This is a genomic window from Nocardioides sp. Root190, assembly GCF_001428565.1.
Taxonomy (GTDB): domain Bacteria; phylum Actinomycetota; class Actinomycetes; order Propionibacteriales; family Nocardioidaceae; genus Nocardioides.
The window spans coordinates 800542-857153 of sequence record NZ_LMIA01000010.1 but is presented as its reverse complement, the minus strand read 5'-3'; the positions used below and the strand labels follow the sequence as shown (position 1 = coordinate 857153).

The 56612-nt window shown below is 70.0% G+C and carries 55 protein-coding genes (2 of these 55 only partly in view); 26 read left to right on the top strand and 29 right to left on the bottom strand.

Features of this window, described 5'->3' with window-relative positions:
- The 7 genes from ASE01_RS16850 to ASE01_RS16820 all read right to left on the bottom strand — a co-directional run.
- Positions 1–305, bottom strand: partial view of a hypothetical protein gene (locus tag ASE01_RS16850; RefSeq protein ID WP_056754480.1) — the 5' portion only. The gene continues 625 nt to the left of window position 1, outside the view; 305 of the gene's 930 nt are visible here — the first part of the coding sequence; it begins with the start codon at positions 303–305; the stop codon falls past the left edge of the window.
- Positions 306–322: 17 nt separating this feature from the next.
- Positions 323–847, bottom strand: coding sequence for a hypothetical protein (locus ASE01_RS16845; protein ID WP_056754478.1), 525 nt, complete (start codon positions 845–847; stop codon positions 323–325).
- A 26-nt stretch (positions 848–873) separates the two neighbouring features.
- Positions 874–1743, bottom strand: coding sequence for a hypothetical protein (locus ASE01_RS16840; protein WP_056754477.1), 870 nt, complete (start codon positions 1741–1743; stop codon positions 874–876).
- An 11-nt stretch (positions 1744–1754) separates the two neighbouring features.
- Positions 1755–2051, bottom strand: a complete 297-nt coding sequence (locus ASE01_RS16835) for a hypothetical protein (RefSeq protein ID WP_056754475.1) — start codon at positions 2049–2051, stop codon at positions 1755–1757.
- Between the two features lie 24 nt (positions 2052–2075).
- Positions 2076–2651, bottom strand: coding sequence for a hypothetical protein (locus ASE01_RS16830; protein ID WP_157537422.1), 576 nt, complete (start codon positions 2649–2651; stop codon positions 2076–2078).
- 106 nt (positions 2652–2757) lie between these two features.
- Entirely contained in the window at positions 2758–4545 is a 1788-nt protein-coding gene (locus ASE01_RS16825; protein WP_056754469.1) for an RCC1 domain-containing protein, read from the bottom strand.
- A gap of 89 nt (positions 4546–4634) precedes the next feature.
- A complete protein-coding gene (locus ASE01_RS16820; RefSeq protein WP_056754977.1) occupies positions 4635–7217 on the bottom strand; it encodes a replicative DNA helicase in 2583 nt (860 codons plus the stop codon).
- A gap of 564 nt (positions 7218–7781) precedes the next feature.
- On the opposite strand from ASE01_RS16820, the gene ASE01_RS16815 reads away from it, so the two are divergent.
- Positions 7782–9149, top strand: a complete 1368-nt coding sequence (locus ASE01_RS16815) for an MATE family efflux transporter (RefSeq protein WP_056754466.1) — start codon at positions 7782–7784, stop codon at positions 9147–9149.
- Positions 9146–9700 carry a hypothetical protein gene (locus ASE01_RS16810; protein ID WP_056754462.1) on the top strand — a complete coding sequence of 185 codons (555 nt, stop codon included), beginning with the start codon at positions 9146–9148 and terminating at the stop codon, positions 9698–9700. The genes ASE01_RS16815 and ASE01_RS16810 overlap by 4 nt, the downstream gene beginning before the upstream one ends.
- A 12-nt stretch (positions 9701–9712) precedes the next feature.
- Here ASE01_RS16810 and ASE01_RS16805 read toward each other — a convergent pair whose 3' ends face one another.
- The 5 genes from ASE01_RS16805 to rpsF form a co-directional block, all read right to left on the bottom strand.
- Positions 9713–10357 carry a hypothetical protein gene (locus ASE01_RS16805; protein ID WP_056754461.1) on the bottom strand — a complete coding sequence of 215 codons (645 nt, stop codon included), beginning with the start codon at positions 10355–10357 and terminating at the stop codon, positions 9713–9715.
- A gap of 102 nt (positions 10358–10459) precedes the next feature.
- On the bottom strand, positions 10460–10906 hold the full coding sequence (rplI, locus tag ASE01_RS16800; protein ID WP_056754457.1) for a 50S ribosomal protein L9: 447 nt from the start codon (positions 10904–10906) through the stop codon (positions 10460–10462).
- A gap of 29 nt (positions 10907–10935) precedes the next feature.
- The gene (rpsR, locus tag ASE01_RS16795) at positions 10936–11172 is read right to left on the bottom strand and encodes a 30S ribosomal protein S18 (RefSeq protein ID WP_056754454.1); all 237 of its coding nucleotides are present in this window, start codon (positions 11170–11172) and stop codon (positions 10936–10938) included.
- 70 nt (positions 11173–11242) lie between these two features.
- Positions 11243–11818 carry a single-stranded DNA-binding protein gene (locus tag ASE01_RS16790; protein WP_056754451.1) on the bottom strand — a complete coding sequence of 192 codons (576 nt, stop codon included), beginning with the start codon at positions 11816–11818 and terminating at the stop codon, positions 11243–11245.
- A gap of 139 nt (positions 11819–11957) precedes the next feature.
- The gene (rpsF, locus tag ASE01_RS16785; protein ID WP_056754974.1) at positions 11958–12245 is read right to left on the bottom strand and encodes a 30S ribosomal protein S6; all 288 of its coding nucleotides are present in this window, start codon (positions 12243–12245) and stop codon (positions 11958–11960) included.
- A 205-nt stretch (positions 12246–12450) separates the two neighbouring features.
- Between rpsF and ASE01_RS16780 the strand changes: the two genes are divergently transcribed.
- Positions 12451–13248: a deoxyribonuclease IV gene (locus ASE01_RS16780; RefSeq protein ID WP_056754448.1), complete on the top strand. Its 798-nt coding sequence runs from the start codon at positions 12451–12453 to the stop codon at positions 13246–13248.
- A 19-nt stretch (positions 13249–13267) separates the two neighbouring features.
- Here the strand turns inward: ASE01_RS16780 and ASE01_RS16775 are convergent, their stop codons facing one another.
- Positions 13268–13738 (bottom strand): hypothetical protein, encoded by a 471-nt coding sequence (locus tag ASE01_RS16775; RefSeq protein ID WP_157537420.1) that lies wholly within the window; start codon positions 13736–13738, stop codon positions 13268–13270.
- 440 nt (positions 13739–14178) lie between these two features.
- Here ASE01_RS16775 and ASE01_RS16770 point away from each other — a divergent pair, with 440 nt between their 5' ends.
- Positions 14179–14688 carry a hypothetical protein gene (locus ASE01_RS16770; protein WP_056754441.1) on the top strand — a complete coding sequence of 170 codons (510 nt, stop codon included), beginning with the start codon at positions 14179–14181 and terminating at the stop codon, positions 14686–14688.
- Positions 14689–14706: 18 nt separating this feature from the next.
- Here the strand turns inward: ASE01_RS16770 and ASE01_RS16765 are convergent, their stop codons facing one another.
- Positions 14707–15402, bottom strand: coding sequence for a hypothetical protein (locus ASE01_RS16765; protein ID WP_056754436.1), 696 nt, complete (start codon positions 15400–15402; stop codon positions 14707–14709).
- 97 nt (positions 15403–15499) lie between these two features.
- Entirely contained in the window at positions 15500–16249 is a 750-nt protein-coding gene (locus ASE01_RS16760) for a FadR/GntR family transcriptional regulator (protein ID WP_056754433.1), read from the bottom strand.
- Between the two features lie 109 nt (positions 16250–16358).
- Between ASE01_RS16760 and ASE01_RS16755 the strand changes: the two genes are divergently transcribed.
- From ASE01_RS16755 to ASE01_RS16725, 7 genes are all read left to right on the top strand, one after another.
- Positions 16359–17459 carry an ABC transporter ATP-binding protein gene (locus ASE01_RS16755; protein ID WP_082606128.1) on the top strand — a complete coding sequence of 367 codons (1101 nt, stop codon included), beginning with the start codon at positions 16359–16361 and terminating at the stop codon, positions 17457–17459.
- A gap of 109 nt (positions 17460–17568) precedes the next feature.
- A complete protein-coding gene (locus ASE01_RS16750) occupies positions 17569–18750 on the top strand; it encodes an extracellular solute-binding protein (RefSeq protein WP_056754431.1) in 1182 nt (393 codons plus the stop codon).
- Between the two features lie 2 nt (positions 18751–18752).
- Positions 18753–19661, top strand: a complete 909-nt coding sequence (locus ASE01_RS16745) for an ABC transporter permease (RefSeq protein WP_082606127.1) — start codon at positions 18753–18755, stop codon at positions 19659–19661.
- The gene (locus ASE01_RS16740) at positions 19661–20461 is read left to right on the top strand and encodes an ABC transporter permease (protein WP_056754428.1); all 801 of its coding nucleotides are present in this window, start codon (positions 19661–19663) and stop codon (positions 20459–20461) included. Before ASE01_RS16745 ends, ASE01_RS16740 begins: the two co-directional genes overlap by 1 nt.
- A 37-nt stretch (positions 20462–20498) precedes the next feature.
- A complete protein-coding gene (locus ASE01_RS16735; RefSeq protein WP_056754424.1) occupies positions 20499–21839 on the top strand; it encodes an NAD-dependent succinate-semialdehyde dehydrogenase in 1341 nt (446 codons plus the stop codon).
- Between the two features lie 42 nt (positions 21840–21881).
- The gene (locus tag ASE01_RS16730; RefSeq protein WP_056754420.1) at positions 21882–23033 is read left to right on the top strand and encodes a lipid II:glycine glycyltransferase FemX; all 1152 of its coding nucleotides are present in this window, start codon (positions 21882–21884) and stop codon (positions 23031–23033) included.
- A gap of 5 nt (positions 23034–23038) precedes the next feature.
- Positions 23039–24115, top strand: a complete 1077-nt coding sequence (locus ASE01_RS16725) for an alanine racemase (protein WP_056754963.1) — start codon at positions 23039–23041, stop codon at positions 24113–24115.
- A gap of 125 nt (positions 24116–24240) precedes the next feature.
- On the opposite strand, the gene ASE01_RS16720 is transcribed toward ASE01_RS16725, so the two are convergent.
- Together ASE01_RS16720 and ASE01_RS16715 are read right to left on the bottom strand one after the other, a co-directional pair.
- Positions 24241–25719 carry a glycosyltransferase family 87 protein gene (locus ASE01_RS16720; protein WP_056754418.1) on the bottom strand — a complete coding sequence of 493 codons (1479 nt, stop codon included), beginning with the start codon at positions 25717–25719 and terminating at the stop codon, positions 24241–24243.
- A gap of 4 nt (positions 25720–25723) precedes the next feature.
- Positions 25724–27997, bottom strand: a complete 2274-nt coding sequence (locus ASE01_RS16715; RefSeq protein ID WP_056754416.1) for a transglycosylase domain-containing protein — start codon at positions 27995–27997, stop codon at positions 25724–25726.
- Positions 27998–28126: 129 nt separating this feature from the next.
- Between ASE01_RS16715 and ASE01_RS16710 the strand changes: the two genes are divergently transcribed.
- The gene (locus ASE01_RS16710; protein ID WP_056754413.1) at positions 28127–28714 is read left to right on the top strand and encodes a PadR family transcriptional regulator; all 588 of its coding nucleotides are present in this window, start codon (positions 28127–28129) and stop codon (positions 28712–28714) included.
- Between the two features lie 23 nt (positions 28715–28737).
- The gene (locus ASE01_RS16705) at positions 28738–29823 is read left to right on the top strand and encodes an inositol-3-phosphate synthase (RefSeq protein ID WP_056754410.1); all 1086 of its coding nucleotides are present in this window, start codon (positions 28738–28740) and stop codon (positions 29821–29823) included.
- Positions 29824–29887: 64 nt separating this feature from the next.
- Here the strand turns inward: ASE01_RS16705 and ASE01_RS16700 are convergent, their stop codons facing one another.
- The 3 genes from ASE01_RS16700 to ASE01_RS16690 form a co-directional block, all read right to left on the bottom strand.
- On the bottom strand, positions 29888–30955 hold the full coding sequence (locus ASE01_RS16700; RefSeq protein ID WP_056754407.1) for an endonuclease/exonuclease/phosphatase family protein: 1068 nt from the start codon (positions 30953–30955) through the stop codon (positions 29888–29890).
- Positions 30956–30997: 42 nt separating this feature from the next.
- Entirely contained in the window at positions 30998–31480 is a 483-nt protein-coding gene (locus ASE01_RS16695; RefSeq protein ID WP_056754403.1) for an SRPBCC family protein, read from the bottom strand.
- Positions 31481–31576: 96 nt separating this feature from the next.
- Entirely contained in the window at positions 31577–33004 is a 1428-nt protein-coding gene (locus tag ASE01_RS16690; RefSeq protein ID WP_235536076.1) for a CCA tRNA nucleotidyltransferase, read from the bottom strand.
- A gap of 157 nt (positions 33005–33161) precedes the next feature.
- On the opposite strand from ASE01_RS16690, the gene ASE01_RS16685 reads away from it, so the two are divergent.
- From ASE01_RS16685 to trxA, 7 genes are all read left to right on the top strand, one after another.
- Positions 33162–35426, top strand: a complete 2265-nt coding sequence (locus ASE01_RS16685; protein ID WP_157537418.1) for a DUF6049 family protein — start codon at positions 33162–33164, stop codon at positions 35424–35426.
- Positions 35423–37147: a murein biosynthesis integral membrane protein MurJ gene (murJ, locus tag ASE01_RS16680; RefSeq protein ID WP_235536055.1), complete on the top strand. Its 1725-nt coding sequence runs from the start codon at positions 35423–35425 to the stop codon at positions 37145–37147. The genes ASE01_RS16685 and murJ overlap by 4 nt, the downstream gene beginning before the upstream one ends.
- Positions 37148–37195: 48 nt before the next feature.
- Positions 37196–39127, top strand: coding sequence for a protein kinase family protein (locus ASE01_RS16675; RefSeq protein WP_157537416.1), 1932 nt, complete (start codon positions 37196–37198; stop codon positions 39125–39127).
- Positions 39117–39821 (top strand): RNA polymerase sigma factor SigM, encoded by a 705-nt coding sequence (sigM, locus tag ASE01_RS16670; RefSeq protein ID WP_082606125.1) that lies wholly within the window; start codon positions 39117–39119, stop codon positions 39819–39821. Before ASE01_RS16675 ends, sigM begins: the two co-directional genes overlap by 11 nt.
- Before the next feature lie 54 nt (positions 39822–39875).
- Positions 39876–40694 carry a hypothetical protein gene (locus ASE01_RS16665; RefSeq protein ID WP_056754394.1) on the top strand — a complete coding sequence of 273 codons (819 nt, stop codon included), beginning with the start codon at positions 39876–39878 and terminating at the stop codon, positions 40692–40694.
- A 128-nt stretch (positions 40695–40822) separates the two neighbouring features.
- The gene (gene trxB, locus ASE01_RS16660) at positions 40823–41806 is read left to right on the top strand and encodes a thioredoxin-disulfide reductase (protein WP_056754392.1); all 984 of its coding nucleotides are present in this window, start codon (positions 40823–40825) and stop codon (positions 41804–41806) included.
- Between the two features lie 48 nt (positions 41807–41854).
- Positions 41855–42187, top strand: coding sequence for a thioredoxin (trxA, locus tag ASE01_RS16655; protein WP_056754389.1), 333 nt, complete (start codon positions 41855–41857; stop codon positions 42185–42187).
- A 25-nt stretch (positions 42188–42212) separates the two neighbouring features.
- On the opposite strand, the gene ASE01_RS16650 is transcribed toward trxA, so the two are convergent.
- Positions 42213–42872: a GNAT family N-acetyltransferase gene (locus ASE01_RS16650; protein ID WP_056754386.1), complete on the bottom strand. Its 660-nt coding sequence runs from the start codon at positions 42870–42872 to the stop codon at positions 42213–42215.
- Positions 42873–42931: 59 nt separating this feature from the next.
- On the opposite strand from ASE01_RS16650, the gene ASE01_RS16645 reads away from it, so the two are divergent.
- Both ASE01_RS16645 and ASE01_RS16640 read left to right on the top strand, forming a co-directional pair.
- A complete protein-coding gene (locus ASE01_RS16645) occupies positions 42932–44155 on the top strand; it encodes a pyridoxal phosphate-dependent aminotransferase (protein WP_321164136.1) in 1224 nt (407 codons plus the stop codon).
- Between the two features lie 12 nt (positions 44156–44167).
- Positions 44168–44950: a lysophospholipid acyltransferase family protein gene (locus tag ASE01_RS16640; RefSeq protein WP_056754384.1), complete on the top strand. Its 783-nt coding sequence runs from the start codon at positions 44168–44170 to the stop codon at positions 44948–44950.
- A 137-nt stretch (positions 44951–45087) separates the two neighbouring features.
- On the opposite strand, the gene ASE01_RS16635 is transcribed toward ASE01_RS16640, so the two are convergent.
- From ASE01_RS16635 to rpmH, 8 genes are all read right to left on the bottom strand, one after another.
- A complete protein-coding gene (locus ASE01_RS16635) occupies positions 45088–46137 on the bottom strand; it encodes a ParB/RepB/Spo0J family partition protein (RefSeq protein WP_056754382.1) in 1050 nt (349 codons plus the stop codon).
- Complete coding sequence (locus ASE01_RS16630) at positions 46134–47081, bottom strand: ParA family protein (protein WP_321164135.1); 948 nt, start codon at positions 47079–47081, stop codon at positions 46134–46136. Before ASE01_RS16630 ends, ASE01_RS16635 begins: the two co-directional genes overlap by 4 nt.
- 185 nt (positions 47082–47266) lie before the next feature.
- A complete protein-coding gene (gene rsmG, locus ASE01_RS16625) occupies positions 47267–47989 on the bottom strand; it encodes a 16S rRNA (guanine(527)-N(7))-methyltransferase RsmG (protein ID WP_235536054.1) in 723 nt (240 codons plus the stop codon).
- 110 nt (positions 47990–48099) lie between these two features.
- Entirely contained in the window at positions 48100–48687 is a 588-nt protein-coding gene (locus tag ASE01_RS16620) for a protein jag (RefSeq protein ID WP_082606122.1), read from the bottom strand.
- Positions 48677–49705, bottom strand: a complete 1029-nt coding sequence (yidC, locus tag ASE01_RS16615; RefSeq protein ID WP_414858536.1) for a membrane protein insertase YidC — start codon at positions 49703–49705, stop codon at positions 48677–48679. The genes ASE01_RS16620 and yidC overlap by 11 nt, the downstream gene beginning before the upstream one ends.
- Positions 49706–49741: 36 nt before the next feature.
- Positions 49742–50050, bottom strand: coding sequence for a membrane protein insertion efficiency factor YidD (gene yidD, locus ASE01_RS16610; protein ID WP_082606120.1), 309 nt, complete (start codon positions 50048–50050; stop codon positions 49742–49744).
- The gene (rnpA, locus tag ASE01_RS16605; protein ID WP_056754375.1) at positions 50047–50430 is read right to left on the bottom strand and encodes a ribonuclease P protein component; all 384 of its coding nucleotides are present in this window, start codon (positions 50428–50430) and stop codon (positions 50047–50049) included. The genes yidD and rnpA overlap by 4 nt, the downstream gene beginning before the upstream one ends.
- 53 nt (positions 50431–50483) lie before the next feature.
- Positions 50484–50621, bottom strand: a complete 138-nt coding sequence (gene rpmH, locus ASE01_RS16600; protein WP_056754372.1) for a 50S ribosomal protein L34 — start codon at positions 50619–50621, stop codon at positions 50484–50486.
- A 592-nt stretch (positions 50622–51213) separates the two neighbouring features.
- On the opposite strand from rpmH, the gene dnaA reads away from it, so the two are divergent.
- The 4 genes from dnaA to recF form a co-directional block, all read left to right on the top strand.
- On the top strand, positions 51214–52746 hold the full coding sequence (dnaA, locus tag ASE01_RS16595) for a chromosomal replication initiator protein DnaA (protein ID WP_056754937.1): 1533 nt from the start codon (positions 51214–51216) through the stop codon (positions 52744–52746).
- A gap of 551 nt (positions 52747–53297) precedes the next feature.
- The gene (gene dnaN, locus ASE01_RS16590) at positions 53298–54443 is read left to right on the top strand and encodes a DNA polymerase III subunit beta (RefSeq protein WP_056754935.1); all 1146 of its coding nucleotides are present in this window, start codon (positions 53298–53300) and stop codon (positions 54441–54443) included.
- Positions 54444–54477: 34 nt separating this feature from the next.
- On the top strand, positions 54478–55386 hold the full coding sequence (gene gnd / locus ASE01_RS16585; RefSeq protein WP_056754369.1) for a phosphogluconate dehydrogenase (NAD(+)-dependent, decarboxylating): 909 nt from the start codon (positions 54478–54480) through the stop codon (positions 55384–55386).
- Positions 55387–55403: 17 nt separating this feature from the next.
- Positions 55404–56612: the 5' portion of a DNA replication/repair protein RecF gene (recF, locus tag ASE01_RS16580; RefSeq protein WP_056754366.1), read on the top strand. 33 nt of this gene lie beyond the right edge of the window; 1209 of the gene's 1242 nt are visible here — the first part of the coding sequence; its start codon is at positions 55404–55406; its stop codon lies off the right edge, out of view.

Below are 56612 nucleotides of genomic sequence, written 5' to 3'. Positions count from 1 at the left end.
CTGCGACGGTCGTACGACGCCGGGTCGGTGTCGGCGTCATCGGTGAAGAGGGTCGCGTCGAACCGGAAGCGCGCCACCCAGCGCTTGTCGGCCAGCCAGGTCAGGCGCGAGGTGTAGGCCGCGAGTGCGGCGGCGTCCGTGGTGGCGGCGAGGGGGAGGACGTGCATGAGATAGCTGGTCTGACCCTCCAGCCCGTCGATCTCCCACTCGAGCCACTCCTCGCCCTCGGGCCACGGCAGGTCCGGCATCTGCTCGATGACGGCCATGACCTGCTCGGGGCTGGCCTCGACGATCTCCTCGCTCACGGGGTGAGCGTCGTCGCTCAACTGCCCGCGAGCAATTCGCGGTAGCGGGCCTCGTGGAAGCCGTCCGGGCGCGGCGACACGCTCGGCTCGGGAAGATCGATGGGGTCCTCGGCGCCGACCTCGACGCCCAGCTCGCGACAGGCCGCCGCGAGTCCCGGGTAGCCGTCGTCGCTCCACTGGCCGTACTCGCTGCACAGGACCTCGCTGAGGGTGGCTCCTGCGAGCAGCTGGAACTGACCCTCGTTGTCGAGGCTGACGACCGGCGCCTCCGAGAGAGGGAGGTCCTCCGGACCGCGCCAGTACCCGAAGGCCTGGCCCTCGTCGCCGTCCTCGGCGACCCAGGTGATCAGCGCAGCGGTGTCCGCGATGGCACGCACGTTGGCGGCGATGTCGGGGTTCGCGAGGTCCTCGGCGTTCAGGTAGCCGGTGTCGAGTGCGGCCGGCTGCTCGTCCTCGCCCAGCAGCCGTAGGCCCTCCGACCACGGGTTCGGGTGGCCGTCGGCCTGGCGTCGGCGCCACAGGGTGAGGTCCTCGGGGATCATCGTGGTTCCTCTCAGCTGTCGGTCGGTCAGGGAAGGATGTTCGAGAAGAGGTGCCGGCCCAGCTCGTCGACCTTCGACTCGTCGTCGACGAGGCCGATCCGACCGCTCTTCTCCACGACGAAGACGTCCGCGGCCCCACCGGCCTGCTCGAGCAGACCGGTGACCCAGTCCCGCTCGTGGGCGAACACGACGACCCTGACGCCCTTGCGGACCAGCGCCAGGACGACGTCGGCGGATCCCCCACTGACCAGGAGCCGCTCGAGCTGCGGCATGCGGAGCAGGAACGACCCGTCCGCTCCCTCGAGGTCGATCCGCAGGCGTCGTACGCCCAGAGCGGCGAGGGGTGCCAGGTCGGCGTTGTGGGTGGTCCGGGTCAGGTGCAGCTCGCTCAGCTCGGACAGGTCGAGCAGCGGTTCGACCCCGAGCAGCCCGGGCTCGCCCTCCGCGCCGACCCGCAACGTACGCAGCTCGACGCACTCCGCGAGGGGCGTCAGGTCCGCCTTGCCGTTGAAGACGACGTCCAGACTGGTCAGGCCGGGAACCGCGCCGATCCCCTCGACGGTGCGCGCCATGCCGAGGTCCAGCGTGTACGCCGCCTGCCGGAACATCGTCGCCGCGAAGGTCCGTCGGTCGAAGCGTCCCCAGGCGGTGTGGAGCTCCTTGAGCACGGCGTCGGGGTAGCTGCCATCGGCGTACTCACCGAGCACCTCGAGTGCTCGCGGCGTCCCGATCGTCCCCAGGGCGCGGACCGCGGCGGTGCGCGCCGCTGCCTTCTGGTCCTGGTGCGGCGCGAGGACGGCGGGGTCGACGTCGGGATGCGCGACGAGCCAGGCCTTCACCTCGGAGGCCTTCTGCGGGGCGGCGGGTGACGGGTCCGAGCCGTCATGCGTCGTCATGGGACCGGAGGCTACGGGGCGGGAGCAACCGCTCCGTCACCGTCCCGGGTCACCCCGATCGCGTAGGGGTAGTGGTCGGTCTCCTCGACCCGGTGGCTCGGCCCGTGATCGAGGAGCCGGCGCAGGATCAGGTCGCGGCGCTCGACCGCCCAGTCCGGTGCGACCGAAGGCCACTTCTCGGCAGTGGGGACGTAGGTGACCAAGGGGGTGACTCCCCACCCGCCGTCGAACCGGCAGCCCCGGGTGCCCTCCCAGTAGTAGACCTCCTCCTTCCACCGGAACTCGATCTCGTGGTCGGCGCTCGTCATGGGGCCATCGTGCCAAGTCGGTGTTCAGTACTTGTGACTGAACGAGTCGTGTGCGCTTCCGCCGGTGTGATAGACGGTGGTCGCGACGAAGGTGCGGTCAGGGGTGTACTTCGCGCGGGTCCGAGGGATGCGCACCAGCGTGTAGTTGCCGGAGTCCGAACGGGACAGCCTGGCGTCGGTGTACTTGCGCTCGTAGCCGGTGATGTAGTCGTAGTAGGAGACGACGCTCGACCCATCGGTGTAGTAGCGCGCGTAGACCTTGACCCCCTGGGAGCTGTAGACGCCGTTCAGCAGGTTCTCGACGTTGATCTGCAGCTCCTGACCCTCGCGGGGGTAGAGGTTGCGCACGTACACCTTGATGTTGAGGTACGTCGTGTCGGAGTACGTCGTCACCTTGGTGATGTCGGCGCTGTACTTCTCGTAGGCGGTGACCCCCGAGCCGTTGACGTGCACATCGCCGACAGGGTCGCTCTTGGCATAGGAGTAGGCGAAGGCACCGCCGGCGGTGACCAGCACGATGACCAGCGCCCCCACCAAAGGGGTGAGGAGCCTTCGGGCGAGACTCGAGCCCTTGCGTGCTCCGGGACGACGATCGAACATTCTGGTGCTCCTCATGCGTGGGTCGGGCCGACAAGGCGCTGTTCCCGGGTGGCGTCCGTGCAAACCCCTGGATGACGCGATCTGAGAACCACGTCGGTCTCGCGGGCTAGGAGACGGGCGGGATCACCACGGTCCAACCGATCGCCTTGCCCGATGCGACGCTCGCGGTGGCCGTGCGGCTGGGCCAGGTCCCGGTCGCGGCCGGCACACCGCCCGCAGTGACGGCCGAGACCTGACCGCTGCCGCTGCCCGCGGGGCTCAGGTGCCGCTGGGTCAGCTCGGGCGGCAGTGACCAGGTGGCGGTGCTGTTGATCTTGGTGGACCAGTGATGCAGGACGGCCGAGCCGACGGAGACCGTCGTCGGTGCGGTCAGGTGCGCGGCACCGGTTCCCGTCTCGATCCGGGCGATCGCGGTGGTCACCGGCCCGCCGCGATAGGCGACGACGGTGGCCACCACCTTGCTCATGGCGTCGAGCGTGAGGGTCAGCGTGGTGCCGCCACTTCCACTTGCGGCAGTCCGGGTGAACGCCCAGGAACGGAGGTCGCTGTCGCTCGCGGTCGCCAGCAGGGTCCACCCGGTCGGCGTCGCGAAGGACGCCAGCCGGTTGGTCGACACGAACAGCACCAGGGCATCCCCGGTCTGCACCGCCGCCGGGATCCTCACCGCGATCGAGGAGGCGTTGCGCGTGGCCCCCGCGCTCGCCCGGAACTCGGCGTTCTCGCCGGTCGGTGGCGGCGTCCCTGTCGACAGGGCGACGGAGAACTCCGCACCGCCGCTCACCCGGCTCGCGCCCGTCACCCCGAGCGCGGTCACCGCCGTGGAGCGACTCGTCACCGTCCCGTCCCCGAGCTGGCCGGAGCTGTTGTGCCCCCACGAGCGGACCGTGCCGTCGGCCAGCGCGGCGAGTCCGTGGTCGCGGCCCGAGCCGATCGCGACCGCGCCGGCGACGCCGCTCACCAGCACCGGTCGGGTGCGTTGGGTCGTGGTCCCGTCGCCGAGCTCGTTGCGGTAGTTGCGACCCCACGCCAGCACCCGACCGTCTGACCGGAGCGCGTAGGAGTGGTGGGCGCCGGAGGCGACCATCCTCGCTCCGGTGGTGACCTGGACGGGGCTCAGCCGATCGGTGAGCGTGCCGTCACCGAGCTGTCCGTAGGCGTTCCAGCCCCACGCCCACACGGTGCCGTCGCCGGCGAGGGCGAGCCCGTGGTCACGACCGCCCGACACCTGGACGATGTCGCTCAGACCGCCCACCTGCACGGGGACGGCGCGGTTGGTGGTCGTGCCGTCGCCCAGCTGACCGTCACCGTTGAGGCCCCAGGCCCAGACCGAGCCGTCGGTGGCCACCGCGTAGCTCATGTCGCGACCCGCGGCGACCCACGAATAGGTGCGGGTCCCGGAGACCAGCACCGGACGGTTCCGGTTGGTCGTGGTCCCGTCGCCGAGCTGGCCGACGTGGTTGTAGCCCCAGGTCCACACCGACCCGTCCGCGCGGAGGGCGAGCGAGTGGTAGTGCCCCGTGGACACCATCACCACATCGGTGAGCCCGGCCACGGCGGCAGGCGCAGGACGCAGGCCGCCCGTCGTACCCCCGCCCAGCTGACCCATCTGGTTGCTGCCCCACGTCATCACCGTTCCGTCGGCACGCAGGGCGACGGTGTGCTCACGACCCGTGTGCAGGTCCACCACGTCGCTCAGGCCGGTCACCGGCGCGGCCGTGCGGTGGGGCGACGTGGTGCCGTCACCGAGCTCGCCGAAGACATTGCCGCCCCAGGCGTACGGCGTCCCGGGCGGGCTGACCGCCGGGGTCGGCGCCGCCACCAGCAGCGCCGCTCCGAAGAGCAGGACACTCAGGCAGGCGAGAGTCCCACGTCGCGGGTGCGCAAAGAGATGCATCGACGTCCTCCGTATCGCCTGCTTCGAGGCTAGGAGGCACGCGCGCCGCTGGCGTCACCCAGATTGGGCAGGTCGTCGACGTCGTGTCGTCAGTGCGCCATGTCCACGAACCGGCTGTAGTGACCCTGGAAGGCCACCACGATGTCGCGGGTCGCGCCATTGCGGTGCTTGGCGACGATCAGGTCGGCCTCGCCGGGGCGGGTCGACTCCTTCTCGTAGACGTCGTCGCGGTGGAGCAGGACCACCATGTCGGCATCCTGCTCGATCGAGTTGTGCAGGGCGATGCCCTCGGCCACGAAGTTGTGCACGCCCAGGACGGTGGCGTCGTAGACCGGGTGCTCGCCGATCGGCTCGACGGAGACGATCTTGTCCCAGTAGACGTCGTTGGTCGCCAGGACGTCGAGCTCGGCCGAGTCGAGCACTGCCGCGACCTTCGCCAGTCGCTGCCGACTCGGTGCGCGCTTCCACATGGTCGAGCCGGAGAACTGCGTGCCCATGGCCGCCGCGAACTCGCGATGGGTCACGCCCTGGTCACTCAGGATGGTGCGGACGTCGTCCCACACATCGACCGGGATCGTGTCGGCATTGGTGTTGGGGGACACCTCACGGATGGTCTCGCCCAGACGGTCTGCGATCGCTCCACGAGCGCCGTGGACCCCGATCTCGTCGACGAAGCGGAGCTGGTTCTCCACACCGTAGATGTGCAGGTGCCAGCCGTCGCGGTAGCCCTCCTTGCGGACCCGCTTGATCCGGGTGAAGACGTTGTAGCGGGCCAGCAGGCGGGCCAGGTCGTCGACGAGTCGGCGGCTGGTCGAGGAGTAGTAGACGCGGCCGGTGCCGGACTTGTCGACGTGCACGCAGCCGTCCGTCGCCCAGATGTGACGCAGGAAGAGTCCGACCTGCTCCTTGGGAAGACCGAAGACCCAGTCCGGCACGAACTTCTCGTGCGAACGCAGGCCGAAGAGTCCGTCCTCGTCGAGCCATGCGGCGATCGGGTTGCGCCGGCCGCGTGCCAGTCGGTACGGCGCGGGCAACCGGAGGGTCGTGACTCGCGCCGCGGGGTAGTCGTCACGAACCGCGGTGATGCCGAAGCGGCGGGCCGCCGCCTCGCTCACGGCGGTCAGGTTGGCCTCGTCCGTGGTCGCGTAGCGAATCGGCTGACGCTTCACGAACGAGCCGTCACCCAGCAGGTGTGCCAGCACGACGATCTCGTCCTCGTCACGGGGCGTGATCTCCAGGGGCGGCGGGACGTGTCGGACGGACCCGACGCGGCTGCCGACCTCGAGCTCGGCCAGGGGCATCCAGCCGTCGTAGGTCAGGAACGGGTGGTTGCCGGTCGCCTTGACCCGTCGCCCGGACGCGAGCGTCACCTCGAAGACCTGCTTCGTGCCGCTCGGGAAGGCGTGCGTCAGCGTCCGAGGAACCAGCTTGAGCCGCTCGTCGAGCGCCCACACCGGCACGTCCGTCGCGCCGGTCGCCATCAGCTCGCCGAGACTGATCTCGGCATTGGTGTCGGCCCGCATCAGGCGGGTGTCGGCCGTCAGGCATCCCGACTCACGAAGGTCGCTCATGGCCGGACGCTTGTCCGCACGCTGCTCGGGACCACGGTTCAGCTGGGACAGCGCGATGATCGGGATCTCGAGCTCCTTGGCCAGCAGCTTCATCTGACGGGAGAACTCCGAGACCTCGAGCTGACGGGACTCGACCTTCTTGCCCGAGCTCATCAGCTGGAGGTAGTCGATGACCATGATCCGCAGGTCGTGCTTCTGCTTGAGCCGGCGCGCCTTCGCGCGGATCTCGGTCATCGTCATGTTGGGGGAGTCGTCGATGAACATCGGCGCGGAGGACACCTTCGCGACGTGACGGGCGAGGCGGTCCCACTCCTCGGTGCCCATCTTGCCGTTGCGGATGTGGTTCAGCGGGATGCGCGCCTCGGCCGAGAGCAGACGCATCACGATCTCGGCGCGCGTCATCTCCAGGCTGAAGAAGGCGGCGGTCAGGTTGTTGTGGATGGCGGCAGCCCGGCAGAAGTCCAGTGCCAGCGTCGACTTGCCCATGGCGGGCCGGGCCGCGACGACGATCATCTGGCCGGCGTGCAGGCCGTTGGTGAGCTCGTCGAAGTCGGCGAAGCCGGTCGGGACGCCGTAGATCCCGGTCTCCCGGTTCTCGATCGCCTCGATCTCGTCGAGGACACCGTCCATGATGTCGCTCAGCGGCGCGTAGTCCTCGGACTTGTTGCGGTCGGTGACCTTGTAGATCTCCGACTGCGCCTCGTTGACGATGCCGTCGATCTCGCCCTCGCCGGCGTAGCTGATCTGGACGATCTTGGTGCCCGCCTCGACCAGGCGGCGCAGGATCGCCTTCTCGTAGACGATCTCGGCGTAGAAGCCGGCGTTGGCCGCGATCGGGACGTTGGCCGCGAGCGTGTGGAGGTAGCCCGCGCCACCGATCTTCTGGAGCTGGCCGCGGCGCTGGAGCTCACCGGCGACGGTGACCATGTCCGCCGGCTCGCCGCGACCGAACAGGTCGAGGATCGCCTCGTGGATCTCCTCGTGGGCCGGGCGGTAGTAGTCGACGCCCCGGATGGACTCGACGACATCGGCGATGGCGTCCTTGGAGATGAGCATCGCACCGAGCACGGACTGCTCGGCCGCCATGTCCTGCGGAGGCATCCGGCCACCGGGCTGCTGGGGTGCCTCGCCGGGTGCGTACGTCGCCGGACCGTCCCCCCACTCGTCCGGGGGGGCAGCGGTCCACGACGGCGGGTCGTCGGTGAGGCTCACGGGGTGCTCCGTCTCCTGGTCGATCGCGGGGGGCGCCGCCGTGGCGCATGGGCACGTCGTACGGTGACCATCGTGCGAAGGGGGTCCGATCCATCCCCCCGCGCGAACGAAACTACGGGGGTGGAGGGCTGTGCGAAAAGCCCACGAGGCCCCGTTGTCCACAGGACCTGTGGATAACTCGCCATCACCGGTGGACGACACGCTGCAATGGTGTGCACGGGCTGGGGAGGAAGCTGTGGAACCAGACGGCCAGTTCGCCACCAAACTGCCTCTGACCTGCGGAAACGTGATTCCACAGGTGTGCAACAGAAATTCTTTCGGTGTGATCTCGTTCACCTTGCGGTCATCCGGGCGACACCACCGCTCTCCCCGGACACCCTGCTGTCCAGCGGTGCACAGGAGGGACTTTCCACAATTGATAGCGAGTTATCCACCGGTCGGGTATCGGATCCGATGACGAGCACCCCTCAGCGGCGCCGCTCCCTGGATCGAGAGATCGCCCGGCTCGCCTTCCCAGCCTTCCTGGCCCTGGTCGCCGAGCCGCTCTTCCTGCTCGGCGATGCCGCCGTGGTCGGTCACCTCGGCACCCGCGAGCTCGCCGGACTCGGCCTCGCGGGCACCGTGCTGACCACGGTCGTGGGCCTGTGCGTCTTCCTCGCCTACGGCACCACGGCCGGTGTCGCCCGCCAGCTCGGCGCCGGCCGGCGGCGCGAGGCACTCGCCCTCGGCATCGACGGACTCTGGCTCGCGGTGGCGATCGGCGTGCCCGTCACCCTCGCGACCAGCCTGCTCGCCGGACCACTGGTGAGCGCCTTCGGCGCCTCCGAGGGGGTGCAGGACGCCGCGACGACCTACCTCCGCATCGCCGCCGCCGGCATCACCCCGCTCCTGCTGGTGCTCGCCAGCACCGGTGTCCTCCGCGGCCTGCAGGACGTCCGCACGCCACTCGTCGTCGCCGTCCTCGGCAACATCGCGAACCTCGTCCTCAACGTCCTGCTCGTGTACGGCGCCGGGCCGGTTCCGCGGCTGGAGCTGGCCGGGTCCGCCCTCGGCTCGGTCATCGCCCAGGTCCTGATGGCGGTCGCACTCGTCGTCACCGTGATGCGCGGTGCCCGACGGGAGGGTGCCTCGCTGCGGCCCGACCTGCCCGGCATCCGCGCGGCCGGTCGGGCCGGCGTACCCCTCCTCATCCGCACCCTCACCCTGCGCGCGTCGATCCTGGTCACCACCTGGGCGGTGGTCATCTCCGCGACGGACCTCACCGGGTCGGGCGGGGACGAGGTACCGATCGCCACCCACCAGCTGGCGTTCACGATCTGGGCCTTCCTGGCCTACGTGCTGGATGCGATCGCGATCGCCGCCCAGGCGATCACCGGGCGACATCTGGGCGCCGGCGACATCCCGGCGACCCGCGCGGTGACCGCCCGCATGGTGCGCTGGGGTGTGGTCAGCGGCGTGGTGACCGGCCTGCTCCTCGCGGCCAGCAGTCCCTGGCTCGGCATCCTGTTCACCCCCGACCAGGGGGTGCGCGACGCCCTGGTCCCGGTGCTGCTCGTCGCCGCGGCCGCGCAGCCCATTGCCGGTGTGGTGTTCGTGCTCGACGGAGTCCTGATCGGAGCCGGTGACGGCAGGTACCTCGCCCTCGCCGGCCTCATCGTGCTGGGCGGCTACGCTCCGGTCGTGCTGCTGACGAGTGCGCTGGGCGCCGGACTCCCGTGGGTGTGGGTCGCCTTCGGCGTGCTGTTCATGGGTGGACGCCTGGTGACGCTCGTTCACCGGGCAGGCACCGACCGCTGGCTGGTCACCGGGGCGGGCGCGTGAAGCCGCTCTACTGGATCGCGATCGGCCTGGCCATCGTCATCTTCACCGCTGCCCCCGACGACGCCTGGGACGTCTCGGAGGTCCTCGGGATGCTCTTCGTCCTGCTCGGCTGGTCCCAGCTCAGCAGGAACGTCCCGGACCTGCCGTTGCGCCTGACCCAGTGGTACCTCGTCGTCCTCGCGCTGCTGATGGCCGGCGTGCTGTCGGCTCCCGACGCGCGTGCGTGGCTCGACGATGCCGACCCTGCGGTGGTGTGGGCGTCCTCGCTGCCGGCGCTCGGCTTCCAGGCCGCGCTCTGCCACGCGATGGCCGCCCAGGCGCTGCAGGCCGGAGCCCGCAGCGGCTGGTGGTGGCGCCTCGCGGAGGTCGCGATCCTCGCCGCACTCGTCGCCAACGTGCTCTACAACAGCGCTGAGTGGACCTGGTTGTACGGCGCCGGGACGATCGGCCTCGGCGGCGTGCTCCTCGTCATCCTGCTCGGCGCACTGCACGGCGCGAAGCCGTGGGCGGGTGCGCCGGAGCCGGTCGATCCCGAGGTGTCCGCCGGTTAGGCGCGCACCAGGTCAGTCGCCGGCGAGGGCAGCCAGCACGAACTCCGCGATCTGGGCGGCCTGCTGGCGCGGGTCACCCTCGTAGTCGACGCCGTCCTCGTACTCGAAGTCGACGTCCACGTTGACCGTCGGGGAGCAGGCGCGCAGGGTCGCCTCGAGCGGCGGGGAGTCGCTGACCTTCCACCAGCCCTCGGTGGCGCCGGCGACGTCGTCGGCCGGCTCGAGGATCGCTGCGACCTCGGTGGGCTGGGGGCAGCTGAAGGTGCCCGTGGTGAAGTCGTCGGGTCCGGTGATCTTGACCTTGACCTCCATCAGGTCCTCGGCCTCGAAGGAGCAGTTGTCGCTCTTCCAGGCGATGCCGTTCTCCTCCGTCGACCCGCCGCCGGGCTCGCCGGCCGCGAAGCTCACGCCGAGGGCCTTGGCCAGGGTGTCGGCGGTGACCAGCTCGCAGGCAGTGGGCAGCGCAGGCGCCGCGGAGCTGGGCGGCTCGGACGGCGCCTCGGAGGTTTCGCTCGGCGACGGCGTCGGGGTCACCGACGGGCTCGGCGATCCACTCTCGGAGGGGGTCTGTTCGGCAGAGGGCTCGTCGTCACCGCACCCGGCGAGGACCGGGGCGAGGAGGAGGGCGGCAACGGGCCAGGCACGGCGTACACGCATGGGAAGCTCCTGATGCTGGGGAAGTGCTCCCAAAAATGCCACGTGGCCGGCCCCCGAGGGGACCGGCCACGCCGATGCATCTGCGTCAGTTCGCGAGGAACCTCAGACAGGGATCACGTTGAGCGCGACCGCGGCCGAGACGTCGTCGTGCAGCTTGACCGACACGGCGTGGTTGCCCAGCGCCTTGATCGGGTTGCCGAGGACGATGGTCCGCTTGTCGATCGCCTCGCCGGCAGCCTCGCCGAGCGCGGCGGCGATGTCGGCGGGGGTGACCGCGCCGAACAGGCGGCCGCCCTGGCCCGCCTTGACCTTGACGTCGACGGGGGCGCCCTCGAGCTTGGCCTTCAGCTCCGAGGCGTGGGCCTCGTCGCGGACGGCGCGCGCGGAACGAGCAGCCTTGATCGAGTCGGCCTGCGCCTGGGCGCCACGCGTCCAGCGGATCGCGAAGCCACGGGGGATGAGGTAGTTGCGGCCGTAGCCGTCCTTGACCTCGACCACGTCGCCAGCAGCGCCGAGGTTCTCGACCTCCTGGGTCAGGATGATCTTCATAGAGTCAGCTCTCCTTCTCTACCGGGCGCTCAGCGGCCGCTGGAGGTGTAGGGCAGCAGCGCGACCTCACGAGCGTTCTTCACCGCAATGGCGATGTCACGCTGGTGCTGGACGCAGTTGCCGGTCACCCGACGGGCGCGGATCTTGCCGCGGTCGGAGATGAACTTCTTCAGAAGGTTGGTGTCCTTGTAGTCGACACCGGTGGCCTTCTCCTTGCAGAACTGGCAAACCTTCTTCTTCGGCTTGCGGACGACTGCCTTCGCCATTGTGGTGCTCCTCCTCAGAGCCCGGCCGTGTCAGTCAAACGACGGCCGGAATGGTTGATGTTGGTAGTGCTCAGAAAGGGGGCTCGTCAGCGCCGGAGACACCCGGTGCTGCCCACGGGTCGCCAGCCGGCGCACCGCCCCCTGCGTTGGATCCACCACCGGACGACGCCGGAGCGCCGCCACCCCACGGGTCGCCGCCGGCTGCGGGACGACCGCCGCCAGCCTGGCCACCGCCACCGCCGTAACCACCGCCGCCACCGCCGCCGCCAGGTCCGCCGGAGCGGTTGGCGCGGGTGACCTTGGCAGTTGCCCAGGTGAGCGACGGGCCGATCTCGTCGACCTGCAGCTCGTTGACCGTGCGCTTCTGGCCTTCACGGTCGTCGTACGAGCGCGACACGAGCCGGCCCTGCACGACGACGCGCATGCCCTTCTGAAGCGACTCCGCGACGTTCTCGGCCGCCTGGCGCCAGACCGAGCAACGAAGGAACAGGGTCTCCCCGTCCTTCCACTCGCTGGTCTGGCGGTCGAAGGTGCGCGGGGTCGACGCCACCGTGAAATTGGCAACCGCAGCGCCCGACGGAGTGAAGCGAAGCTCCGGGTCGTCGGTCAGGTTGCCGATAACGGTGATGACGGTGTCGCCAGCCATGGTGGTCTCCTGGTGAGGGTGGGATCGAGTGGCCCGTCCGGGTCAGTCCCGGACAACGGGCCCCATCGTGTCCTGAGGTTCCGACATTGAACAGTCGCAATCCACAGGGCAGTCCCGGGGAGGGTGGATCCGTGGAACCTCAGACGGTCGGTCGGATGACCTTGGTCCGCAGGATCGACTCGTTGAGGGTCAGCTGACGGTCGAACTCGTCGACCGTCGCGGGCGCCGCGGTGAGCTTGATGATCGCGTAGATGCCTTCGGCGTTCTTCTTGATCTCGTAGGCAAGACGACGCTTGCCCCAGATGTCGACGTTGTCGACGGTTCCACCGTCGTTGCGGACGACATTGAGGTACTTGTCGAGCGACGGCTGAACCGTACGCTCGTCGAGGCTCGGGTCGAGGATGACCACGACTTCATAGTTGCGCAAAGCGGTCTCCACCTCCTCTGGACTTGGCGGCCACGGACTTTCCGCGGCAGGAGGGCTCTGCCAGTGCGCACCGGTTTCGGACCGGGCGCACAGGTGTACGGCGCCTGACGGCACCGGACAGGAGAGGTTAACCCCTCCGCGAGCCGCTCACCCAATCGAGCCGGGGCATCTCCGGCTGTCCCCGGCGCTCCCTACAGTGAGCCCCATGAGCGAGCTGCGCATCGGAGCCCACGTCGACCAGACCGACCCGCTCGCGGAGGCGGCGGCCCGCAACGCCCCCCTCGTGCAGTTCTTCCTCGGCAATCCGCAGTCCTACAAGGGTCCCGTCCTCGCGTACGACGGCGGCGTGGCCGCGCTGAAGGCCGCGGCCGAGGACGCGGGGGTCGACCTCTACGTCCACGCGCCGTACCTGATCAACGTCGCCACGACCAACAACCGCCAACGGATCCCGAGCCGCAAGCTCCTGCAGCAGCACATGGACGCAGCGGCCGAGATCGGTGCCAAGGGTCTGATCGTGCACGGCGGGCACGTCACCGACGACGACGACCCGGCCAAGGGCTTCGACAACTGGCGCAAGGCGATCGAGGCGACCGACATCAAGGTCCCGCTGCTCATCGAGAACACCGCCGGCGGCACCAACGCGATGACGCGCTACCTCGACCGGATCAAGGGCACCTGGGACGCGATCTCCAGGGCCGAGGGTGCCGACATGGTCGGGTTCTGCCTCGACACCTGCCATGCCCACGCCGGCGGCAACGCGCTGGAGACGATCGTCGCCGACGTCCTGGCGATCACCGGCCGGATCGACCTGGTCCACGCCAACGACAGCCGCGACGCCTTCGACTCGGGCGCCGACCGCCACGCCAACTTCGGCTCGGGGCAGATCGACCCCGACCTGCTCGCCCAGGTCATCGGTGATGCCGCCGCACCCGTGGTGTGCGAGACCCCCGGCGGTGCCGAGGAGCACGTCACCGACTTCGCCTGGCTGCGCGAGCGCCTCTGAGCGAGATCGCTGGCACGACTCAATCGGGCACTGGCTCAGTGAGGCCCATGATGACGGCCTCGGCCGCGGCTCCCGCGACCGCACCAGCGCGCGCCGCCTCGTCGAGGTTCTCGGCCAGGACCCGCACCGCCGTCCCCTCGGTCAGCGCTGTCAGCGCCCGCAGGAGGTCGTCGACGGTGATGGAGTCCCGCAAGCGACGTCCACGCCTGTCGAGCTCCCGCAGCAGCGAGGGGCGGAGCCTGTCGTCGTAGGCGCGGTAGACCTGCCGCACGATGTCGGCATACCGCTCGTCGTCGCCGATGCGGCTGTGCAGCTCCAGCCACTGCCGGGTCCGCGACGGGTGTTCCGTCATCGCCGCGACGTCGCCTCTGGAGAAGTCGTCGCGCACCGTCGGCAGGGAGGCGCCGGGGATCAGCTCGTCGTCCACGCGACGTACGAAATCGGTCAGGTGCGCGGACTCCTCGAGATCTCCTGCGTGGAGTTGCGACATCACCTCGATCCGAAAGGCATCGACCCCCTCGAAGTGATTGACCAAGGTGGTTCGCGAGAACGCACCTCTTCCGCCGCGCGCACCACCGTCCCAGAGTTCCCCGGCCCGGCTCAGGACCCGGTCGATCGGAAAGTCGATCAGGGATCCGCCGTTGGACCTCTCCTCGAGGTGGGCAGTGGCCACCTCGACCCCGGCGCGCACCAGGCATTCCCGTGCTCGTCCCTGGTCAGCCCTGCTCGGACGTGCCACGACCCTGTTCCTTCGCATCGATCAACAGTTCATCAACGACGCTATCACGCTCAGTTCTCCCGTCAGAGGGCCTTTGATCTGTGAACATTTAACTGTACATGCTTGACAGTTAGTGGCCGTGGTCCTACCTTCGGTGGACCGGTCGCTCCCGACCGGAATCACCAACTCGGGTCACACCTCCTGGAGGAAAGATGACGAACACGACGATGCGGATGACGACCGCAGCCGTAGCCATGCTCGCGGCGCTCGCGCTGCTGGTGGGCCTCGCCGCACTGACCAGTTCCGGCGACGAAGGCGCCCGAGGCCCGCACGTGAGCGACACACTCGTGTACGACGGTCAGACCGAGCCCGAGTTCGGCACCCTCGCGGATGAGGGCCTCCCGGACGTCGAAGCCGCGCACCTGGAGGCACTCCAAGCGACCTTCGCCTCGGTGAGCACAGCGGTCACCACCGAGCAGGTGCTCCAGTACGGCTACGACTCCCGCTACCGCCGCGCCTGGATCAAGATCACCGGGCTCGACATCGCCAAGGGCCTGATCACCGTCGCGGTCGCCGCCTGCAGCAGGTACGTGCCCAAGCCGCTGTGCCAGTGGGCCGGCAATCAGCTCAAGCACCTGGCCCGCAACATCAAGGCAGTCTCGAGCCACGGGGCGTGGATCGAGATCTACCTCAACGGATCCTGGAAGGGCGGCACCTGGTGACCCGGGTGCTGAGCGGCGTCAGCCGATCAGCACACTGAGCGGCAGCTCGCCGCACGGGATCAGCGCGCCCCGCTGCTCGGGCGCCACCAGTCGCCCGGTCGGCACCCGGGGATCGGCCGACAGGACGACCCGGAAGGCCTGGTTGACCACGGTGGCGCCGGCCTCGCGGACCGCGCCCAGCATCAGCGACTCGAAGGTGTCGAGCAGGGTGTCCGCGCCGACCACGCCGACCACGCGCCCGTCCACCTCCACCGGGAGGGTGGTGGTGAGCATGTACTCATCGCTGCAGACGTAGTCGACGTACGGACCCGTCACGTGCGGCCGGCCCGACTCGACCGGGGTGCGGTACCACTCCACGCGGCCGTAGTCGACCGGGTCGCCGGAGCCGGAGACGGCCGACTGCGCCAAGAGCTGCTGCTCCTCGCCCTGCCACCACGCGAGGTAGAGGTGGTGGTCGGCGAGGAAGCCGGGCGCGGCGACGAAGCCGCCGCCGAAGAGGGGGAGCCCGTCGAGCAGGTCGCGGGTGAGCGGGTGTGCCGACGCGACCAGGTCGGCGGCGAGCAGCGCCTCGCGTGAGCACACCTCGGCAAGGCCGTCCCGCACGACCTCGAGCGCCGCGATGACGCTCTGGAAGTAGGCGTCCACCTCGCGGGCGCAGGCCAGCGCAGCCGGTGACGCCGGACCGCTCGCTCCTTCGATCAGCATCGACCCCATGGCCACACTCCTTCCGGGACCCCGCCGAGCCGGGCCCTGATCGCTACCGAACGTCACCGCCGCGACCCCTGTCAAGGAGCACGCCCGGTTCGAGATGTCATCGATATGACGCGTGCAGCAGGGCGAGCTCGTCGAGAGCGCCCGCGAGCTGGCGTCGTACGGCGCCCCTGGCGCCTGCCCCGTCGTGAGCCCGCAACGCGGTGAACAGCTCCTCGTGACAGTTCCGGGTGAAGTCCTGGAACTCCGGGTCGCCGAGCGGCTGGCGCAGCAGGGCGCCGAAGTCGGCCTCGAGACCGACCACCTGCCGGGTCATCCGGGCGGACTGGCTCAGCGCCGCGAGGGTCAGGTGCAGCTCGGCATCGGCGTGGCGCCAGTGACCGGGGTCGACGTCGTCGGCGACCGGGAGGAGGGAGGCCAGCAGATCGACATCGGCGCCATCGGCGAACTCGGCGGCGAGCTCGGCGCAGCCCGTGAGGATCACCAGGTGGAGCGTGCCGCGGTCGTGCAGCTCGACGCGTGACATCGCCGCGAGCCGGGCCGCCTGGGCATCGGGATCGTGCAGGTTGGCGCGGGTGACGTAGCTGCCGCCGTTGCGTCCGCGGATCGTGGAGATCAGGCCCTGGGCCCGCAAGGAGACCAGCGCCTCGCGGGCGGTGACGGTCGCGACGCCGAGCATCGCGGCGAGCTCGGACTCGCTGGGCAGACGCTCGCCGTCGCGGAGCACACCGGAGCGGATCGCGTCCGCGAGGCGCTGCTCGACGCGCACCGCGCGGCCGACGTCCTCGAGTGGGGCGAAGATTGCGCCGCGCGTCCGGGTGCCGTGCCGTGGGCTGGAGGTGGCGGTCATCCATCCCTCCCGGGCCTCGGGACCGCTGGCGTCGCAGGCCGGTCGTGGTCACACAAACGTTACAGGTGAGACTCTAGACATATAACCTCTGGAGTCATATGTTTTTGGCGTGACCCACGCCACGATCCCCACTCCGGGCCCCACGCCCGGCCCCGCGTCCGGGACCTCGACGACCTCGACCGGGACCTCGCAGCCCGCCATCCGGCTCCGCGGACTGGTCAAGCACTTCGGTGACGTCGCCGCCGTGGACGGCGTCGACCTCGACATCGCCGACGGCGAGTTCTTCTCGATGCTCGGACCGTCCGGCTCCGGCAAGACCACCGTCCTGCGTCTGATCGCCGGCTTCGAGACCGCCACGGCGGGCACCGTCGAGCTCGGCGGCACCGACGTGACCCGCAGCGCGCCGTTCGAGCGCGACGTGCACACCGTCTTCCAGGACTACGCGCTCTTCCCGCACATGAGCGTGCTGGACAACGTCGCCTACGGGCTGCGGGTTCGTGGGCTCGGCAAGAAGGAGCGCCGCGAACGTGCCCAGCACGCGCTGGACACCGTCCAGCTGGGCCACCTCGGCGCCCGTCGCCCCACCCAGCTGTCCGGCGGGCAGCGACAACGCGTCGCCCTGGCCCGCGCGATCGTGCTCGAGCCGCGGGTCCTGCTGCTCGACGAGCCGCTCGGTGCCCTCGACCTCAAGCTCCGTGAGCAGATGCAGGTCGAGCTCAAGCAGCTCCAGCGCTCCCTGGGCATCACCTTCGTGTTCGTCACCCACGACCAGGAGGAGGCGCTGACCCTCAGCGACCGGATCGCCGTCTTCGACGCCGGCCGGATCCAGCAGCTCGGCTCCCCCCGCGAGATCTACGAGAACCCCACCTCGGCGTACGTCGCCGGCTTCGTCGGCACCACCAACCTCTTCGACTCCGCGACCTCCGCCCGCCTGCTGGGTGTCTCCGCCGAGCACGCCGTACGGCCCGAACGGCTCCGCCTCTCGGCGGCGAGCGACACCCGCGCCCCCACCGAGGGCGAGATCCGGCTGGGCGCCGTGGTCACCGAGACCATCTACCTAGGCGCCGGCAACCGCGTGCACCTGCGCACCGACGACGGCATCGAGCTGGTCGCGCTCGAGCAGTCCACCGGCTCCCTCGACTCCGCCGAGCACCGCGGCGACCACGTGACGGTGCGCTTCGCCCGCGCCGACGTCGTCGCCCTGACCTGAGGACCCACCAGGTCTCGAGACGGTCGCTGCGCGACCTCCTCGACCAACGGTCTCCTGACCCCTGCAGCTCCCGCACCACCGAGAATCCCCAACCAGAAAGAGACAGTCGATGAAAACACCCTTCCGGCGCGGCCGCGTGGCCGTGGCCTGTCTGTCCCTGTTGTCGGTCTCCGCACTGGCCGCCTGTGGCAGCAGTGACGACGACAAGAAGACCGATGCGGTCGAGGAGCTCGGCAAGTCCGAGGGCCAGGTCTCGATCCTCGCGTGGCCCGGCTACGTCGAGGACGGCAGCAACGACCCGGCCGTGGACTGGGTCTCGGCGTTCGAGAAGGACTCCGGCTGCGAGGTCACCAGCAAGGTCTACGGCACCTCCGACGAGGCGCTCAACCTCGCCAAGTCCGGTGAGTACGACGTCATCGCCGCCTCCGGCGACCTGTCGCTGCGCCTGATCGCCTCCGACGAGGCGCAGGCGATCAACACCGACCTCGTGCCCAACTACGAGAACGTCTTCGACTTCCTCAAGGACACCGAGTGGAACTCGCTGGACGGGAAGAACTACGGCGTCCCGCACGGCTACGGCGCCAACCTGCTCATGTACAACAAGAAGAACTTCGACACGGCGCCCACGTCCTGGGGAGCGGTCTTCGACAAGGCCGAGCTCGAGAAGAACAAGGGCAAGGTCACGGCGTACGACTCGCCGATCTACATCGCCGACGCCGCGCTCTACCTGATGAAGACCCAACCCGACCTGGGCATCGAGAACCCCTACGCGCTCGACGAGGACCAGCTCGCCGCGGCCTCCGCCCTGCTCAAGGAGCAGCGCCAGTACGTCGGCGAGTACTGGTCGGACTACCTCAAGGAGATCCAGGCCTTCGAGACCGGCGACTCCGTCGTCGGCACGACCTGGCAGGTCATCAAGAACAACGTCACGAACAAGGACGTCGACGTGACCCTCCCGACCGAGGGCGCGACTGCGTGGAACGACACGTGGATGCTGTCGTCGCAGTCGGAGAACCCGAACTGCGCGTACAAGTGGATGGACTACATCCTGAGCCCCAAGGCGAACGCCCAGGCGACGGAGTACTTCGGCGAGGCGCCCAACAGCCCCGAGGCCTGTGCGCAGACGACCGACCCGAAGCACTGCGACACCTTCCACGCCGGTGACGAGGAGTACGCGAAGCAGCTCTGGTTCTGGCGCACGCCGATCAAGGAGTGCCTGGACGGCCGTACCGACGTCGAGTGCACCGACTACGCCCAGTGGACCCAGGCGTGGACGGAGATCAAGGGCTGATCATGACGTCCACCGTCCCCGACACCGACCAGGCGCCGGCCCCCGCACTGCGGGGGCCGGTGGCCCGGCCGGGCTCCCGGCTGCTGCACCGCATGGTGTGGCTGCGGCTGAGCCTCCTGCTGTCCGCGCCGCTCGCCTGGATGGTCCTCGTGTACGTCGTCGCGCTGGCCGCGCTGCTGATCACCTCGTTGTGGTCGGTGGACAGCCTCAGCAGCGAGATCGACCGCACGTGGACGCTGGACAACTTCCGCACGCTCATCGAGAACGAGGTCTACCGCAACGTCACCGTCCGCACGATCGGCGTGGCCCTGGCGGTCACCGTGATCGACGTGGCGATCGCCCTGCCGATCGCCTTCTACATGGCCAAGGTCGCCACGCCCCGCGCCCGGCGGATGCTGGTCGTGGCCGTGCTGACCCCGCTCTGGGCGAGCTACCTGGTCAAGGTCTTCTCGTGGCGGGTCGTGCTCTCCGAGGGCGGACTGGCCGAGTGGACCGGCCTCGGCTCTCCCGGCTACGGGCTGACCGCCGTGGTCATCACGCAGTCCTACCTCTGGCTGCCCTACGTGATCCTGCCGATCTTCGCGGCCCTCGAGCGGGTCCCCGACTCGCTCCTCGAGGCGGCCGGAGACCTCGGCGCCCCCGGATCGATGGTGCTGCGCTCGATCGTGATGCCCCTGCTGGTGCCGGGCATCGTCGCCGGCGCGATCTTCAGCTTCTCGCTCACGATGGGCGACTACATCACCGTCAACATCGTCGGCGGCGCCAACCAGATGCTCGGCAACCTCGTCTTCGTCAACGCGGGCGCGGCCAACAACCTGCCCCTCGCCGCGGCGATCGCGATGATCCCGATCGTGGTGATGCTGGTGCTGCTGACCGCCATCCGTCGTACCGGCGCCCTGGAGAACATCTGATGACGCTCAGCACCACGACCAAGCGGATCCTGGCCGTCATCACCTTCGGGGTGCTGGGCCTGATCTACCTGCCCCTGCTCGTCGTCGTCGCCAACTCGGTCAACCCGAGCCAGTCGATGACCTGGCCGCCCCGCGGCGTGACCTTCGAGTGGTGGGAGCGGGCCGCGCAGAGCGCCGGCGCCCGGGAGGCGCTGGTGACCAGCCTCCAGGTCGCGGCGATCGCCACCGGGATCGCCCTCGTGCTCGGCACCCTGCTCGCGATCGCCCTGCAGCGCTACTCGTTCTTCGGCAAGCACTCGGTGAACCTGCTCGTGATCCTGCCGATCGCGCTGCCCGGCGTGGTCACCGGCATCGCGCTCAACAACGGCTTCCGTGGGATCCTCGGCATCGACCTGTCGCTGTGGACGATCGTGATCGCGCACGCCACCTTCTGCATCGTCACGGTCTTCAACAACGTGCAGGCCCGGCTGCGCAGGATGGGCACCAGCCTCGAGGACGCCTCCGCCGACCTCGGCGCCGGTGTGTTCACGACGTTCCGCCTGATCACCCTGCCGCAGCTCCGATCGGCCCTTCTGGCCGGTGGCATGCTGGCCTTCGCGCTGAGCTTCGACGAGATCATCGTGACCACCTTCACCGCCGGTGGCGGTGCGAACACGCTGCCCATCTGGATCCTCAACAACATGTTCCGTCCCAACCAGGCGCCGGTCGTCAACGTGGTGGCCGTCGTCCTGATCCTCTTCTCGATCGTCCCGGTGTGGCTGGCCCAACGCCTGTCCGCCGACGTCGAGCCCGCCCGCTGACTCCCACCTCGACCCACCCTCGACCCCAGGAGCACCCATGACCGAGTACGCCGTCCGCAACCCCGCCACGGGCGAGCTGGTCGAGACCTTCCCGACCGCCACCGACACCGAGGTCGGCGCCGCCGTCGACCTCGCGGCAGCGGCGTACTCCTCGTGGGGTCGCACCACCGGCGCGGCCGAGCGCGCGGCGCTGCTCCACCGCGTCGCCGAGCTCCACCTCGAGCGTCGCGACGAGCTCTCCGCGGCGATGGTCGAGGAGATGGGCAAGCCGCTCGGGGACGCGGAGGGCGAGGTCGACTTCTCCGCCGCGATCTACGACTACTACGCCGACAACGCCGAGCGCTTCCTGGCCGACGAGCAGATCGAGCTCGGCGAGGGGGAGGGCACGGCGCTCGTCCGCCGCGCGCCGGTGGGCGTGCTGCTCGGGATCATGCCGTGGAACTTCCCGGCCTACCAGGTCGCCCGGTTCGCCGCGCCGAACCTGGCGACCGGCAACACGATCGTGCTCAAGCACGCACCGCAGTGCCCGCGCTCCGCGGCCCTCCTGCAGCAGATCTTCCTCGACGCCGGATTCCCCGAGGGCGCCTACGTCAACGTCTACGCCAGCAACGAGCAGGTCGCCGACGTGATCGCCGACCCCCGGGTCCAGGGCGTCTCGCTGACCGGGTCCGAGCGGGCCGGGGCGGCGGTCGCCGAGATCGCCGGTCGCAACCTCAAGAAGGTCGTGCTGGAGCTCGGCGGGTCCGACCCGTTCATCGTGCTCGGCAGCGACGACCTCGACGCGACCGTCGAGGCCGCCGTCGGCGCGCGGATGGAGAACACCGGCCAGGCCTGCAACGCCGGCAAGAGGTTCATCGTCGTCGAGGACCTGTACGACGACTTCGTGGCCCGCTTCACCGCGGCCCTGCTCGCTGCGACTCCCGGTTCGCCGCTGTCCTCGCTGGCCGCCGCCGACAACCTCGGCCGCCAGGTGGACGAGGCCGTGGCCGGCGGCGCCTCGCTGTCCAGCGCCGGTGAGCGCGACGGGGCCTTCCACCCGGCCGGGGTGCTGTCCGGCGTCACGACCGACAACACGGCGTACCGCCAGGAGCTCTTCGGGCCGGTCGCGATGGTCTTCCGCGCCGCCGACGAGGACGACGCGATCCGGATCGCCAACGACACGCCGTACGGCCTCGGTTCCTACGTCTTCACCCCGGACGCCGCGCAGGCGCAGCGGGTGGCCGACCAGATCGACGCGGGCATGGTGTTCGTGAACGGCGTCGGGCTCGACGCCGCCGAGCTGCCCTTCGGCGGGATCAAGCGATCCGGCTTCGGACGCGAGCTGGGCCGCTTCGGCATGGAGGAGTTCGTCAACAAGAAGCTGATCCGCACGGTGTGAGGCGGCGTCGGGTCCGATGGGTGGCCCGATAGCCTCGGACCCATGCCCAGCGTCCGCCCGATCACCCCGACCGAGCACCGCGAGCACCTCGCCACGCTGCCCTCCGCGAGCTTCCTGCAGACCCCCGGGTGGGCGAAGGTCAAGAGCGAGTGGCGCAGCGAGTCGATCGGCTTCTTCGACGACCCCGGGACGCTGCAGGGCGTCGCGCTCGTGCTCTACCGCAAGCTCCCGAAGCTGAACCGCTTCCTCGCCTACCTGCCTGAGGGCCCGGTGCTCGACTGGGACACCGACCGGCTCGCGGACTGGCTCGCCCCGATGGTCGCGCACCTGAAGGAGCAGGGCGCGTTCGCCGTCCGGATCGGGCCTCCCGTGGTGACCCGGCGCTGGACCACCGCCCAGGTCAAGGAGGGCATCGCCGACCCGGAGGTGCGCCTGCTCAGCCAGGTCCCCCCGACCGAGCGGAGCCCGATCGGGGCCCGCGTGACCGCGCAGCTGCACGAGCTGGGCTGGCGTCACCAGGGCGTGGAGGGCGGCTTCGCGGCCGGCCAGCCGCAGTTCGTCTTCCAGGTCCCGCTGCGCCACGTCGACGGCCCGGACGCCGGTGCGCAGCGCACCGAGGACGAGGTCCTCAAGGGGATGAACCAGCTCTGGCGCCGCAACATCAAGAAGGCCGCCAAGGAGGGCGTCGAGGTCACCGTCGGTGGCCGCGAGGACCTCAAGGCCTTCCACGAGCTCTACGTGCACACCGCCGAGCGCGACCACTTCACGCCGCGACCGCTGCGCTACTTCGAGACGATGTACGACGCGCTCACCGAGGACGTGGAGGTCCCCGGCGACCGCTTCAAGCTCTGGCTCGCCCGCCACGACGGCGACCTGGTCGCCGCGACGATTGCGATCCGGGTCGGCGAGCACGCGTGGTACTCCTACGGCGCCTCCTCCACCGAGAAGCGCGAGGTCCGCGGCTCCAACGCCGTCCAGTGGGCGATGATCCGCGACGCGATCGAGGCCGGCGCTGCCGTCTACGACCTGCGCGGGATCACCGAGACGCTCGACTCCGACGATGCCCACGTCGGGCTGATCCAGTTCAAGGTGGGCACCGGCGGCGAGGCCGTGGAGTACGCCGGCGAGTGGGACCTGCCGATCAACCGGCCGCTCTACAAGGCGTTCCAGCTCTACCTGCAGCGGAGGGGGTGAGCACCATGAGCCTCACCCTGACCGTCGACGGCCCGCGCTGGCGCGGCCACCTCGAGACCGTCGCTTCCTCCCACCCGGGCATCGTCCCGGTCGCCAAGGGCAACGGCTACGGCTTCACGCTCGGCCGCCTGGCCCGCAAGGCGCAGTGGCTCGCCGACCGCGGCCACGACGTGCGGACCCTCGCCGTCGGCACCTACGGCGAGCTGCCCGAGGCCGAGCAGCGCTGGCACGGCGACCTGCTGGTGCTGACCCCCTGGCGTCCGTGGGTGCCCCTGCCCGAGGGCGCCCTCGCCCGCCGGCTGGTGCACACCGTCAGCCGGGTCGCGGACCTGCGCGAGCTCCTGCACGCCGACCCGTCGGCACGGATCGTGCTCGAGCGGATGACCTCGATGCGCCGCCATGGCATGGCCGCCCGCGAGCTCTGGGAGGCCGGCGAGCTGCTGCGCAAGCACCCCGGCGCCCGGATCGAGGGCCTGGCCCTGCACCTCCCGCTGGGCCAGGGCGCCCACCTGGGCGAGGTCACCCGGCTGATGAACGACTTCGTCGCCGCCGAGATCCCCACGCACGGGATGCCCGAGGTGTGGGTCAGCCACCTGACCGACGCCGAGCTCGCCACCCTGCGCAGCCAGTACGGCGACTTCACGTTCCGGCCGCGGATCGGCACCGGCCTCTGGCTCGGCGACCGGGGCGCGCTGAGCGTCTCGGCGACCGTGCTGGACGTGCACGACGTCGAACGCGGCGATGCGTTCGGCTACCGCGGCCGCACCGCTCCCAAGTCGGGCCACGTGCTGGTCGTCAGCGGCGGCACCGCGCACGGCATCGGGCTGGAGGCACCGACCGGCGAGCAGTCGATCAAGGCCCGTGCCACCACCCTGGCCCGCGGCGGCCTGGACGCGGTCGGGTTCGTGCGCTCGCCGTACTCCATCGACGGCAAGCAGCGGCTCTTCGCCGAGCCCCCGCACATGCAGGCCTCGATGCTCTTCCTGCCGCACGGATCGCGGGTTCCCGAGGTCGGGGAGGACGTCGACGTGCGGGTCCGCTACACCGCCACCAGCTTCGACCGGGTCGTCGTCACCGGCTGACGCCTCGCCCTGTCGTTGGTCGAGCAGGCGTCGCGAGGGACGAGCGACGACGTATCGAGACCATGGCCAGAGGTCTCGATACGCCCTCGCCCAGGGGCTCGGGCTACTCGACCAACGACAGTGGCTCAGCGCTTCCGGAACCCGGACAGCTCCAGGCTGCGCTCGGGTCGCTCCCGTCGTACGGCGACGGCGTTCTCCAGCGAGGTGTCCTCGCGCGCCGGGTCCTTGTCGGGGCGGTACATGTCGCGCACGATGACCGCCGCGAGGTACAGCTCGCCGAGCACGCGGATGGCGATGCCGACCCAGTAGAACCCGGCGTCGCCGCCGCCGGCGGGGGAGAGGTAGCCGCCGAGGTACCACCAGATGGTGCAGAAGTAGACGACCTCGCTGGCCTGCCACACGATCTGGTCACGCCAGCGCGGACGGGCCAGGACGGCGAGCGGCAGCAGCCACAGGACGTACTGCGGGGAGTAGACCTTGTTGACCAGCAGGAAGCCGACGACGATCAGGTAGCCGAGCTGGGCCAGGCGCGGCACCACCGCTTCGGGCCGGACCCCGCGACCGGCGGTCATCCCGATCACGAACACCACCGCGCACCAGGTGCCGAAGATGATCCAGGACCACAGGTTGATCGTGTGGGCCGTGAAGCCGACGTCGCCCGCCTGGTCGATGAGCATCCACACCGAGCCGAGGTCCGCGGTGCGCTCGGAGTTGAACGACCAGAAGACCTTCCACTGATCGGGCCCGGTGAGGTAGCCAGGGGCATTGGCGACCAGCCACGCCGCGACAGCAGCGACGGTCGCGAGCAGGAAGTCGGCGTAGCGGCGACGGCGCAGGCAGATCACCAGGAGCGCGCCGAGCAGGAAGAGCGGATAGAGCTTCGCCGCGGTCCCGAGGCCGATCAGGATGCCGGTCAGGAGTGGTCGGTCGCGCGACCACGACCACAGTGCCCCGGCGACCAGCGCCACCGCGATCAGGTCCCAGTTGATCAGCCCGGTCAGCAACAGCGTCGGGGACAGGGCGAAGGCCGCGGCGTCCCAGGGCCGCTCGGGATGGGCGCGGGACAGCAGCCAGGTCGCGCCGATCGCGAGTGCGGCGAACCCGAACGCGTTGATCAGCAGGAAGATCGACTGCTCGTCGTCAACCTCGGGGTCGGCGTACAGGTCGTCGACCGGGGACTTGTAGCGCTCCTCGATGTCGGGAGAGCCGTTGAGCAGGTGGGTCAGCTTCGCCGTTCCCCAGGCCCAGTAGGCGATGCCGACGGGGTACTCCATGACCTCGTAGCGGGCGCGGGTCTGCTCGTCGTCGGAGTAGGGCCAGGCGGCCTCGGCCAGCCCGCGCGGCACGTAGAGCGGGCGCAGGTCGGTGTAGCACATGTGGGAGTAGACCCAGTTCTGGTCCTTGCCCTCCGCGACCGAGCACGGCGCCTTCTGCACCATCCCGAGCGCGAAGGTGAACGCCGTCAGGAGCAGCAGCACCCGCAGCGGTGTCCACCAGCGGTGGGGCCGGGCGCGCTCGCCCATGGGGCCGCCGACCACCTCGCTGAGCGCAGTGACGACCGGGTCGTCCTGCGTCGGGTGGACGTGGGTCCGCTCGTGCACCACGGGATCAGGCGGCGCTGGGACGGCGACGACCCGCTCGCACCCGCGGTGCCTGGCGGGGCTTCGGCGTCTTGGTCGGCTTGCCGAGCAGGCCCGACGGACCGTCGGTCGGATCGCTGGTCTCGTCGGTGGGTGTCGTGGTCGGCTCATCCGTCGGCACGGACGCGGTGTCCGACGGAGTGACCGGGGCCTCCGAGGAGGGCGTCTCGGTCGTCTTGCTCGGCTTCGGCTCACGCGTCCTGGTGGGCTTCGGCGGTGCCGGCTCGTGGCCGTCGGTGGGCGCCTCGCCCTTGACGTTGGCGGCGCCGGGCAGGTCCTCGACATCCTGGCCCTCGAGGGCACGCTCCATGACGTTGGTCCAGGTGGCGGCGGGGTAGCCCCCGCCGAAGTACGACGGCAGCCAGTCCTTGAGCTGCTCGTTGCCCTTGCCGCGGACGTACATCACCGCGGTCGAGAGCTGCGGGGTGTAGCCGACGAACCAGGCCGAGGAGACCTCGCCCTTGCCGTTGGTCGCGGTGCCGGTCTTGCCACCGGCCGGACGCCCCAGGCCCAGGGTGGGACGACCCGAGCCGAGCTTGACGACCTGCTGCAGCGCGTAACCCACGTCGTCGGAGACGCCCTCGGGAAGCGCGCGGTCGTCGGTCACCTTGTGGGTGTACTTCACCTCACCGTTGGCGTCCTCGACCTTCTCGATGATGTAGGCGTCCGCCCTCACCCCCCGGTTGGCGATCGTCGCGTAGCCGTTGGCCATGTTGATCGGGCTGACCGTCTGCGAACCGAGCGAGACGCCCGTCTGGGGCTCGAGGCCCGGGCTCGACGCCGGGAAGCCGTACGGCGGGTTGGCCGCCGTCTCCGGCGGGATGCCCATCTTCACGGCCGTGTCGATGATCTTCTGGGGACCGTCCGGAATGGCCAGCGTCATGTCGATGAACGCGGTGTTGATCGAGTCCTGGGTCGCCTTGGTCAGATTGACCCGACCGTAGGGCTGGTTTCCCTGGTTCTCGAACGGCCGCCCGCCGCCGGGCGGGTAGTAGGGCGAGTTGCCGTCGAAGGTGTCCTTGAGCTCGAAGCCCGCCTCGATGCCGGCTGCGACGGCGAACGGCTTGAAGGTCGACCCGGCCTGGCCACCGGAGACCGCCCAGTTGATCTGCGACTGGAGGTAGTCCTGGCCGGCGAAGAAGCCCCGCACCGCACCGGTGCCCGGCTCGACCGAGGCGACCGCGACGTGGAGGTTCTTGCCGAAGCCCTCGGGCCGCTCCTCCGCGACACCCTCACGGGCGGCGTTCATGGCCTTCTTGGTGAAGGTGGTCGTGACCTTGAGGCCGCCACCGTCGATGTCCTGCTCGCTGAACCCGAGGCGCTGCAGCTCCTTGCGGACCATCGTCAGCACGTGGCCGCGCTGGCCGCCGTACTGCTCGTTGGTCTTGATCTTCGGGAACGTCGGCAGGGCGTCGCGGACCTCGGTCACGTCGGCCGCGGTGGCCTTGCCCAGCTCCTGCATCGAGCCGAGGACGTACTGGTAGCGACCGAGCAGCGCCGTGGCCGAGGCCTCGCCGTTGCGGGGGTCCAGGGAGTACGGGTTGTTGAGCACCGCGGCCAGGGTCGCGGCCTGGGCCAGCGTGAGCTCCTTGGCGTCGACGTCGAAGTAGGCCTGCGCGGCCGCCTGGATGCCGTAGGCACCGCGACCGAAGTAGATCGTGTTGAGGTAGCCCTCGAGGATCTGCTGCTTGCTCAGCTGGTTCTTGATCTTGAGCGAGAGGATCGCTTCCTTGGCCTTGCGCTTCCAGGTGCGTTCCTGGGTCAGGTAGAGGATCTTCACGTACTGCTGGGTGATCGTCGAGGCACCCTGCTGCGCGTTGCCCTGCGCATTGCTGAAGGCCGCGCGCAGGATGCCCTTGGGGTCCAGGCCGCTGTCGGTCCAGAAGGTGCGGTTCTCGGCCGCGACCACGGCGTCCTTGATCACCTGCGGCATCTCGTCGTAGTCGATCGAGTCCCGCTCCTGGATCGCGAACTGGCCGATCTCGGACTTGCCGTTGTCGTAGTAGACCCGCGTGGTCTCGGTCAGGAACTCGTCGTTCGGCTTCGGGATGTCGATCGAGCGATAGGCGATGTAGAAGCCCAGCACGCCGAGCAGTCCCATCACGACGGCCGTCACCAGGCCCCAGAGCGTCACTCGCTTGAGGCGCTGCTTCCACGTGCGCGGCTCACGGTCGCCCTTCTTGCCACCCGACGACTTGCGCCGGGTGGAGGCACCGGATGTCTTGCGCTTTCCCTCGACCACGCAGGACAGGGTACGGCGGTCACCTGTGCCCGTCCGATTCCCGCCCACATCCCAGCGGCGCACACGCGCTGGACACTCTCGATCCATCGAAAGTTCACGTTCAGCGGATATATCGCTACGATAGGTCGCATGGCACGCCGTGGGGACACCATCGAGCTCGCAGTCCTCGGACTGCTGCACGAGGGACCCATGCACGGCTACGAGCTGCGCAAGCGGCTCAACCTGATGCTCGGCTGGGGTCGACTGCTCTCCTATGGGTCGCTCTACCCGGCACTGAAGAAGATGCTCCGCGGCAACCTCATCGAGGAAGTCGTGCCCACGGGAGTTCCCTCCCGCCGGCAGCGGATCGTCTACGAGGTGACGGAGCTGGGTACCGAGGAGTTCGCGCGCCTGATGTCGGAGGTGGGTCCTGCCGCATGGGAGGACGACAACTTCGACATCCGGTTCCGGTTCTTCTCCTCCACCGACATGGAGATCCGCCTGCGCGTCCTCGAAGGACGTCGCTCGCGTCTCCAGGAGCGGCTGGACCGGGTCCAGCGCGAGCTGGCGATGACCCAGAAGGAAGCCGACCGGTACGCCGCAGAGCTGCAGCGTCACGGTGTCGAGTCGGTCGAGCGTGAGGTCCGATGGCTCTCGGACCTCATCAATGCAGAGCGCGGCGTTCAAGTACGCAGCGACGCAACCCCCGAGACGCCGACGACGTCGGCGTCGTCGTGAAACAAGCGAGGAAAGGTAACCCCATGGGTTCGGTTCGAGTAGCAATCGCGGGCGTGGGCAACTGCGCCACGTCCCTCATCCAGGGCGTGCAGTACTACCGGGATGCCGATGCCTCGAGCACCGTGCCCGGCCTGATGCACGTCCAGTTCGGCGACTACCACGTGAGCGACGTCGAGTTCGTCGCCGCGTTCGACGTCGACGACCTCAAGGTCGGCAAGGACCTGTCCGAGGCCATCGACGCCTCGCAGAACAACACGATCAAGATCGCCGACGTCCCGACGCTCGGTGTCGAGGTCCAGCGCGGCCCGACGCTCGACGGTCTCGGCAAGTACTACCGCCTGACGATCGACGAGTCCGGCGCCGAGCCGGTCGACGTCGTCCAGGTCCTCAAGGACGCCAAGGTCGACGTGCTCGTCTCCTACCTGCCGGTGGGATCCGAGGAGGCCGACAAGTTCTACGCCCAGTGCGCGATCGACGCCGGCGTGGCCTTCGTCAACGCCCTGCCCGTCTTCATCGCCTCCGACCCCGAGTGGGCCAAGAAGTTCGAGGACGCCGGCGTCCCGATCGTCGGCGACGACATCAAGTCCCAGGTCGGCGCGACCATCACGCACCGCGTGATGGCCAAGCTGTTCGAGGACCGCGGCGTGGCGCTGGACCGCACCTACCAGCTCAACGTCGGTGGCAACATGGACTTCAAGAACATGCTCGAGCGTGAGCGCCTGGAGTCCAAGAAGGTCTCCAAGACCCAGGCCGTCACCTCCAACCTCAACGGCTCGCTGGCCAACGTCGGCGCCGACGACCGCAACGTCCACATCGGCCCGTCCGACTACGTCGCGTGGCTCGACGACCGCAAGTGGGCCTACGTCCGCCTCGAGGGTCGCGCCTTCGGTGACGTCCCGCTCAACCTCGAGTACAAGCTCGAGGTCTGGGACTCCCCGAACTCCGCCGGCATCATCATCGACGCCGTGCGCGCCGCGAAGATCGCGCTCGACCGGGGCATCGGCGGACCGATCATCCCCGCGTCGGCGTACCTCATGAAGAGCCCGCCGGTTCAGATCGAGGACACCGAGGGCCGCACGCTCCTCGAGAAGTTCATCTCCGGAGAGTGATCCCGGACCAGCCGCCCCGGTTCCCGCAAGGGACCGGGGTGGTTGGCATTTTTCGACTGCCGGCTCAGCCGCCGACCTTGAGGCAACCGAGCTTCTCGTTGAGCTGGAGCCGGGTCCACACGGCCCGGTGGTCGGAGACGGCGGAGGCGAGCACCGCAGCCTGGACCGGCGTGAAGAAGGCGTCGTGCAGGACGAAGTCGATGCGTACCCGCGGTCGCGCAGCGGGAGCGGTGTTGCCGACCCCGGCGCCCGCGGCCCAGGCATCGCCGAGGCCCGCGGCCCGCAGGGTGCCGACCGGGACGCTGCCGGACTGGCTGTTGAGGTCCCCGGCGACGATCTTGGGCCGACCGTCCGCAGCGAGCACGCGGGCCAGGGCCTGCGCCTGGGCGGTCCGCGCGGTCGAGGACGTGTGCTCGAAGTGCGTCGAGTAGACGCTGACGCTGGTTCCCTTGACGTCGATCACGGCGTGGACGGCGTGCCGGTCGAACCGGCCGCCGGCGCGGGGGAGCGCGACGATCTTCTGCTCCTCGATCGGGAAGCGGGACAGCACGGCGTTGCCGGTCTGGCCGCTGCCGGCGACCCAGCTCATGCCGAGCGCCTCACCGATCTGCTTGGCCTGGATGACGTTGCCGGAGCGGCCGCGCTGGTTGTCGACCTCCTGCATCAGCACGACGTCCGGCTTCCAGCTGCGGATCTCCTCGATCAGCCGCGTCACCTCCAGCCCGCCGCCCTTGCGCATCGCGGAGTGGATGTTGAAGGAGAGCACGGTGAAGGGCGTCGTGATGCTCCCCGTCGCGCAGATCTCGGTGGGTACGTCGAGGGGGGCCGGCGCCAGGCTCGACTCGAGACTGGGCTCATAGCCCGAGGACGGCGCCTCGGGAACCTCGGTGAGGGCCGTGGCTGCATCGCGACGGGGCTCGGTGTCCTTGCCGCCCTGGAGCACGAAGACCAAGCCGACGACCAGGAGCACCACCACGGCGGCGGCCACGGTCGCGACCTGGGCGGCGGGACTGGCCGCCGGGCGGTGCGTCGGCAGAGGAGGGCGCGCCGGCTTCTGCTCGGCTGCGCCCTCCTCCCCGGCGTCCGGGTCGCGCGGGTCGTCGTCGCGCGCGTCGTCGTCCGGCTCGCTCACGGAGTCATTCAACCCCGCGGGGGCGAATGCGCGTGGTGGTGCTCAGGCCTCGGCCTCGGCCTTGATCCGCTCGAGGGTCTGGCGGATGCCGGTGCGGAGCTCGTCGGTGAAGCCCTTCTGCCCACCCAGGACGACCTTGGTGAGGATCAGCGACACGTTGGAGATGCCCTGCGGGGTCTCGCGACGCTCGGTGACCAACGTCGTGCCGTCGGCCGTCGGCTCGATCGCGAAGGACCAGACGCTGCGGTTCTCGCGGATCTTGAACGCGAAGTCACCGGCCTTGCCGTCGGCGGGCGGGACGAAGCGCACGACCTTGCCACCGGTCGGCCAGCGCTTCACGCCCTGCTTGTTGAGGTTCGAGAAGGTCGTGCCGAGCTTGACCTCGCCGCCCTTGACCGTCGACTTGACGACCTGCGGGCTCCACTTCGCCATCCGCGAGATGTCGGTGACCAGCGCCCAGACCTTGTCAGCAGGGGCAGCGATCTCGATGGAGTCCTCGAGGAGCTTCTCGTACGTGTCGGCCATGGTGGTGCCCTTCAGTGACGTCGATGTCGGATCTGCGGAACCTACCGTCGAGTAACGCAGCGGCGGTAGGTGACGCCTGCCACACCTCGGCACCCGTCAGCGGGCCGCCCACCACTCCTCCAGGGCAGCCGTGGCGTCCTCGGTGGACATCGGGCCGTTGTCGAGGCGCAGCTCCAGCAGGAACTTGTAGGCCTCACCGATCTCGCGACCGGGACCGATCCCGAGGATCTGCATGATCTGGTTGCCGTCCAGGTCCGGGCGGAGGGAGGCGAGCTCCTCCTCACCCGCGAGCCGGTCGATGCGGGCCTCGAGGTCGTCGTAGGTCCGGCGCAGCCGGTCGGCCTTCTTCCGGTTCCGCGTCGTGCAGTCCGCCCGGGTCAGGACGTGGAGACGCTCGAGCTCGGGTCCGGCGTCGCGGACGTAGCGGCGTACCGCCGAGTCGGTCCACTCGCCCGAGCCGTAGCCGTGGAAGCGCAGGTGCAGCTCGACGAGGTCACCGACCGCGTCGATCTGGTCGTTGCTGAACTTGAGCGCCTTCATCCGCTTGCGGGTGAGCTTGGCGCCGACCACGTCGTGGTGGTGGAAGGTCACCGCGCCGTCGTCCTGGAAGCGGCGCGTGCGGGGCTTGCCGACGTCGTGCATCAGGGCGGCGAACCGCGAGATGAAGTCGGGACCCTCGATGCCGGCCCGCTCGGCCAGCCGGGGCTCCAGGTCGATCGCCTGCTCGAGCACGGTCAGCGTGTGCTCGTAGACGTCCTTGTGCCGGTGGTGCTCGTCGCGCTCCAGCTTGAGCGCGGGCAGCTCGGGGAGCACGAGCTCCGCGAGGCCGGTCTCGTCGAGCAGGGTGAGCCCCGGGCGCGGACGCGGCGAGCAGATCAGCTTCACCAGCTCGTCACGCACCCGCTCGGCGGAGATGATCTCGATCCGGCTCGCCATCCCGGTCATCGCCCGGACGACCTCGGGGTCGACCGAGAAGTCCAGCTGGGAGGCGAAGCGGGCGGCCCGCATCATCCGCAGCGGGTCGTCGGAGAAGGACTGCTCCGGGGTGCCCGGGGTGCGCAGCACGCGGTGGGCGAGGTCCATCACCCCCCCGAAGGGGTCCTCGATCTCGCGACCCGGCAGCCGCACGGCCATGGCGTTGACCGTGAAGTCACGCCGACCGAGATCACCGGTGAGGCTGTCGCCGTAGGTGACCTCGGGCTTGCGGCTGTCGCGGTCGTAGTCCTCGGAGCGGTACGTCGTCACCTCGACCACCCAGTCACCCTTGCGGCAGCCGATGGTGCCGAAGTCGCGCCCCATGTCCCACCAGGCGTCGCCCCACGCCCGCAGCAGCTTGTCGGTCTGCTCGGGTCGGGCGGAGGTGGTGAAGTCGAGGTCGTTGGAGCGCCGACCGAGCATCGCGTCGCGCACCGGGCCGCCGACCAGCGCCAGCTCGTGACCGGCGGCGGCGAACAGCTCACCGAGCTCGTCGATCACCGGCGCGATCCGGTCCAGCTCGGCAGCGACCGCGGCCTGGACGTCCACCAGGCGCAGGGGAGCGTCGGGCTGCACCCCGGAGGGCGCGGTGGCGGGGAGGTCGGCGTCGGTCACGGGCGCTGATTCTATGAGCGGGGAGGGTCGAGCACCGCTTCGCCGACGTGGGGTCCCCGGGCCCACAGGTGGCACCACTACCCTCGGGTGCGTGGTTCACCGGTCCTCCTCCCTGCGCGCGTTGGCAGGAGTGGCGACCGGTCTGCTGCTCGCAGCGGCCGCACCGGTGGTGCTCGGCGCCGACCCCGCGCACGCCGTACCCCCCGACGACGAGGGGTACGACGCACCGCTGGAGGTCACCATCAGCAGCCTCACGCCGGGGGTCCTGTCCCGGACCGGGCCGCTCGTGATCGAGGGCACGGTGACCAACGTCGACCTCGAGACCTGGCGCGACATCGACCTGTTCCCGATGGCCAGCTCCGGGCCGGACTGTGCGCTCACCCCCTGCGCCCCGGTGATGACGACGGCCGCCGAGCTGCAGCTCGCCGCCGACTCCGACCCCGAGACCCCGATCGGCGCGCGCTACCTGGAGATCAGCGACGACATCACCTCGCTGGAGCCGGGCCAGTCCGCGTCGTACACGCTCCGGATCCCGCAGGACGAGCTGCGCCGCCTGTTCCCCACGCCGACCTCCGGCGTCTACTGGTTCGGCGTGCACGCACTGGGGTCCAGCGACAAGCAGGCCTACGACAGCGTGGCCGACGGCCGCGCGCGGACCTTCCTCCCCTATGCGGCCGACCGCCTCGACGCGCCCGTCGACACCGCGATCGTGGTGCCGCTGCGGGGCCGGATCGCCCACACCGCGGACGGCGCGCTGGACCGCACCGAGGGCTGGGAGCGCTCGCTGGCGTTCGACGGCGACCTCGGCGGCCCCCTGGCGTTCGGTGCCGCCAGCGGCACGGCCCCCGTCACCTGGCTGGTCGACCCGGCCGTGCCGGACGCCGTCCACCAGCTCTCCCTGGGCAACCCCGATCGCGAGGTCGTGCCGACACCGGATCCCGACGAGGCCAGCCCGAGCAGTGAGCCGTCCGAGGACACGGAGGGCGAGGAGTCGGAGGACGCCACCGACACCCCGCTGGCCCGCGCCGCGCGCACCTGGCTCGAGCGGGCCCGCGAGGAGCTCGAGTCCGGTGCCGTCGCGACCCTGCCCTACGGCGACCCCGACATCGCGGCAGCGGCGGACTCCCAGCCCACCCTCTACCGCTCGGCCCGCGAGCTCGGCGGGACGGTGCTCGGCGCCTGGGAGATCGACGGCAACGCCGTCGTGGCCCCACCGGACGGCTACCTGGACCGGGCCGGCATCGACTCCGTCGACGACGACGCGCCCCTGCTCCTCGGTGACCGGATGTTCCCTGCCGAGACGTTCTCCGTGCGACCGCCCGTCGCCGGCCTGATCGGCGAGCGCCCCGTGGTCGTCACCGCCGAGGCGGCGGCCGACGGCGGGCCCGGACCGGACCCGGCCCAGGCGCCGGTCGCCCTGCGTCAGCGGATCCTGAGCGAGGCCGTCGTACGACTCCTCCGCGCAGGCCGGCAGGCCCCCGAGCCGCTGGTCGTGGTCCTCCCGGCCACCGTGACCGCCGACGACGCCCCCGAGTTCTGGGAGGGACTGGACAGCGACCTGGTGCGCACCGTCGCCCTGGACCAGCTCGTCGTGAGCGCCGAGTCCACCACTGAGACCCGCACCGGTGACGAGCGGCAGATCGACCCCGCCGAGCTGTCCTACCCCGCCACGCAGGAGAAGAACGAGCTCTCCGCAACGGTGCTGGCCGAGGCCGGCCGACTGGTCCGGGCCGCCCGGACCTACCAGGCGATCCTCGGTGAGGACTTCGCCATCGGCACCGACCTGGTCGGCGAGGCGCTGGCCGGCACGTCGTACGCCGTGCGCAGCGACCGCTCGGTGGCCGGCCGCCTGGCCCGCACCCGCGAGTGGGTGCAGGACCAGCTGGACCAGGTCGTCATCGACGCACCGCCCGGCGTCACGCTGTCCGGCACGTCGGGCGGCTTCAACGTCGCCGTCCGCAACGACCTCGACCACCCCGTGACCGTGCAGGTGCGGGCCAGCACCGAGGACGGCGCCGAGATCGAGGTGGCCAACCCGGTGCGCCTCGCCGCCAACAGCCGCACCTCGGTGCCGATCAGCGCGACGATGACCCGCGCCGGCGTGCACAACGTGACGCTGCGCCTCACCGACGTGGACGGTCACGCCCTCGGCGGGTCCGACACCCTCCCGCTGCGCACCGGCCAGGCCGGCATCGTCATCTGGGCGATCATCGGCGCGGGCGGCGGCATCCTGTTCGTGGCCATCGGGATCCGTCTGGTCCGCCGCTACCGCCGCCGTCACGCCGCTGAAGACGACGCCGGGAACGACGCCGGGGACGACGCCGAGCAGGAGCCCACCCCGGAGCCGGTCGCGTGAGCGAGCAGCCCGGAGCAGCGGACGGGACGGCGGCAGCCGGCGAGGCGGGGGAGGCCGACCAGAAGCGGATCCTCGCCAACACCGCGGTGATGGCGGCCGGGACCGTCGTGTCCCGGTTCAGCGGCTTCATCCGCTCCACCCTGCTCGCGGCGGCGCTGGGCATCTCGCTGCACGGCGACATCTTCACCATCGCCAACACCGTGCCGAACATGCTCTACATCCTGCTGGCGGGTGGCGTGTTCAACGCCGTCCTCGTCCCGCAGCTGGTGCGCTCGATGAAGAACGACGCCGACGGCGGCGCGGCGTACGTCGACCGCGTGATGACGCTGGCGATCTGCTTCCTCGGCCTGGTGACCGTGCTGCTGGTGGTCTTCGCGCCCCTCGTGATGCAGGTCGTGCTCACCTCGAAGTTCGACCAGCCCGAGCTCGCCGAGCAACGCCAGTCGGCGATCGACTTCGCGCGCTTCTGCCTGCCGCAGGTGTTCTTCTACGGGATGTTCGTGCTGGTCGGCCAGGTCCTCAACGCACGCGGCCGCTTCGGCCCGATGATGTGGGCGCCGATCGCCAACAACGTCATCTCGGTCGCGGTGCTGGTCACCTACCTCGTGGCGTTCGGCCCCGCGACGACCGCCGAGCAGCAGGGACCGTTCACCCCGGGGCAGGAGACGCTGCTCGGGATCGGCTCGACGCTCGGGATCGCCGTCCAGCTGCTGGTGCTCGTGCCCTACCTGCGCTCCGCAGGAATCCGCTACCGGCCGCGCTTCGACGTCCGAGGTGTCGGCCTGGGCCAGACCTTCCGGCTGGCCGTGTGGACGGTGCTGTTCGTGATCGTCAACCAGGTCGCCTACGTCGTCGTGGTGCGCCTCGCCTCCGGCGGCACCGCGTCCGCCGCGGACGGCACCGGCATCACGATCTACTCCAGCGTGATGCTGGTCGTGATGGTGCCGCACTCGATCATCACCGTCTCCCTGGCGACCGCGATCCTGCCGAGGCTGTCAGCCGCCGCCGCCGGCAACGACCTCGGCGGCCTGGCCACGACCCTCGGCAGCACCCTGCGCACGGCCCTCGCGGTGGTCGTCCCGTTCGCCGTGCTGATGCCCTCGATCGCGCTGCCACTCGCCCAGGTGATCTGGGGCCACGGCGCCGCCGGTGAGACCTATCCACGCTTCGAGTCGTCGATGATCCTTTTCGCCGTCGGCGTGGTCGTGTTCACGGTGCACTACCTGGTGCTGCGCGGGTTCTACGCCCTCGAGCACAACCGCACGGTCTTCTTCGTGCAGTGCGTGATCGCGGCGACCAACATCGCCCTGGCCCTGGTCCTGGTGCACCGGGTCGACCCCGAGGACACCGCGCCGATGCTGGTGCTGGCCTACGTCGGCGCCTACACCGTCGGCGCAGTGATCTCGAGCGTCGTGCTGGTCCGCCTGCTGCGCGCCGGTGGGCATCCGCCGTCCGGTGGCGCCCGGGCCTGGCGCGGGTTCCTGATCCGGCTGGCGGTGGCCGCCGCGGTCGTGTTCGCCGTGGGCGCCTTCCTCGACCTCCTCGTCACCGACACCATCGACGAGCTCGTCGAGGACCCCAGCTGGCCCTGGGCCGTGCTCCAGGCCGCGGTCATCTCCGCCGGCGCCGGCGCAGCCCTGCTCGGTGCCGCCACGGTGCTCCGCATCGAGGAGGTCACCTCGGTCGTCCGCACGATCACTGCGCGGCTTCGTCGCGCGTGACCACCCACCCTCCTAGGATGGATCGAGACCAGAGAGGGACGACCTGAGGTGGCGACGTCGACTCGGTCGGGGGATGTGCTCGCCGGCCGTTATCGGTTGATCGACCTGCTGAGCGAGAGCGGAGGCGGGCGGTTCTGGCGTGCCCGTGACCAGGTGCTCGAGCGGTACGTCGCCCTGCACGTCATCGACGTCGACGACCCGCGTGCGCCCGGCCTCGTGGAAGCGGCCCGCACCTCGGCCGCCGTCCTGGACCCCCGGGTCCTGCGGGTGCTCGACGCCCAGCAGGAGGACGGCCGCTGCTTCGTCGTCAACGAGTGGGGCAACGGGATCTCGCTGGACATCCTGGTCACCCACGCCGGACCGCTCGGCCCGCGCCGGGCCGCCTGGCTGGTGGCCGACGTCGCCGGCGCGATCGCCAATGCGCACGAGGCCGGCGTCACCCACGGCCGGTTGAACCCCGAGAACGTCCTCATCGACCGGTACGGCGCGGTGCGCCTGATCGGCATGTGTGTCGACGCCGCCCTGCACGGACAGGAGCCCGGAGACGTCCAGGGCGACCTGGAGGACCTCGGCGGACTCCTCTACTGCGCGCTGGCCGGTGTCTGGCCGGGCCCGTCGGGCTCGATCGTGCCGGCGGCGCCGCGGGAGAACGGCTCCTTCCTCAGCCCACGCCAGGTGCGCGCGGGGGTGCCCAAGCCGCTGGACCTGCTCTGGCGCGAGTTCGACTGCCCGAGCCAGCACAGCCGCCGGCGGCGCCTGGGCAACGAGCACCCGGACGTCTCCTCGGCCGAGGGCATCTGCGTCGAGCTGCTCGGCTTCGTCGGCGACCCGACCGGGATGCAGGAGTCGCTGGCGCAGTCCATCCCGCCGATCAACGAGCTGCGCCCCGTGTGGCTGCCCGCCGTCGCCGACCCGCTGCCGCACGACTCGACCGCCGACGACATCCCGGTCGTCGCGGCGGCCGTGGACGACCAGCCCGACCCGGTCCCCCCGGGCCTGCGCTTCGCCGGCGTCGACGTCGACGACCCGCCGATCCCGCTGGTGAGCGAGCTCCCGACCGAGCTGCCCACGGAGGCCGGCATGCCGGTGTTCGAGGAGGACGACGTCCAGTGGATCCGCACCCGCAGCACCCCTCCGCCCCCGCCCCCTCCGTTCGAGGAGCCGCCGGAGCGCCCGCTCTTCGCCGACGGGGTACGCCGTGCGCGACCCGAGCTGGACGCGAGCCCGTCCGCCGGATGGAGCGGCGCCGGTGACGGCACGCCGCCGTCCGGCTACTGGCCGTGGGACACCGATGCCCGCGCCCCTCGCGGCGCGGGTCCCGACGCCCCCGAACCCGAGGAGCAGGTGCCGGGACGGAGCTGGCTCCGGCTGGCGATGGCGGTCGCGATCGCCGTACTCCTCCTGGTGGCGATCGCGATCGCCTTCAACCTCGGCCGCGGCCGCACCGCGCTCGGCGGCGACCCGGACGCCGAGCCCTCGATCACCCCGTCCGGCACCTCCGCGACCGCCGGTCCCTCCACGGTCCTGCGGGGCGTCAAGGCCTTCGACCTCGACCCGCTCGGCGACGGCGAGGAGAACCCGGGCCAGCTCGGCGCCCTGCTGGACGGTCGCGCCTCCACGACGTGGAGCACCCAGACCTACCTCGACCAGCTCGGCCCGCCCCCGGGCCTCAAGACCGGGGTCGGCGTGCTGCTCGACCTGGGTGAGGTCCGGCAGGTCACCTCGGTCGACCTGCGCCTGGGCGAGGGCCGGACCACGGTGGCGTTGTACGCCGCGGACGAGCGGCCCACCGGCGCGCCGGAGGACAAGGCCGCCGCGACCGTCACCGGCACGGGCGAGGTCAGCCTCGTGCCGGCCGTCTCGGACACCGCCGCCGGGCTGCGCACCCGCTACCTTGTCCTCTGGTTGACCGCCCTGCCCGAGGTCGCCGGCAACGACTTCCGGGCCGAGATCGCAGAGGTGGTGGTCCGTGGCGAGTGAGCTGCGCGAGGCCGCCGAGGTCTCCGACGCCGATCTCCTCGCGGCCCACGTGGCCGGCGACGACGACGCCTTCGCAGCCCTCTTCGCCCGGCACCGCGACCGCCTGTGGGCAGTGGCCCTGCGCACCTGCAGCGACCCGGAGACGGCCGCCGACGGCCTGCAGGAGGGCATGATCGCCGCCTTCCGCCGCGCCGGCACCTACCGCGGCGAGGCCGCCGTCACGACCTGGCTGCACCGCATCGTGGTCAACGCCTGCCTGGACCGACTCCGCTCGGCGCAGGTACGCCGTGCCGAACCCCTGCCCGAGGACCTCGACGAGCACCAGCGGCGGTCCCGCCAGACCGTGGGCGACGCGGTCGACCCGGCCGAGGCCAGCCTCGTGCTCGAACGCCGGGCCGCCGTGCGGTCCGCGCTCGCACAGCTCTCCGACGACCAACGCGCGGCGATCGTGCTGGTGGACATGGAGGGCTACTCGGTCGCCGAGGTCGCGGTGATCCTCGACTGCGCCGAGGGCACGGTCAAGAGTCGCTGCTCGCGTGGCCGCGCCCGGCTCGCCGGTCTGCTGGGCCACCTGCTGGAGGCGGCAGCCGACGGTGAGGCGGCCCACGTCGCCCCGGGGAACCCCCAGGGCCCGCCGGACGTCAGATCCACGACACCCCGAGGGCCACCGGCCGCGACGCCGAGCCTGGACTGAACCGCCCGTCTCCCGATCACCCGACCCGCCACCAGCCACAGCAGGAAGCCCGAGATGACCGAACCGACCGAGCCTGACGCGCCGCTCGACGCGCCGATGGACCCTGCCCGCGAGGCGGCGGTTCGGCGACTGCTCGCGGAGGCCGGCGGGCCCGAACCGTTGCCGGACGAGGTCGCGGCGCGACTGGACGCCGGCCTGGCCGACCTGGTCGCCGAGCGGTCCGCCCTCCCGATCGTGTCCCATCCGGAGAGCCACGGCGTCGTCGTACCCCTCGACGCGGCGGCACGCCGTCGCCGCGTCCGGGTGCGGGTGCTGCTCGGTGCGGCGGCGGCCGTGGTCGCGGTCGGCGTGGGGGCCGGTGCCGTCGGTGGGGGACTGGGCCAGAGCGGTTCCGACGACGTCAGCGCGGCCAACGAGATGGCCGAGGAGGACCCGGCGCGCTCGGAGGGTGGCGGTGAGGCGGACGACTCCGCAGCCACCCTCGACGAGGGGCAGGAGAACGCCGAGGCACCCGAGGCGGAGCCGACGCCCGATGCTGGCGACCTGTTCGACGCCCCTCGCCGGGTGGTCAGCGACGGGCCGTTGCGCGAGGTGCGTGCCACCCAGCTCCGGGAGGACCTGGTGGCCCTCCAGCACGCCACGCTTCCCCGTCCCACCAGCGCCGACTACTCCACCGCGACCCTCACCGCACCCTCCGACTTCCGCTGCGAGCCTGCTGCGTTCGGTCTCGGCTACCTCGTGGGCGTGGAGTACAGCGGGATGCCCGCCGTGGTCGCCTTCCGTGAGCCGGTCGGCTCGACCCAGGCCGCCGAGGTCATCGCCTGCGGCTCCGGCGACGTCCTGCACTCGACGACCCTGCCCGCCACCGGCTGACCCACTGCCTGCCACCGGCTGACCACTGCGCGCATCCGGGAATCCTGCGGCCTACGATCTCGTTGGAGAAGTGTCCGTGAAAGAGTCCGTCGTACCCGATCCACCGGCCGAATCAGTTGGGAAGTCCCATGTCCGAGTCCGTCACGTCCGAGCCTCGCAACGTCATCGTGATCGGGTCCGGCCCGTCCGGCTACACCGCCGCGATCTACGCCGCCCGTGCGCAGCTGAGCCCGCTGGTCTTCGAGGGCTCCGTCACCGCCGGTGGTGCCCTGATGAACACCACCGAGGTCGAGAACTTCCCCGGCTTCCGTGACGGCATCCAGGGCCCCGAGCTCATGGAGGAGATGCGCGCGCAGGCCGAGCGCTTCGGTGCCGAGCTCATCGCCGACGACGTGGTCGAGGTCGACCTCACCGGCGACATCAAGGTCGTCAAGACCGCCACGGACACCTACACCGCGCGGGCCGTGATCCTGTCCACCGGATCCGGCTACCGCAAGCTCGACCTGCCCAACGAGGAGAAGCTGTCCGGACGCGGCGTGTCCTACTGCGCGACCTGCGACGGGTTCTTCTTCCGCGAGCAGCACATCGCCGTCGTCGGCGGCGGTGACTCCGCCGTCGAGGAGGCGACCTTCCTGACCCGCTTCGGCTCGAAGGTCTCCCTGATCGTGCGTCGCGACGAGCTGCGCGCCTCCAAGATCATGCAGGAGCGGGCGTTCGCGGACCCGAAGCTGGAGATCATCTGGAACTCCGTGGTCGAGTCCGTCAACGGCGAGGACTCCCTGGAGTCGCTGACCCTGAAGGACACCGTCACCGGCGAGACCAGCGAGCTGGGCGCCACCGGCCTGTTCATCGCGATCGGGCACGAGCCCCGCTCGGAGCTGCTGACCGGCCAGGTCGACCTCGACGACAACGGCTACGTCCTGGTCCAGCCCGGCTCGACCGCGACCAACGTCCCCGGCGTCTTCGCGGCCGGCGACCTCGTCGACCACACCTACCGCCAGGCCATCACCGCAGCCGGCACCGGCTGCTCGGCCGCCCTCGACGCGGAGCGCTACATCGGCTTCCTCGACCACGCTGCTGCGACCGCCGGGAATGTGTCAGCCAGCGCGTAGGTTCCACCACCAGACGTTTCGTTCACCCTGAATCCGAAGGAGGCCCCCGTGGCCGACAACATCTCCGCAGTGACCGACGCCGAGTTCGACGCTCAGGTGCTCAAGTCCGACAAGCCCGTCCTCGTGGACTTCTGGGCCGAGTGGTGCGGCCCGTGCCGCCAGGTCGCCCCGATCCTCGACGAGATCGCCGGCGCCCACGGCGACAAGGTCACGTTCTTCAAGATGAACGTCGACGAGAACCCGGTCACCCCGGCGTCGTACCGCGTCACGGGCATCCCCACCATCAACGTCTACTCCGGTGGCGAGGTCGTCAAGACCATCGTCGGTGCTCGCCCCAAGGCGGCCATCCTCAAGGAGCTCGACGAGTTCATCAACGCCTGACTCGGCCTCTCGACAACCCCCGGACTCACGTCCGGGGGTTGTCTGCTTCCCGGGGGGCGGGCGCCGGTGCGTGCTTCGGGCGTCGTACGACGTCCACGATCCGCTCCCAGGCCGCCTCCATCTCGCCCCGCCAGGTGACCAGGGAGCGCATCTCCATCCGCATCCGCGGAGTCCGCGGGTGGGCCCGGTGGGTCTTGAAGCCCACCCGGGCGAGGAATTCGGCAGGGATCACGCAGTCCGGCGTCGCTCCCCGCGGCGGGGTCCCGGTGCGTGCGAACGCCTCCACGGCGCGGATCCCGTCGCGCCCGACGAGGTCGCGGGCCATGCCCTGGACCAGCAGCCGGCCCATCCCGCTGCCGGCGTACTCCGGGCGCACCCAGCCGGTCAGCAACAACACCGCGTCGGCCGACACCGGTGCGGTGGGGAAGGCCGCCGCCCCGGGCGCGAAGGACGCCGGCGCGTAGACGAGGTGGCCGACAGGCTGGCCGTCGACGAGCGCGACCCGCCCGCAGGAGCCCCACTCACGCAGCACCTCGGAGACCCACGCCTCCTTGTCCCGGGCGCGCTCCTCGGCGTCGAGTCCCGCGCGCTGCACGGGCTCGCGCTCCCAGAACAGGCAGGTCCGGCACGGCGCATCGAGCGCGGCGAGCAGGTCCAGGGTGAGGGGCACCGTCGTCCGGGACATCGCAGCTTCCTCCCTGCGCCACCGGAGGCGGGGAATTCGGGTGGCGCCCACCTGCGAGAATGCTCCTCGTGAGGAAGATCCGCCAGAGCAAGAAGCTGCGCAACGTCCGGTACGACGTCCGGGGACCCATCCTGGTCGAGGCCCAACGACTCGAGGCAGAGGGTCACAAGATCCTCAAGCTGAACATCGGGAACCCGGCGCCCTTCGGCTTCGAGGCACCCGAGGCGATCCTCGCCGACATGATGCACCACCTGCCCGAGGCCCAGGGCTACAGCGACTCGCGCGGCATCTACTCCGCGCGCACGGCCGTGGCGCAGTACTACCAGTCGCGTGGGCTCAAGGACACCGACGTCGAGGACGTCTTCATCGGCAACGGCGTCTCGGAGATGATCTCCATGGTGCTGCAGGCCTTCCTGGACGACGGCAACGAGATCCTCGTGCCTGCACCCGACTACCCGCTGTGGACCGGCGCCGTCTCGCTGTCCGGCGGCACTCCCGTGCACTACCGCTGCGACGAGAACGACGGCTGGATGCCGGACCTGGCCGACATCGAGTCGAAGATCACCGAGAACACCCACGGCCTGGTGATCATCAACCCCAACAACCCCACGGGTGCCGTCTACAGCAAGGAGATGGTCCACAAGCTCGTCGACATCGCCCGTCGCCACCAGCTGGTCGTGTTCGCGGACGAGATCTACGAGAAGATCCTGTTCGACGACGCCGTGCACCACCACGCCGCCGCGGCCGCGGGCAACGACGTCCTCTGTCTCACCTTCAGCGGCCTCTCCAAGGCCTACCGGGTCTGCGGCTACCGCGCCGGCTGGGTGATGGTCTCAGGTCCCAAGGAGCTCGCCGAGGAGTTCCTCGAGGGGCTCACCCTCGTGTCCAACATGCGTATGTGTGCCAATGTGCCGGCGCAGCATGCGATCCAGACCGCACTGGGCGGCTACCAGTCGATCAACGAGCTGATCGTTCCGGGCGGGCGCTTCTACGAGCAGTCGATGCTCGCCGACCGTCTGCTCAACGACATCCCGGGCGTCTCCTCGGTGCGTCCCCGCGGCGCGCTGTACTGCTTCCCGCGCCTGGACCCCGAGGTCTACGCCATCGAGGACGACGAGCAGTTCGTCATCGACCTGCTGCGCGCGAAGAAGATCCTCGTCACCCACGGCACCGGCTTCAACTGGTTCGAGCCGGACCACTTCCGGTTGGTGACCCTGCCCGATGTGGACATGCTCGAGGAGGCCATCGGCCGGATCGCGGAGTTCCTCGCCACCCGTCGCTGACACACTGGGCGCATGCGCGACATCACCTACCCGCCCGTCATCGTCACCGCCAAGGTCCTCTTCAGGGTCCTCGGCCAGCGGTTCCAGCTCTCCGGCACGGAGAACGTGCCGCGCAAGGGTGGGGCCCTGCTGGCGATCAACCACACCGGCTACGTCGACTTCGTCTACGGCGGCCTGGGTGCCAACCCCTCCAAGCGACTGGTTCGGTTCATGATCAAGCGGGAGATGATGGATGCCCCCGGGGTGGGGCACCTGCTGCGCTCCTTCCACCACATCACCGTCGACCGCTCGGCCGGTGCCCAGTCGATGCTGGACGCCAAGGCCTACCTCGAGGCCGGGGAGGTCGTGGGGATCTATCCCGAGGCCACCATCTCCCGTTCCTTCGAGATCAAGGAGCTCAAGGTGGGGGCGGTCAAGATCGCCGCCGAGACCGGTGTGCCACTGATCCCGATGATCGTGTGGGGCGCGCACCGGCTGATGACCAAGGACCACCCGCGCGACTTCGCGCGCAAGCGCAAGACGATCGCGGTCAAGGTCGGTGAGCCGATGTATCCCACCGGCGAGGACCTGCAGGCGGAGACAGCGGCTCTGCGTGCGGCGCTGCAGCGGCTCCTCGACGAGGTGATCGCGGAGTACCCGGAGGACGAGAAGGCTCCCGGGTCCTGGTGGACGCCCGCCCGCTTCGGCGGATCAGCCCCCACCCCGGATCAGGCCGACGAGTTGGACAAGGCCGAGCTGCGCGAGCGCGCCGCGAAGCGCAAGGCGAAGGCCGCGGAGAAGAAGGCCGGCAAGTAGCGCACCGGACCATCGCTACGGCGCCCGGACGGATGTTTCCCGTGAAACAACGGCGCTTCTGAGACAGAAGTGACAAAGCGACATGTCCCCAAAGGGACATGTCGCTTTGTCGATATTGGGAGCGGCTCGCGCCGTACTCAGATCGGGCGGTCGCTGCGGTTGCGCGGGTCGATCAGGTCCACGATGCGCTGGAGGTCGCCGGTGTTGGCGAACTCGATGCTGATCTTGCCCTTGGCCTTGCCGAGGTCGATCTTGACCCGGGTCTCCAGGCGGTCTCCCAGCCGCTCGCCGAGCTCTGCCAGACCGGGAGCCCTGGGCTTGGCACGCTGCGGACGGGGCGGGGCGCCGCCGAGCTCACCGACCGCGACGATCTCCTCGAGGCCGCGTACCGAGATGCCCTCGGCCACGACCCGCTGGGCGAGCCGGTCCTGGAGCTCGGCGTCAGGCACCCCGAGCAGGGCGCGGGCGTGCCCTGCGGACAGCACGCCGGCAGCGACGCGCCGCTGGACCGCGGGGGACAGCTTGAGCAGCCGCAAGGTGTTGCTGATCTGCGGGCGCGAGCGGCCGATCCGCTGGGCCAGCTCGTCATGGGTGCAGGAGAAGTCCTCGAGCAGCTGGTGGTAGGCCGCAGCCTCCTCGAGCGGGTTGAGGTTGCTGCGGTGCAGGTTCTCCAGGAGCGCGTCCCGGAGCATGTCGGTGTCCTCGGTCTCGCGCACGATGGCCGGGATCACGGCGAGCCCGGCGAGCTGGGTCGCGCGCCACCGGCGCTCGCCCATCACCAGCTCGTACGCATCGGCGGCCGTGCGGCGGACCACGACGGGCTGGAGGAGGCCGATCTCCTTGATCGAGTGGACCAGTTCGGCCATCGCGTCCTCGTCGAAGACGGTCCGCGGGTTCACGGCATTGGGTCGGATCTGCTCGACAGGCAGCTCGGCGAAGTAGGCGCCCTCGACGGCCCTCAGACCCGAATCGGCGCTCTGAGCGCCGCTCGTGGGGCCGGTGGACCCCAGGTCCGCCGAACCGCTGGGAGGCGCTCCAGCGGAAAGGTCCGAATTGTGAGCATCCGGGTTGACAGAGGAGCCCGAGGGCGACTCGGATCCGGGTGCCGGCACGGGGGTCGGGGGAGCCGTCGGGATCAACGATCCGAGACCTCGACCCAGGCCCCGACGGGGGGCGTTCGCGTTCACTGGAGACTCCCTCGCACGACGATTTCGCGGGCTGCTTCGAGGTAGCTCAGCGCCCCGGGTGAACCCGGATCGTAGGTCATCACGGTCTGCGCGTACGACGGTGCCTCGGACACCCGGACCGAGCGCGGGATGGCCGTCTTGAGCACCTGGTCCCCGAAGTGCTCGCGCACCTCCTGGGCGACACCTGCCGCCAGCCGCGTGCGGGCGTCGTACATCGTCAGCAGGATCGTCGACACCGCGAGGTCGGGGTTCAGGTGCGCCCGGACCATGTCGACGGTCGCGAGGAGCTGGCCCAGCCCCTCCAGGGCGTAGTACTCCGCCTGGATCGGGATCAGCATCTCGGCACCCGCGACGAGGGCGTTGAGGGTCAACAGACCCAGCGACGGGGGGCAGTCGATGAAGACGTAGTCGAAGCGCTCCTCACCGATGGCCTGCGCCGTCCCCACCCGGGGGTGGGCGTCGATCGCCTTCTTGAGCCGCTGCTCACGGGCGACCACGCTGACAAGCTCGATCTCGGCACCCGCCAGGTCGATGGTCGCGGGGACGACCCAGAGTCCCGCGGCATCGGGGCACGGCTTGGCCAGGTCGACGATCGAGAGCCCATCGACGAGCAGCTCGTAGGTCGAGGGGGTGCCCTGGCGGTGCTCGATGTTGAGCGCCGTGGAGGCATTGCCCTGGGGGTCGAGGTCGAGCACCAGCACGCGCTGGCCGAGCTGGGTCAGCGCGGCGGCCAGATTGACGGTCGAGGTCGTCTTGCCGACCCCGCCCTTCTGGTTGGCGACCACGAAGACGCGGGTCTCCGAGGGACGGCTCAGCTGCTCCTGCGGGATGCCCGCGCGCACCAGGACCGTGGCCTGAGCGGCGCGCGCCAAGGGCGTCTGGTCGTCCTCGAAGCCGGCCGAGTGCTCGGCGAGCTGCGCGGCCGTGCGGAAGCCGCCGGTCACCGGCGGGGCTGTTTCACGTGAAACGAGGGACGGCTCTGGGGGAGTGGTTTCACGTGAAACGTCACTGCTCCCACCAGATCCGCCAGGACCGCTGTCCTGTGGATAACTAGGGCCAGGCTGTGGATGCTCACGCTCAGCACCCCCACCTCCACCGGTGGAAAACTCCTCAGGGGACGACCCGTCGGTCACGACTTCCTCCTCTTGTTCCGGTCGCGGGAAGGACGCGATCCCCGAGGATCGCGCTGCGTCCGGGACGGCAACGATACGCGGGCCGGGTCGGCCCAGGTGACCCGCACGATGCGGATCGGGTGCACAACTTCAGGGTCGGCACCGGGGAGACCCAACGTCTCCACCGATGGCTCGGCGCAGCGCAGCTTCTTCAGCACGGCGCGGGCCTGCTCGATCTCCTCGGCCACGGAACTGCCCTTCATCGCCATGAGGACGCCCTCCGGCGCGACGAGCGGCATCGACCAGGCAAGGAGTCGGTCCAGCGGCGCCACGGCACGCGAGGTGACGACGTCATAGGTCTCCTGGCCGTGCAGGGCGTCAGCGCGGCCGCGGACCACGATCACGTTGCCCAGGCCCAGGTCCGCGACGACCTCCTCCAGGAAGGTCGTACGGCGCAGCAGCGGCTCGATCAGGGTGATCGTGATGTCCGGCCGGGCGATCGCCAGGACCAGGCCCGGCAGACCGGCTCCGGAGCCGATGTCGGCCACCCGGGCATCCCCGGGCAGGGCCGGCGCCAGGAGGGCGCAGTTGAGCAGGTGACGCTCCCACAGGCGGGGAGCCTCGCGGGGACCGATGAGCCCCCGGACCACACCGTCACCGGCGAGGCGCTCGGCAAAGGCCTGCGCGATCTCGAGCCGGTCGGCTGGGAAGAGTGAACGGGCTGCCTCGGGTGCGGTCACCGGGACAGCAACCACCCCCGGGTCCGCCGGATCCTGAGGATCCGGGGACACCGGGGGCGGAGATGCTTCGTCGTGTTTCACGTGAAACGTCGCGTGGCTCGCGGGAACGCTCAGGCGTCCGCGGGCAGCACGACGACGTAACGACGCGGCTCGACACCGGCGGACTCCGAACGGAGCCCGGCAGCAGCAACCGCGTCGTGCACGATCTTGCGCTCGAAGGGGGACATCGGGTCCAGCGAGACCGGCTCGCCGGACTCAGCGACCTGCGCGGCCGTCTGCGCGCCCAGGACCGTCAGGCGCGAGCGCTTGTCGGCGCGGAAGCCGGAGATGTCCAGCATCAGGCGGGAGCGCTCGCCGGTCTCGCGGTAGACCGCTAGGCGGGTGAGCTCCTGCAGGGCCTCGAGCACCTTGCCGTCCGAGCCGACCAGCTGGCTCAGCTCGGCGCCGACGATCGACACGGCAGCGCGGTCGGCCTCGACGTCGATGTCCAGGTCGCCGTCCAGGTCGGCGATGTCGAGGAGCTCCTCGAGGTAGTCCGCCGCGATGTCGCCCTCCTGCTCGAGGCGAGCCACCAGGCTCGTCTCGCCAGCGGCCGCGTCCGTGCCGTCGGTGTCGGTGTCGGTGTCGTCAGTGGACTCCGGGGCGTCGGTGTCGACGACCTCGTCGTGCCCGGTCAGTTCTTCGGTCTCAGCGCTCATTGCCGTCTTCCTCGTTCGTGGTCTCGTCCTGCCCGGTGCCTGATTCCTTCTTCGCCAGGTTCACCGGGTTGCTCTTGGGGGTGCTCGGGGCAGTCTTGCGCTGCGCCCGGGTCTGCTTCTTCGGCTGCTGACGGGCCGCGGGACGACGCTCCGGCTCGGGAGCCTCCTCCACCGCCACCGCAGCCTCAGGGTGCCCGTGGCGGGCCGCCTTGGCCTTGTCACGGTCCTGCTTGGCCTTGGCCGCCGGCGTACCGGGAGCAGGGTTGTTGCGGATCACGTAGAACTGCTGGCCCATCGTCCACAGGTTCGAGGTCGTCCAGTACAGGAGGACACCGATCGGGAAGGCGACGCCACCGAGGCCGAAGGCCACGGGAAGGATGTAGAGGAGCATCTTCTGCTGCTGTGCGTACGGACCGGTCATCGCCTCGGCCGGCATGTTCTTGGCCATCAGCTGGCGCTGCGTGGTGAAGGTCGTCGCGGTCATGGCCAGCACCAGGATCAGGGCCACGATCATGACCAGGCCGTGCGGCTCGGGGCCCCAGGTGCGCGCGCCCCAGAAGGAGTCGGCGATCGGGATGGCGCCGAAGATCTCGGAGTCACCGAACTGCTTGGCGCGGGTCGCGTCCAGGAAGCCGTGCGCCTTGTCCGAGCGCGCGGCCTGGTCGAGGAGGCGGAAGAGCGCGAAGAAGATCGGCATCTGCAGCAGGATCGGCAGACAGGACGCGAACGGATTGGTGCCCGCGTCCTTGTAGAGCTTCATCGTCTCCTCGGCCAGCTTCTGCCGGTCGTGGCCGTACTTCTTCTGCAGCTCCTTCACCTTGGGCTGCAGCAGCGCCATGTTGCGGCTCGACTTGATCTGCTTGACGAACAGCGGGATCAGCGCCGCGCGGATCACCAGCGTCAGGCCGATGATCGACAGCGCCCAGGACAGGCCGCCGCTGGGGGAGAGCCCGAGCGCCGTGATCAGCTCGTGCCAGCCGATCAGCACCGCCGAGATGATGTAGTACAGCGGCACCATGATGAAGTGGCCGATGTCGCCGATGATGCCCACGAATCAGGCTCCTTGCTGGGATGGCGGACCGCCGGCGGACGCCGGCAGGAGAACGGTGGAGCGCTCGTCACGCTCGGGGGAGTGCTCGTGACGGTGCCGGCGCGGCGGCACGTGGTCGACCCCACCGGGGGACCACGGGTGGCACCGCAGCAGACGCCGCACGGCGAGCCAGGTGCCCTTGAACGCACCGTGCACCTGCAACGCCTCGACGGCGTAGGCCGAGCAGGACGGGTAGTAGCGACAGCTCGGCGCGAGCAACGGACTGATCAGCAGCTGGTAGGCGCGCACGAACCCGATCAACAGCCACTTCATCGGGCCTCCAACCGACGTTCACTTGCGACACCCACGCGTTGCAGACAACGGTCGAGCTCGGCCACCAGTTCCGGGTACGACGCGGTCGCGGCACCCGGTTGTGCGCGGACGACCAGCACAGCACCCGAGGGGAGCAGGGTGATCCGCTCACGCAGCGCGTGCCGGAGCCGGCGCTTGACGCGGTTGCGGACCACGGCCACACCGACCGCCTTGCTCACCACGAAGCCGACCTGCGCAGGGTTCCCGGATACGCCAAGGACCTGTTGCTCGTCGGGGAGCAACAGGTGCGTGACGATCATGCGAGAGCCGGCCCGTTGACCACGGCGGCTGGCGGCCCGGAACGAGTCCGGGTCCCTCAGCCGGTGGTCGGCGTCGAGCATCGGGTCAGCCCCGCGGGTTCCGCTGGGCGGTCAACCCGGGCGCCCGGCTGTCCTCAGACGGACAGGCTCGAGCGGCCCTTCCGGCGGCGGTTCGCCAGGATGGACCGGCCTGCGCGGGTGCGCATGCGCAGTCGGAAACCGTGAACCTTGTGGCGACGACGGTTGTTGGGCTGGTAGGTCCGCTTGCTCACGAATCGGCCTTTCAAGTGCAATGATCGGGAAGGGTCGGCGGCTGCCTGGCGCAGCTCCCTTGCAGGTGCTGCGAGACGTGTCGGCCGGCACCGCGCAGCCACGATGATCCAGACACTGCCTGGCTTCGTGGACATGCGGCACCGGTCGACGCCGGTTGACCAATCAACGGTACGCGCAGGCCGGATCGCGGGTCAAACCGCGGGGCCCCGGCGCCCGCTCGGATGTGACCCATCGCCCAATTCCCACCGACGGTGGCAAAACCTGTGGATAGCGGGTTGATCCACAGGGTGATGCACAGTTAGGTTCGACCGATCCGGGTTTTCCCCGCCCGCTCCGCAGCACCCTCACCCCCGGGTTCGCGCCACCCCCCAGTTCGTTGCCATCGTGCCTCTGACCTGCGCAAACTTCGAAACTCGAGGACAAACGGACGGTCTCGGGCCAGCGTCATCGGCCCGATGATGCAATTGTTCACAACCTGTGGACAAACTTGTGGAGCCAGACCAACAGCGAGAGGTGTGAGGCGTGACCGGCAACCCGGATCTGCCCCCGAACCAGGGCGCCAGCCAGAGCGAGCCGAGCCCGGACGACACCATGGCCCGGCTCGAGCACGAGTGGGCCACGGTGGTCGCCGACCTGCAGGCGCACCAGCGCGCCTGGCTCCAGGCGAGCAAGCCGGTGACGCTGCACGGCACGACCGCCATCGTCGCCGTTCCCGACGACTTCACCCGCAAGCGCCTCGAGGGTCGGCTGCGCGGACAGCTCGAGGACGCGCTCACCGAGCGCTTCGGGCACGAGGTCCAGCTCGCCGTCACGGTCGACGCCTCCCTGCACCACGAGCCCGGGTTCGACTCGCGTTCCTACGAGACGCCGACCTACGACGACGCGCCGAGCTACGAAGCGACCTACGAGCAGCCCGGCTACGCCGCCCCGGCCGTCGAGCCGAAGAGCGACATGTCGACAAAGCAACAGATCGACACGCCGCCGTACGGCGCTCCTCAGCGCTCCGCTGCCCCCGCCTTCGACACCGGGTACGACGCCCCCGAGCGTCCCGCCGTCATCCCGGCCCCCGCGGCCACCGCAGCCGGGGAGACGAGGCTCAACCCGAAGTACACCTTCGAGACGTTCGTCATCGGATCGTCCAACCGCTTCCCCCACGCGGCAGCCGTCGCCGTGAGCGAGGCGCCGGGCAAGAGCTACAACCCACTCCTGGTCTACGGGGAGTCCGGACTCGGCAAGACGCACCTCCTGCACGCGATCGGGCACTACGTCCGCACGATCTACGCCGGCAGCAAGGTGCGGTACGTCTCCAGCGAGGAGTTCACCAACGAGTTCATCAACGCGATCCGCGACGACCGGCAGGACCGGTTCAAGCGGAAGTACCGCGAGGTGGACGTGCTCCTCATCGACGACATCCAGTTCCTGGCGGGCAAGACCCAGACCCAGGAGGAGTTCTTCCACACCTTCAACACGCTCCACAACGCGAACAAGCAGATCGTGCTGACCTCCGACCGCCCACCCAAGGCGCTCGAGGCGCTCGAGGACCGGCTGCGCAACCGTTTCGAGTGGGGCCTGATCACCGACGTCCAGGCGCCCGACCTCGAGACGAGGATCGCGATCCTGCGCAAGAAGGCCGCGATGGACCGCCTCACCGCGCCCTCCGACGTCCTCGAGTTCATCGCCAGCAAGATCCAGACGAACATCCGCGAGCTCGAGGGAGCCCTCATCCGGGTCACGGCCTTCGCCAACCTCAACCGCCAGGACGTCGACATGACGCTGGCCGAGATCGTGCTCAAGGACCTCATCCCCGACGGCGGCGAGCCCGAGATCACCGCGCCGCTGATCATCGCGCAGACGGCGGCCTACTTCGGGCTCTCGATCGAGGAGCTCACCGGCCCCAGCCGCGGACGCCACCTGGTGATGGCGCGGCAGATCGCGATGTACCTGTGCCGCGAGCTCACCGGGCTGTCGCTGCCCAAGATCGGCGCCCAGTTCGGCAACCGCGACCACACGACCGTCATGTACGCCGAGCGCAAGATCAACCAGTTGCTCGGTGAGCGTCGTGCGGTGTTCAACCAGGTCTCCGAGCTCACCAACCGCGTCAAGATGCAGGCCCGTCAGGGCTAACTGTCTGCGCGAGCGCGTCTTCGCTCCGATGGGGGCAGCAAGCTGCCGGAGCTTCGCTCTCGCCGCGCTGCCACGCGCGCGGTTGGCTTGGGTGCGACCGGCGATGGCATGGCGGCCACATGACGGCGATGGGCCCGGGCGCGAGCGCGTCTTCGCTTGTTTCCTTGTCGTTCCGGCCTGTGGAGAACTAGGGCCAAACTGTGCGAACTACACGGGGAGGATTCCGTGGAGCGCACAGGGCGGAACCACACAACCGATCCGTCCTCCCCAGGCCCACCCCGTCGGACCCGATTTCATCCACACCCTTCATCCACCGGTGAAACCACGGCTGACCTGCAACGACACGAGTTCTCCACAGTTTCCACCGATGCTATGACCACTCCCTACGTATCCATGTCCCCTCGATTCGCAGAACAACTCCCGGGCCCCGACCTGTGGATTGACCCGAGCACCGCACGAATCCCACGCCCTGCTCTGCCTCCCGCTGGTCCCACGGGCCGGAGTGACGTGGCAGGATGCAACCCCCGACCGATCCAGTGATGAGGTACGACGTGAAGTTCCGTGTCGACCGCGATGTCCTCGCGGACGCCGTTGCCTGGGCCGCCCGCAGCCTTCCGGTGCGTCCCAGCGCCCCTGTGCTCGCCGGCCTGCTCATCGAGGCCAGCGACGAGGGCCTGGTCCTCTCGACCTTCGACTACGAGACCTCGGCCCGCGCCACGCTCGCTGCCGAGGTCAACGACGAGGGCAAGGCACTGGTGAGCGGTCGACTGCTGGCGGACATCTGTCGCAGCCTCCCGAACAAGCCGGTCGAGCTGACGCTCGAGGGCACCCGCGTCTCGCTCACGTGCGGTTCGTCGCGGTTCTCGCTCCAGACGATGCCGGTCGAGGACTACCCGACGATCCCGGAGATGCCTGCTGCCACCGGCACCGTGCCGAGCGAGGCATTCGCGCACGCGGTCGCCCAGGCCGTCACGGCTGCCGGCCGCGACGACATGCTCCCGGTGCTGACCGGCGTGCGGCTGGAGATCGAGGGCGACACGATCGCACTTCTCGCCACCGACCGCTTCCGCCTCTCGCAGCGTGAGCTCACCTGGAACCCCGGGCAGCCCGATGCCACCCTCGCCGCCCTGGTGCCGGCGAAGGTGCTGGGCGACACCGCGAAGTCCCTCACCGCCGGACCCGAGGTCACCATCGCGCTGTCCGCCTCCGGCGCCGGCGACGGCATCATCGGTTTCGAGGGCACCGGGCCGGGCGGCGTGCGTCGTACGACCACACGCCTGCTCGACGGTGAGTTCCCCAAGGTCCGCAGCCTGTTCCCGAGCGAGAAGCTCACCATCGCCAAGATCGACCGGGCCGAGCTGATCGAGTCGGTCAAGCGCGTCTCGCTCGTCGCCGATCGCAACACCGCGGTCCAGCTGAGCTTCCGTGACGGTGCCCTGATCCTCGACGCCGGCTCCGGCGACGACGCCCAGGCCTCCGAGTCGGTCGCTGCGCAGATCGAGGGCGAGGACCTGGTCACCGGGTTCAACCCGTCGTTCCTGCTCGACGGCCTCGGCGCGATCGATGAGCCGGTCGTCGAGCTCGCCTTCACGCAGGCCTCGAAGCCCGTCGTCATCAGCGGCACCGGGGACGAGGCTGCCGGCGAGAACAGCGGATCCTTCCGCTACCTGCTCATGCCGCGTCGCCTGCTCAGCTGACCCACCGCCACCCACCTCCCGTTAGGGTCGTCGCATGGACATCGGACTCGTCGGACTCGGCAAGATGGGCGGCAACATGCGCACCCGGCTGCGCAATGCCGGGCACACGGTTGTCGGCTACGACCGCAACCCGGACCTCGCGGATGTCCCGAGCCTGGCTGCGCTCGTCGACGCACTGCCGTCGCCGAAGGTGGTCTGGGTGATGGTGCCGGCCGGTGACCCGACGCGTTCGACGATTGCCGAGCTCAAGGACCTGCTCGGTGAGGGCGACCTGGTGGTCGACGGCGGCAACTCCAAGTACACCGACGACGCGATCAACGCCGCCTCGCTCGCCGAGAAGGGCATCGGGTTCGTCGACTGCGGCGTCTCCGGTGGTGTGTGGGGTCTCGAGAACGGCTACGCACTCATGTTCGGCGGCGCCGCCTCGGACGTCGCCAAGGTGCAGCCGGCCTTCGACGCCCTCAAGCCGGACGAAGGCGGACTGGTCCACGCCGGCTCCACGCCCGGTGCCGGCCACTTCGCCAAGATGGTTCACAACGGCATCGAGTACGCGATGATGCAGTCCTACGCCGAGGGCTGGGAGCTGCTCGAGAAGGTCGACATCGTCGAGAACGTCCCGGAGGTCTTCGACTCCTGGCGCAGCGGAACGGTCATCCGGTCCTGGCTGCTCGACCTGCTCACCGAGGCGATCACCGACGACACCCACCTCGACCAGTTGCGCGGGTACGCCGACGACTCGGGTGAGGGACGCTGGACCGTCGAGGCCGCCATCGAGAACGCCGTCCCGATGCACGTCATCGCCGCCTCGCTCTTCGCCCGGTTCACCTCGCGACAGGACGACAGCCCGGCGATGAAGGCGATCGCCGCGATGCGCAACCAGTTCGGCGGTCACGCCGTGCACACCGACCCGCCTCCGGGCGGCGAGGCCAATCCCGATCTCTGACGGGTGAGAATGGTGTCGTGCACGTCTCCCACCTGAGCCTCCACGACTTCCGCTCCTATGCGGACGTCGACGTGGCGCTCGAGGCCGGGGTGACGGCGTTCGTCGGCAGCAACGGCCAGGGCAAGACCAATCTGGTCGAGGCGATCGACTACCTCTCGCGGCTCTCCTCCCACCGGGTGGCGACCGACGCACCCTTGATCCGCGCCGGAACCGAGCAGGCCGTCGTGCGCGCAGCGGTCGTCCGCGACGGTCGCACCGCGATCCTCGAGGTCGAGCTCAACCCGGGTCGCGCCAATCGAGCGCGGGTCAACCGATCGCCGCTGTCGCGTGCCCGCGACCTCGCCGGCATCGTGCGCACCGTCGTGTTCAGCCCTGAGGACCTCGCCCTGGTGAAGGGCGATCCGTCGCAGCGGCGCCGGTTCCTCGACGACCTGCTGGTGCTGCGCACCCCGCGCTACGCGGGCGTGATCTCCGACTACGAGCGCGTCCTGCGTCAGCGCAACGCGCTGCTGAAGTCGTTGTACGCCGCCCGCGGCTCCGCCCGCGAGGCCGCACTGGCCACGTTGTCGGTCTGGGACGACCAGCTGATCGGCACCGGGACCGAGCTGCTCCTGGCCCGCCAGCAGCTGTCGGCCGATCTCGCGCCGTACCTCGCGAAGGCCTATGAGGCCGTCGCCCGTGGCGCCAACCGCGACGACGCCCGCGTCGAGTACTCCGCCTCCGTGCCCGACCCGTCGTTGGTCGAGGAGGTTGCGCAGCAACCGTCTCGAGACCACCGCAGCGTCCTCGCCGACGCCGACCCGTCGTTGGTCGAGGAGGTTGCGCAGCAACCGTCTCGAGACCACCGCAGCGTTCTCGCCGAGGCCTTCCGGGCCGAGGTCGCCCGACGCCAGAACGACGAGATCCAGCGCGGGGTGACCCTGGTCGGTCCCCACCGCGATGAGCTCGTGCTGACCCTGGGTCCCGGCGACGAGCAGCGGCTCCCGGTCAAGGGCTACGCCAGCCACGGGGAGTCCTGGTCGTTCGCGCTGGCGCTGCGGCTGGCGTCGTACGACCTCCTGCGCGCCGACGGCGACGACCCGATCCTGATCCTCGACGACGTCTTCGCCGAGCTCGATGCGGAGCGTCGCGAGCAACTCGCCTCGCTGGTCGCGGGTGCCGAACAGGTGCTCGTGACGGCCGCGGTGGCTGACGACGTGCCCGAGGTGCTGCGCGGAATCACCTTT

Excerpts from the sequence above, each read along its gene's own strand:
- ASE01_RS16845 (WP_056754478.1), bottom strand. The coding sequence starts at position 847 with ATGATCCCCGAGGACCTCACCCTGTGGCGCCGACGCCAGGCCGACGGC.
- ASE01_RS16840 (WP_056754477.1), bottom strand. The coding sequence starts at position 1,743 with ATGACGACGCATGACGGCTCGGACCCGTCACCCGCCGCCCCGCAGAAG.
- ASE01_RS16835 (WP_056754475.1), bottom strand. The coding sequence starts at position 2,051 with ATGACGAGCGCCGACCACGAGATCGAGTTCCGGTGGAAGGAGGAGGTC.
- ASE01_RS16830 (WP_157537422.1), bottom strand. The coding sequence starts at position 2,651 with ATGTTCGATCGTCGTCCCGGAGCACGCAAGGGCTCGAGTCTCGCCCGA.
- ASE01_RS16825 (WP_056754469.1), bottom strand. The coding sequence starts at position 4,545 with ATGCATCTCTTTGCGCACCCGCGACGTGGGACTCTCGCCTGCCTGAGT.
- ASE01_RS16820 (WP_056754977.1), bottom strand. The coding sequence starts at position 7,217 with ATGCCTCCGCAGGACATGGCGGCCGAGCAGTCCGTGCTCGGTGCGATG.
- ASE01_RS16815 (WP_056754466.1), top strand. The coding sequence starts at position 7,782 with ATGACGAGCACCCCTCAGCGGCGCCGCTCCCTGGATCGAGAGATCGCC.
- ASE01_RS16805 (WP_056754461.1), bottom strand. The coding sequence starts at position 10,357 with ATGCGTGTACGCCGTGCCTGGCCCGTTGCCGCCCTCCTCCTCGCCCCG.
- rplI (WP_056754457.1), bottom strand. The coding sequence starts at position 10,906 with ATGAAGATCATCCTGACCCAGGAGGTCGAGAACCTCGGCGCTGCTGGC.
- rpsR (WP_056754454.1), bottom strand. The coding sequence starts at position 11,172 with ATGGCGAAGGCAGTCGTCCGCAAGCCGAAGAAGAAGGTTTGCCAGTTC.
- ASE01_RS16790 (WP_056754451.1), bottom strand. The coding sequence starts at position 11,818 with ATGGCTGGCGACACCGTCATCACCGTTATCGGCAACCTGACCGACGAC.
- ASE01_RS16780 (WP_056754448.1), top strand. The coding sequence starts at position 12,451 with ATGAGCGAGCTGCGCATCGGAGCCCACGTCGACCAGACCGACCCGCTC.
- ASE01_RS16775 (WP_157537420.1), bottom strand. The coding sequence starts at position 13,738 with ATGTCGCAACTCCACGCAGGAGATCTCGAGGAGTCCGCGCACCTGACC.
- ASE01_RS16770 (WP_056754441.1), top strand. The coding sequence starts at position 14,179 with ATGACGAACACGACGATGCGGATGACGACCGCAGCCGTAGCCATGCTC.
- ASE01_RS16765 (WP_056754436.1), bottom strand. The coding sequence starts at position 15,402 with ATGGGGTCGATGCTGATCGAAGGAGCGAGCGGTCCGGCGTCACCGGCT.
- ASE01_RS16760 (WP_056754433.1), bottom strand. The coding sequence starts at position 16,249 with ATGACCGCCACCTCCAGCCCACGGCACGGCACCCGGACGCGCGGCGCA.
- ASE01_RS16750 (WP_056754431.1), top strand. The coding sequence starts at position 17,569 with ATGAAAACACCCTTCCGGCGCGGCCGCGTGGCCGTGGCCTGTCTGTCC.
- ASE01_RS16745 (WP_082606127.1), top strand. The coding sequence starts at position 18,753 with ATGACGTCCACCGTCCCCGACACCGACCAGGCGCCGGCCCCCGCACTG.
- ASE01_RS16740 (WP_056754428.1), top strand. The coding sequence starts at position 19,661 with ATGACGCTCAGCACCACGACCAAGCGGATCCTGGCCGTCATCACCTTC.
- ASE01_RS16735 (WP_056754424.1), top strand. The coding sequence starts at position 20,499 with ATGACCGAGTACGCCGTCCGCAACCCCGCCACGGGCGAGCTGGTCGAG.
- ASE01_RS16730 (WP_056754420.1), top strand. The coding sequence starts at position 21,882 with ATGCCCAGCGTCCGCCCGATCACCCCGACCGAGCACCGCGAGCACCTC.
- ASE01_RS16725 (WP_056754963.1), top strand. The coding sequence starts at position 23,039 with ATGAGCCTCACCCTGACCGTCGACGGCCCGCGCTGGCGCGGCCACCTC.
- ASE01_RS16710 (WP_056754413.1), top strand. The coding sequence starts at position 28,127 with ATGGCACGCCGTGGGGACACCATCGAGCTCGCAGTCCTCGGACTGCTG.
- ASE01_RS16705 (WP_056754410.1), top strand. The coding sequence starts at position 28,738 with ATGGGTTCGGTTCGAGTAGCAATCGCGGGCGTGGGCAACTGCGCCACG.
- ASE01_RS16695 (WP_056754403.1), bottom strand. The coding sequence starts at position 31,480 with ATGGCCGACACGTACGAGAAGCTCCTCGAGGACTCCATCGAGATCGCT.
- ASE01_RS16665 (WP_056754394.1), top strand. The coding sequence starts at position 39,876 with ATGACCGAACCGACCGAGCCTGACGCGCCGCTCGACGCGCCGATGGAC.
- trxB (WP_056754392.1), top strand. The coding sequence starts at position 40,823 with ATGTCCGAGTCCGTCACGTCCGAGCCTCGCAACGTCATCGTGATCGGG.
- ASE01_RS16650 (WP_056754386.1), bottom strand. The coding sequence starts at position 42,872 with ATGTCCCGGACGACGGTGCCCCTCACCCTGGACCTGCTCGCCGCGCTC.
- ASE01_RS16645 (WP_321164136.1), top strand. The coding sequence starts at position 42,932 with ATGCTCCTCGTGAGGAAGATCCGCCAGAGCAAGAAGCTGCGCAACGTC.
- ASE01_RS16640 (WP_056754384.1), top strand. The coding sequence starts at position 44,168 with ATGCGCGACATCACCTACCCGCCCGTCATCGTCACCGCCAAGGTCCTC.
- ASE01_RS16620 (WP_082606122.1), bottom strand. The coding sequence starts at position 48,687 with ATGAGCGCTGAGACCGAAGAACTGACCGGGCACGACGAGGTCGTCGAC.
- yidC (WP_414858536.1), bottom strand. The coding sequence starts at position 49,705 with ATGGTGCCGCTGTACTACATCATCTCGGCGGTGCTGATCGGCTGGCAC.
- yidD (WP_082606120.1), bottom strand. The coding sequence starts at position 50,050 with ATGAAGTGGCTGTTGATCGGGTTCGTGCGCGCCTACCAGCTGCTGATC.
- rnpA (WP_056754375.1), bottom strand. The coding sequence starts at position 50,430 with ATGCTCGACGCCGACCACCGGCTGAGGGACCCGGACTCGTTCCGGGCC.
- dnaA (WP_056754937.1), top strand. The coding sequence starts at position 51,214 with ATGGCCCGGCTCGAGCACGAGTGGGCCACGGTGGTCGCCGACCTGCAG.
- gnd (WP_056754369.1), top strand. The coding sequence starts at position 54,478 with ATGGACATCGGACTCGTCGGACTCGGCAAGATGGGCGGCAACATGCGC.